Here is a 44,409-nt window from a genome sequence, read left to right as displayed (position 1 = left end):
ATCAAACTCTCCATAAAAGTGTTTGACTTGCTCATTACGTGTTGCTTTATCCATTTGATCCCTCGAAGCATTGCTGCTTCTTAAGGAGATTAAACAGGGCAGTTTCACTCGTTGTTCAGTTTTCAAAGAACAATATTTTCACAACGTTTGTTATCCTACCATATTCACCGCCAAGGTGCAAGTCCTTTTTTAAAAGGAAGTTTAAAGCCGTTTTGCTTCAGCGGTTATTTATTGGCCGGAAATAGAATATACCATGGGCTATAACTAACCGTCAAGATCTTTTTTTGAAAAACCTTATTATTTTTAAATAAAAGACTATCAATCATACATGCCTTTGAACCTTGACATGGCATTCTGAAGGTATCGGAGTCGTATACTCCATATAATTTACAGAGCCGTTAAAATTTAAATATCCTTCATAGCGAATTCGAATGAATGGTAGAGTAAGGAGCTCCAAGACCCCGTCCTTTGGAACCCAACGAGAGTCGCTTGTTTCATCAGAGGTAGTTAACTCGCCTCCTTCAGCCTTACACACAAAATCAAACATGATCTTCGTAGGCACATCCGTCACGCCATCATACCATTTATGTAATCCTGTATTAGAAACAATGTTAATCAAATGGCTTACAGTCGTATCAATTCCGCTTTCCTCTTTTATTTCGCGGATGACGCCATTCATCAGGTTTTCGCCCACTTCAATAATTCCACCAGGAAATACCCAGCCATCATCTTTAGCCTTTACCAAAAGAATATTTCCACTTCCATCCTCTACAATTCCTCCTGCCGATACAATATGTGTCGGGAACGTCATTTAAAGACCTCCTAATAGGGTTTTTATCAAACTTTTATAGCCATACAAAGCTCTTACCTTTTAAATTGCAGCTTGGTTAATGTCTTAATCATCACGGCCCGATTTTTGGCAAGCTTCATGTAGGAGGGCAAATAATGGCTTGCCGTCTTAAGAGGAGCCTGGCCGGCTCTGACCCGCAAGTCTGCCGAAATATAGGCGATTAAGTAATCCAGATGCGAACGGTTAAGCGCCCATATTGCCTTGCCTCGCACATAGTCGGAGAAATACAGCTCCATGCCAAACAATGGATCTCGTCCGTTCCGGATATCCCCGTAGTACCCTCTGTATGCCTCGCTGCGCTGCAGCCTGCACTGATTAACGCTGCCGCAATGCGGACACTCCACATGAGTGTGGCTATGAGAAATTTTCTTTTTATCCGTTACCTCGACGTTAAACCAGCGTTGGCACAGGTTGCAATTTTGTTTTGCACGGTATTGGTAGAGGGGCTCCTTTACTTCCTTCGCATAACAGCTAAAGCATCTCCATTCCACATCGTTTTCCCCTGCCGTTATGCAAGCATGGCCGCCGCAGCGCGGGCATTTAACGTCAATGGGTTCTCCTCGTCTCAATACAGAATAATAATTATACCTGTAAGGAGGTTCATCAATAAAACGCTTCATAAATATCCCCCTGATTTTCCAGCGTTCCGGCTAATTGATCCGACATACACATTGGTATAAAGTGTAAAGTATAAACAAGTTCCATCCTTAAAAAAATGCTAAAAGAGGCTGCTCTAAAAGGAGAATGAACGCCATGTCCAATGCCGAAGTAATCGACCATGAATTTAACCGCCTCCGGGAAAAGCTTCCCTTGTGGCTCCAGGAAAACCGGCGTTTTTGCCGGGATGGAAAAGTAGCCTCCTATATTCCGGAGCTATCCAAAGCTTCGGGGAATCATCTCGGCATCCACATTATTGATGCGTCCGGGCGCTCCCTGTCAGCCGGAGATTGCGGCGTAGCCTTCACCATGCAAAGCATTTCCAAAGTATTCACCTTGCTGCTGGCATTAATGGACAGGGGCGAAGAAGCCGTTTTTGACAAAGTAGGCATGGAGCCGACGGGCGATCAATTTAACTCCATGCTCAAGCTTGAGCTTGTACAGCCCAGCATTCCTTTTAACCCTATGATCAATGCGGGAGCTATCGTCATTTCATCCTTGATAAACGGAAGCGGCCCTGCGGAGAAATCGGAAAGAACGCTTCAATTTTTCCGTTTGCTGGCCGGCAACAACAAGCTGGACTTCGATAACGACGTTTATCGCACCGAATCGGCTTCAGCGGATTTGAACCGCTCCATGGCGTATTTTCTGAAGGACAAAGGGGTGCTGGCTTGTCCCGTCGATGAGGTTCTGGAGGTTTATTTCAAGCATTGCTCCATTAATGCCACCTGCAGCGACTTGGCGCGCATGGCGCTTGTGCTGGCATCGGGCGGTCGCGATCCCGTTACGGGCGCAGCCCTTATCCCCCGGCGCTATGTCCAAATCGCCAAAACCTTTATGATCACCTGCGGCATGTACAATGCGTCGGGGCAGTTTGCCATTCAAGTGGGGCTGCCTGCAAAAAGCGGTGTTGCGGGCGGCATTCTTACCCTTGTACCGGGCAAATATGGCATCGGTGTTTTTGGCCCCGCCCTCAACCCTAAAGGAAACAGCAGCGCAGGCGTCCGCCTGCTTGAAACCTTGTCCAAAGAAATGAACTGGAGCTTGTTTTAGAACCCTGTTATTTAAGGAGTCTTTATTCGGGGTCAATATGACGCCCCTTCACGAGGGTGCTGTAGAAGCCGCCCTTTCTCAGCAGCTCCTCGTGAGTGCCTTGTTCGCTCACGGAGCCGTCCTGCAAAACAACAATCCGGTCCGCTTGAGTAATCGTATTAAGACGATGGGCAATGACAAAGCTTGTTCTCCCCTGCATCAAGCGCTGTAAAGCCTCCTGGATTTTAATTTCGGTAACCGTATCGATACTGCTGGTCGCTTCGTCCAGCACAAGAACCGACGGTTCTGCCAGAATAGCCCTGGCAATCGCAAGCAGCTGCTTTTGCCCCTGGCTTATTCCAGCGCCGTCCAGCTTAAGCCTCGCATCATACCCGCCCTTCATCCTGACAATAAAAGAATGGGCGTTTGCAAGCTTTGCCGCCTCAATAACTTCCTCGTCCGTTGCGTCCAGCTTTCCGTACCGGATATTTTCGCGGATTGTGCCTTCGAACAGAAAGGGGTCCTGAAGCACAAACGCCATATGGGATCTAAGGCTTTCTCGTTTAATCGTGGCTATGTTGGCGCCATCCAGCAGAATTTGCCCGGAGTCCGGTTCATAGAAGCGGCATAGCAGCTGAATGAGAGTTGTTTTCCCTGCCCCCGTAGGTCCCACAAATGCAACAATTTCACCCGGCGACGCTTCAAAGCTGACATTACTTAATGTTGGCCTTCCCCTATCATAGCTAAAGGACACCTGCCGAAACTCTACCTTTCCGGTCACATGCCGGATTTCAGATGAACCTGCCTCATCCTTGTCCTCCGCCTCTTCATCCATAATCTGAAAAACGCGTTCAGCTCCCGCCACAGCGGAGAGCAGCGTATTCCACTGGTTGGCCAGATCATTTAGCGGGCGCGTAAATTGTCTGGAATATTCCGCAAAAATAACAATCGTTCCTACTGTTACAGCAGAATTTCCATTAAGGACCAGCAAGGAGCCGGCACCTGCAATCAGCGCAAAGCTGAAGTTGTTCAGGCCGTTCATCAGCTTCGGAATAAAGCCGGAAATAGCTTGCGCCCAAAACCCGGATTGATGGATTCGTTTATTAAATACGCCAAATTGCGTTTTTACCTCGTTTTCCCGGGAAAATGCTTTAATAATGCCTTGTCCCGACAACGTTTCCTCCACAAATCCGTTCAAATCTCCGATATTCCGCTGCTGCGCCTTGAACAAACGGCTTGTGCGGTTTGTGATCCACTTCATGCCAAAAAACATCAGAGGCACTACCGCAAACGTAATCAGGGTCAAAAGAGGGCTTAGCATAAACATCACTACAACAATGCCAACCAGCAGCAAAATACTGGAAAACACCTGGATGAGCGAGCTGTTCAGCGTTGCGCTCACATTTTCAATATCGTTGGTGGCGCGGCTCATAAGCTCTCCTTGCTGACGCTTTCCAAAAAAGGGAATTGGAAGACGATGCAGGCGAGCAAACAGCTCCGTCCTCATCTGCAGCACAACCCGTTGGGAAATAGCAATCATCCAGATGCTCTGAAACCAGACGGTGAGGGAATGAATGGCGTATACCGCACCCATGGCAAATAAAAAAACACCGAATCCGCTCTCTCCTCCATCAATAAACCGGTCGATAGCCACGCCTGCCAAATAAGGCCCCAGCAATGAAAGACCCGAGCTAACGACAATAAGCACAGCTACCAGACTCAAACGAACGCGATGCTGGAGCAAATAGCCCCAAATCCGCTTTATGGTGCCGCCCATATCGCTCGCTTTGGCCTGTCGTTTTTTGCCCGCCGCATTGCTGGAGTCTGCTTTGGCCCCGACAGGGACGGGGTAGCTAAACGGCTCCTTGAGCTTTTCAAGCATTCCCTACACCCGCCTTTCCGTATTGAGACTCGTAAATACGCTGGTACAACAGCGAATTTTGCATCAATTCATGATGACTGCCGCTTGCCAGAAGTCTACCGTCATCCATAAGCAAAATAGTATCGGCATTGGCAGTTGAGCTTATTTTCTGCGTAACGAGCAGGATTGTGCATGACAAATCCTTAAGCTCGGCCAGCAGGGCCGACTCTGTCCTAACATCCAGCGCGCTGGTGCAATCGTCAAGCAAAAGAATGGCAGGTTTGCGCACCAAAGCCCGGGCAATGGACAAGCGCTGCTTCTGGCCGCCGGAGAGGTTGACGCCCTTTTGGCCAATGACGGTATCGTATTGCAGAGGCAGCTTCATAATGGTTTCGTGAATTTGCGCACGCTTGGCGGCATCCTTGATTTCATCCAGGGAAGCGTCCCTTTTGCCCCACGAAATATTTTCGGCCACCGTTCCTGAGAACAGCATGATCTCCTGCGGCACATATCCGATCTGACGGCGAAGCGTCTCCAGCTCCATTTTCCTATTGTCGATCCCGTCAACCAGCACTGCTCCTTCATCGGCTTCATAAAGACGAGGAATCAGCCCAAGCAACGAGGTTTTACCTGAGCCCGTAGAACCCATAATTGCCAGAGTTTCCCCGGCGCGAGCCGAAAAGGAGATATCGCTGAGCACATTGACATCGGAATCCGGATAACGGAAGCCAACTTGCCGGAATTCCACCGCTCCCTTTAAAGGACGCGTTGTGCCATAGTCGTTTTCGTTATTTGCTCTAGCTTCTCTATTTTGACTGTTTGCGCTGATGTCCCCGCTTGCCTTAGCTGCATTGCTCGCGGCTTCGTCGCTTGAATGATCAGCGGCTTTGCTTGCATCCTGTTCCGTATCGTTTGCAGCAAGCTCCACCTCCGAAATGCGCTGCGCCGACGCGCGCCCTCTGGAAAAAGCTACAACGATCATGGACATTAGCGATAACGCGCCTGTCGTTCGCGTTGCATAATTGACGATAGCGACAATTTCGCCCATGGAAGCCGCGCCGGCATCGACGCCAATTTTGCCAAACCATAACACCAGGATGATGCAGGTATTCATCACCAGCAAAATAATCGGCATTGTCAGTTCCGTAAATCTTAGCGCCACAATCGTCCTATTCGTCAATTCGCCGCTTGCCTGATCAAATTTTGCGCCTTCATGCCGCATGCGAACAAATACGCGGATAAGGCGCATGCCGATCAAATTTTGCTGAATGACGCCATTCACCTTATCCAGACGGCTTTGCACCGCACTGAACAGAGATTCGCCCCGCTTCAATACCCAGGCTAAAAAAAGGCAAAGAAAAGGCAAGCCGATTATAAACCACAGAGCCACCGACGGGTTGACGAGAAGCGACATGATAACGCTGCCAAATACGAACAGCGGAGCCCGAAGCATAACGCGCAGCCCCATAAACACCGTATTTTGCAGCTGCTGGACATCGTTGGTGAGCCGCGTAATTAAGGATGAGACCTGAAATCTTCCGAATTGGGGGAAGGTAAAATCCTGAACCTTACTATAAAGCGACTGCCGTAAATCAAACCCAAAGCTTTGGCTAACGTGCGCCGCATAGAAGGAGCTCAAAATTCCAATAACAAACGCGATCAAGGAGCATGCCAGCATTAAGCCGCCCCAAAACATTACAACGTCGCTTCGATTAGGGACAATGCCTTCATCGATGATTTTGGCGATCAAATACGGCTGGAGCAGCTCTACAATAAGCTCAAAAAACATAAGCAGAATGGCCACAAAGGCCGCTGCACGGTATTTGGACAAATAAGAGAACATCACTCGCAAACCAACAGCCCCTCCCCTTAACCAGCTATGCTTTTAATAGGTGAACAACCTCTTTAATCGTAATAAACCTTAAACTTAATGTCCTGGCTATAGTTGCCGAAGCCGTTGCCGTAAAGCGTCAGCCCTCCTCTGTGAACCGCATCGGCCTTAACGCCGATCCGAAAGCTCCACAGATTGCGATCAAGCTCGATATTACCGATCGTACAATCCGAAATCTTTTGGCCGTCAATAAAGGTGCCGTCCTCCTGAACCGAAATCAGCTTGAGCAGCCCGTATTGATTAACAAACTCCGGCCACCAGTCCGGCGAATAACGTCCCCGCTGACTCCCATAATCTCCGGGACTGGTCCAGATGCCAAGCGGCTTGCCGTTAAGCTCAAAGCTGATGTCGGAGGGCCAATGCTCCCGAAAGCCGGGCGCCTCCGAGCCTAGCTCCAGCGTAATTTCCACCATGCGCGGCCGTTGTCCCGGCAATAAGTAATTAGGAAGCTTGTAGTCCAGATAACCGTGGCCAAACCATAAAATGCCGGCATGCATGCGCTGCGGTTCCATAAAATAGCGGGGATCGTCAAACTGGCCGATCATTCGGACCGCTGTTGCGATCCCGCACGTAGGATGCACCTCGCATTCCGAGTAGTGGCCGATGGGAACGAACGTCTCATGATATTTGAGGCTGTTATCCGTTTTTCGAGGCAGCTGAATGCTGATGGATTGCTCCGCTAGCGTACACATTTTGTGAGTGCCCCCATCCTTGCGGACCATTTTTGTTTCAACGAGTCCAGCCGTCTCCAGCTTGCGGACATGCATTGTAACGATGGCGCTGCTCAAGCCAAGCGCGGTTGCGATATCTTTAACATTCATGGGCTGCTCCGCCAAATGCTCTATAATAGAAAGCCTTACATCACTCGCCAGCGCCTCATATAATGGCAGCCATTTGCGGTCGGTGCCTGCTTCAATCATTCCGTTCATCCTTCCCGCACTGCGGCAAATTCCTTCTTCACAAGATTTTCATAACTTGGTAGTTCTATAGTATTGATGATTGGAAATATAGTCAACAGCCCGCCTTTCTCCGCCGCACAGTCTAATTCCCCTAAAAATCGGAATACTAAGGGAGCATGTCCCATGCTGTTCAAGGAAGTAAACAACCTCTATTTAGGGAGATGATCTCTTTGTACCCAACTATCCATTCCCCCGGAGAGGCTGCTTCGGCTGTGCTTCAAATTGCTAATGCCTTGGCCGATATCGACTCGCTTGCTGTATGCCGCCGCCAGGAGACGGGTTATTTTGTTATTGCCGCTGTCAATAATCGGGAGCATTGGCTTGCCGCACGCTCCTTTTTGCCTTTCTTTCGCGCTCCCCTTACTCCATGTCTGGCAGCAGCAGGCAGAATGGCTTCAGCAGGCTGTATCACGATTGACCGGGTGAATGAAAAAGACTGGATGGGCACGACCTCCCTTGCTGAATCCTTAAACAACCGTTCTCTTCTTTATTTGTCAGCGCTGCCTGATGAAAAAAGTCCTCATTATCCGGGGTTATGCCTTATCCATTCTTCTCCAATTTCTCTGAAGCCGGAAATCAAGACGGCTTTAAGCAACATTGCATTGCTAATGGCGTATAATGCCGACCTTGAAGCCGCCAGCTTGACGGATAGCCTGACAGGACTGTTTAATCGGCGCTATCTCTCCTATTTAAAGCAAAATGCCGCAGTCCCGCAGTACAGCGTGCTGTTTGTTGATCTGGATCGATTTAAGGATATGAATGACCGCTACGGGCATGAGGCCGGCGATTCGCTGCTGGTTCAGGTCGCAGAACGGCTTCGCTGCAATTTGCGAAAAAGCGATGTGCCAATCCGGTACGGCGGCGATGAATTTTTAATTTTGCTCCCTCATCTGGATCATGCGGATACGCTGCTTCTCATTACGAATAAAATTTTGGCGGCAATGGAGGAGCCTTTTGTTATTGGTCAAATTGAAGTGAAGGTAAGCATTAGCGCAGGCAGCCGGTTTCATCCCGGAGGAAGCCTTTCCCTGGAGGAGCTGATTGCCCTGGCGGATCAGGACATGTACGCCGCCAAGCGCAAAGGCAGAGATTAAGTTCAGAATTAAGATCAGAATCAGGACGCATCAAATTGGCTTCGCCGCTTCATATCCCTCTCCCCTCGTACATACATATGGTATGAGTCATTCATTTTCTCAATACCGAGGAGTGGACTTTTTGAACACGTCTAGTGTCAAATCGAGAACCGGATATGAATCGGAGGAATCCAAATGTCATCCACGGATTTGAAAAAGCTGGAATACGCCATTGCCGAAATTACAGAAATCGCGAAGGGTCTTGGTCTTGATTTTTATTCTATGCGTTATGAAATTTGTCCATCCGATATTATTTATACATTCGGAGCCTACGGCATGCCCACGCGCTTCAGCCATTGGAGCTTTGGCAAAACCTTTAATAAGATGAAGATGCAATATGATTTTGGACTAAGCAAAATTTATGAGCTTGTTATCAATTCCGATCCCTGCTACGCCTTTCTGCTCGACAGCAATTCCCTTGTCCAGAACAAGCTGATCGTTGCCCACGTCCTTGCCCATTGCGACTTTTTCAAAAACAACGCCCGTTTCTCCAAAACAAACCGGAATATGGTCGAAAGCATGACCGCAACCGCTGAACGCATTCGCGAATATGAAATGGTACACGGCACGCTTGAAGTAGAGGAGTTCATAGATGCCGTTCTGGCCATTCAGGAGCATGTGGACCCTTCCATCGTCAAGCCTTACCGAATGTCGAAGGACGATTATATTACGTCCATGAAAAAGCGTTCACCTGCAAAATCGGAAACCCTCGCAACGCCTTATGACGACTTGTGGTCGCTGGAGCCAAGCGAAGAGGAGCAGCCCGGGGAAACTCCTGTTTCGTTCCCGCCCCGCCCTGAAAAGGACATCATGTGGTTTATAGAGGAATATTCCACCGTATTGGAGCCTTGGCAGCGCGATATTTTGACCATGCTTCGTGATGAAATGCTTTATTTCTGGGCGCAGATCGAGACAAAAATAATGAACGAGGGCTGGGCCAGCTTTTTTCACCAGCGAATTATGCGGGAGCTCGATTTGACCTCAGAGGAAACGGTGGAATATGCCAAGCTGAATTCATCCGTTGTTCAACCCTCGCGCCATTCGCTTAATCCCTATTATCTTGGCCTCAAAATATTCGAGGATATTGAAAAACGATGGGATAATCCCACTCAGGAAGAAATCGAGCGATGGGGACGCAAGCCTGGCAGCGGCAGAGAAAAAATGTTCGAGGTGCGCGAGCATGACGCCGACATCTCCTTTATCCGCAATTACTTGACGAAGGAACTGGTGGAGGAGCTGGATTTATACATTTTCGAAAAAAAGGGGCCGGAATGGAAAATAACCGATAAAACATGGGAAAACATACGGGACCAGCTTGCCTACTCACGCGTAAACGGCGGTTTTCCTTATCTGGTCGTCAAGGACGGCGATTACCTTCGCAATGGGGATTTATATTTATTTCATCAATTTGAAGGCGTGGAGCTGGACTTGAGATATGTGGAACGGACGCTGCCTTACGTTTACCGGCTGTGGGGGAAAAACGTTTATCTGGAGACTATAGTTGAAGATAAACCGTTGGTATTTGTTTACGACGGGAAAAAGGTTAGCCGGAAGTTTTTGTGATTTTAAGCTGCACCCCCTGGACCATTCCAGTGTGGGTGCATTTTTTCGAGCTTTAACACAGTTCACAAACAGTTCATCTTCGCTTCTTATAATGAAAGCAATCGGTAATGATATCAATCGGCAGCCCGATATTTTATCATGAATCGCGTACAGAAATGAGGGAATGAACATTGAGACTGTTTGAACTGCTGCTTCTTTTATCAAACGTCGGATTGCTTGCGGCTTCAATTTGGGGGAGAGGAAAATACAAGCTGTTGCTTGTCGCAAGCGGAACGAGCGCTCTGCTGTTAATCGTCCACATGTTAATAGAAAGCTTGAGAATGCAGCTTCTTTTTCCATATGGCTACACGCTCGTTATGGTTGTTATCTCCACTTATTACTGTGTGAAGCAGACATCAAAAGAGCAGACGCCTTCTCGCTCGGTACATAAAAGACGGATGGTTTCGGGATACAGCTTAATTGCGATTTTACTCGCAGTGACGGGGACGCTTCTATATCTATTCCCTGTATTCAAGCTGCCTGAGCCAACGGGAGACTTCCTGATTGGTACCCAAACCTTTCATTTTGTTGATCATGATCGGGAAGAACGATTCGATGAAACGCCGGGCGGAAAGCGGGAACTGATGGTCCAGCTCTTTTACCCCGCGCAGCATACAAGCGGAAAACCTTATCCATTAATGCCGGATGCCGATCAATTATTGAAAGTGGAGCCTCTGTCGTCCATGCTTGGCCTTCCCAAAATGTTTATGAGCTATATGAAGCAAATACCAACCCATGCCTACGAAAATGCCGAAGCTGCCTATTCTAACGAGACCTTCCCGCTAGTGCTGCTAAATCATGGTTTCGGTACATCGAAAATATACCAGACATCCCAAGCCGAAAATCTGGCTAGCCACGGATACATCGTTGCTTCCATCGATCATACATACAGCACGTTCGGTACCGTATTTCCCGACGGCACCTTGACCACATTGCGGACCTACGAAGAACAGTTCATCGACAAGGACTATCGCGAAATGGTTGGCCAAGCTTGGACGGATGATATTCTTTTTACGCTTGATCAGCTTGAGCGAATGAATACGGGTGAATTCCCGAGCAAGCTGCATGGCAGAATGGATCTTGAGCAAGTCGGTGTTTTCGGACATTCGTTCGGCGGGGCGGCAGCATATGACGCTACCTACGATTCCCGCATCAAAGCAGGTATTAACCTTGATGGCTCGTTATTCCGGTATGATCAGGCTGCCTCGTCCACGCCATTTATGTTCATGATGACGGAGCAAAGCTTCAACACTTACGATAACGCCCGACGGGATTACATTTATACAGATGAAGAGTTAAAAGAGATGGGTAACATTGAGCGTGATGAATTTGAAAAGGCGTTCAAGGAAGTGAAGGCGGAGGTTCAGCATTTTGTGAATACGGCCAGACGTGGCGGACAAATTGTTTACGTCGAAAATACAGAGCATTATAACTTTGCTGATTTGCAGTTGATCACTCCGCTATTTCGGTTTATAGGCTTAACCGGGCAGATCTCTCCAGCACGCGCCACCTCCATCATAAACGCGTATACATTGGATTTTTTCAATAACCATTTAAAAAACAAAGGCGGTAGGCTGATTGAGGGTCCTTCCAGCGATTATCCGGAAGTAAAATTCGGAACGCCATTATTTGCTGATGCGCATCTTCCTTAAATAACAACCAGAAAAAAATAACAACCAGAAAAAAATAACAACCAGAAAATTGCACTTCCGCGTTAATATGAAAAAAACACCTCTTCCGTTTGGCCTGTGATTGCTCAACGCCTTCACTTCTCCAAACGAGGAGGTGTTTTTATTTAACATCAGCGACGGTAGACTAGTCTGATTTTGCAGTTTCATTAAGCGTGGCTAGGCGTGGCTGCTGGATAGGATTACATGCATACACAGCGCTATTAGGGTCAAACTAAGCCGGAAAGCTCATTACAACATGAAAGGGAGTTTGCTAAACGATGAAAAAAGCAGGATTGCTTGCCATTATTATGACTTGCTTCACCTTCGCCATTGCGCTGCCGGCAGCCAGCGCACATGATGGCGCAGACGCTTTGACCGCTAATGTTTCGCAAATGGATAACGCGGCCAACTACAACCGCGCCTCCACCGACGGCAATATGATGAACAGGGCTGAATATGACATGAATCGCGGCATGAACCGTGTAGAAAACGGCATGAATCGCGGCATGAACCGAGTGGAAAATGGCATGAATCGCACTATGAACTATGTTGAAAATGGCATGAACCGCACCTTTGGCACCGATGGATATGCAAATACCAATCGCGCCGCTACAATGAATAACGGCCGTTACCGCACCAATGCGGCAACGACAACAACTACGGCTACAAACCGGAACTTCAACTGGGGCTGGCTTGGCCTTTTGGGCTTGATCGGTTTGGCCGGCATGAGAAGCCGCGACCGCGACCGTGCCTAAATCTCAGTTTTGATGATTATGCTTAAAGGCATATGAAGTAAAACAACAAATCCTCCAAGCCGCCGCCACTGAAGGCAGGTTTGGAGGATTTGATGAATCATTTTAATCTTTGTATTGGATCGATTGTTCTCGGTCGGTCCTTATTAAAAATAATCTTGATCTTATCGTCTGATCTGAGTTTTTGCAATATCGTCAATCAACTCGTTCATTGTTCCGTTTAAGGCCGATATTCGTATATGATCGCCAGAATCCAGAGCTGCCTGATCGCCAGTTTGGATAATCCGGTATAGCTGAGCATCAGCGGTTACATGATAGTTATATTCGCCATATTGCGCATGCAGGGCAGAAATTACCTGCTTTTCAACGATACGGCGGTTTCCGTTTTGCTGAAGCGTAATGCCAACCGCAACATCGGAATCCGTCATCAGCACAACCGCAGATTCAACAAAAGGTACGTTCTCCGCAATGGCGGCCAGTTGGCTTGGCGTTACTCTGGTGCCGGCATCCATTCCATTATACATGCCGCTTCCTAAAGGCTGCTGATTGTCATTCAAGCCTGGCTGACCCTCATTCAAAGCCTTCGGTGTACCATTATTACGATAGGTTAGAGGGGCTCGATCGCCAAGCTCATTTAATGATTCGGGTGAAACATAATGGCTTCCACGGCCATTTTCCAAGGATTCATAATTGCCTCCATAGTTGTTGCCAGTATCCCCGCATCCAGCGGCTGTTATAGCAAGTAGCCCCAGCACGCTCAAATCAACTACCAATTTTATACTCCGCTTCATATTACTGCACCTCCGTATATGAATTAACATGTACAGAGATGCATAGTTTAATACATCTTTTCCCCCTATTCCTCCAGCTTTTGCACATCAACAACCACGCTTAGCCGCTGCTCTCCCGTGCCCCGGTAAACGCCTTTGACGGGCACAATATCCTTGTAGTCCCTGCCGTGACCAAGCTTTACATACCGCTCGCCGACGGGGTCCGCGTTGGTGGGGTCGAAGCTGCACCAGCCAAGCGATGGTACGTATGCCTCTACCCATGCATGGGATGCTTGCAGGAAGTCAGCATTGCCCCCCTGCAGATCGCCGACAAAATGATAGCCGCTCACATATCTTGCCGGAATGCCGGCCGCTCGCGCGGAAGCAATCATAAGATGGGCAAAATCCTGACAAACGCCTCGTTGGCTTTGAAACATCTCCGAAGTTGTCGTTTTGACAGTGGTTGCCTCCGGATCATATTGAAATTGCTCCCGGATCAATCCGCTGAGTCCGCCGAGCCAATCCAGCACGCAGGAGCTTCCTTCGGCGCCTGGAGGCATCACCTGAACGCTTTCGGCAAACTGTTTGACCTCGGGAGTAATGGAGGTGTACTCCGTTTCAAGCAGAAATTCCGCGTAGCGGTCTCCCGCTTCCTCGCTTTTTAGCCATTTCCAGGAGTCCTCCATGGAGCATCGGTTCAAATATTGCGTTCGCTCCTCCTCGCTCCGGGCTCCTTTGGTCACAACGGTCATGTCTGTTTTGATCGCCAGCTTTTTATGGGGGATATTGACGGAGAAGGAATGAACCCGATTGCCAAAATAGTCCTCATAGCTGAACAACGAAGCGTTAGGCTCAATGCTGATCGACTGCTGATAGCAGGATTGCCGTTCATTCGTGCTTGGCGTCAGCCGGATTTCATTGACACTGTCCGTCACATTGCCTTGATATTCGTATTGCGTCACATGAGTAATATGCAGCTTCATGCGCTGGCCTCCCCCATGCGAAAAAAGGTTTTGGCAAAAATAGCGCCTAGCTGCTGAAACGATTGAAGCAAGTGGATAACGATGGCTCCTTCGGAATCAATGGCTAGATCGTCTCGCTCCACACAAGCCAAATCCGCTCTCATTTTGCCTACCTGCCGCAAAATCCGGTCATGCTCCACCCGAAGCGCGCGATCCTGCAATTCTATGGAGCGCATATGATCGTCCAGCATGTAAAGAGCAAATTGAAGCGACCGCGGGAATACGCTGCTCAGCAGAACAAATTCAAGAATCGCATGGACGGAAAGTCCGTCGGCATAGTAGCGGCGAAAAGCCTGATAGCCGCTAACTGATTTAAGCACGGCCTGCAGATAGGGATACGCGTCGGCATTGCTCCAGCCTTCATGAGAGGCGGTCAGCATGGCGGAACGAATAATACGAAGCGTATTTTCGCCGCGCTCCAGATAACGCCCGCATTCAATAAAATGCCATTCATTTTCCCTCGGCATAACGGATTGGCTTAATCCTTGAAACTGGGCCGTCCATTCCTTGATTCTGCCATAAAATAAATGCGGAGACTCCCTCATCATTTCATCGGGCTGCTTCTCACGGAGCCACAGGTAAAAGGCATTGCTTGTGTCCCACAGCTCGCTAGGCAGCTTTTCGCGAAGCGTTCGCACATTGGCCCGGGCATGGCTGACGCAGGATACGAGCGAATTATCGTTGTCCCGGTCCAGCGTCGTGTAATGCAGCACATCCTGTTCCGTATACGCCCCATATCCCCGTTCATAGGCATCCCGGCTCCCTAACGCATCCACAATCCGATGCCACTTGGAATAATGCTCCTCCGGCTCGCCGCCAGCCAGTTGATCAATCAAAGCATCCTGATCCATTTGCATATGATAATGAACGTCGATCAGTCTGGCATGATTTTCAGCACGCTCCATATATCTTCCGATCCAGAATAAAGCCTCCGCATTCCGATTGAGCATAAAAAAACCTCCTCATTCATCGGTTAAGCACCCAGGTATCCTTCACGCCGCCGCCCTGCGACGAATTGACGACCAATGAACCCTTCTGCATCGCCACTCGTGTCAAGCCGCCGGGTATAACATGACTTTCATTGCCCATCAGGGCAAACGCTCTAAGATCGATATGTCTTGGAGACATGGCTCCATCCATCATGACGGGCGCCTGTGAGAGCTTCATGGTGGTTTGCGCAATATAACGGGAGGGCTCCCGCCTTATCGCTTCCGCAAAAGCCGCAATTTCCTTAGGGCTGGCGCTGGGACCAATCAGCATGCCGTATCCGCCGGACAATGAGGTTTCCTTGACCACCAGCTCGGAAAGATGCTCCAGCACGTAGTCTCTTTCTTCCTTACGCGTCAAAATATAGGTTGGCACATTATGAAGAATCGGCTCTTCCTTCAAATAATACCGGATCATATCCGGCACATAGGCATATACCGCTTTATCATCTGCCACGCCTGTTCCGGGAGCATTGGCAATCGCTACGTTTCCTGCACGGTACGCGTTCATCAAGCCCGGGACGCCGAGCAAGGAATCGGGGTGAAAGGACAACGGATCCAGAAAATGATCATCAATGCGCCTATAAATAACGTCTACCTGACGCAAGCCCCTCAAATCGCGCAGATAGATTTTGTGATCCTTATAAACAAGATCGCGTCCCTCTACCAGGTGAATGCCCATCTGCTGGGCCAGAAAGGTGTGTTCGTAATATGCCGAATTGTAAGCGCCGGGCGTCAGCAGCACAATAAGCGGATCGCTTTTTCCGTTAGGGGCGAGACTGCGAAGCGAGCTTAAAAAACAGTTCAGGCTGCGGTCAATGCTTTGCACGGAGCTGGCCAGATACAAATCATGGAACAATTCGCTCATCAGCGTTCTGCCCTTGAACAGATACGAAAATCCCGACGGGGAACGGAGATTGTCCTCCAGCACGAAGTAACGTCCCTTTTCATCCCGAATCAGATCGATGCCGGAGGCGGTAATATAGACTCCGCCAGGAACATCCAGCCCCGCCATCTCCGGGCGAAAATACGTATTGGAAACAATCATCCGCCGCGGGATAACGCCGTCGGTCACAATGCTTCCTTTATGATAGATATCATGGATAAAAGCGTTGAGCGCTTTTATTCTCTGCTTGACCCCCCGTTCGATCAACTCCCATTCATGCTTTGGAATGACGCGCGGAATAAAATCAAAGGGGATGGTCCGCTCCAGCGGCTCCCTTTGCGATTCACTGTAGAGCGTAAAGGTAATGCCCTCCTCCAGCATCCTTTGATTGATGGCTTGCTGCCTCAAGGCAAGCTCGGCTGGCTTCATTGCTCCGAACAAGCGGTGAATGGCTCCATAATGAGGGCGAACGGAGGAGTCTTTGTCGTACATTTCGTCATAAAATGTTTGCGCATCGTAAAATTGAGCTTGCGATTTTTTGGCCGTCGACAACACAACCGCCTCCTTCTTGATGGCCTGATGACCTGATGGGTTAACCTGGTGAACATCTGCTTTTAGCCTGTCTCACCCTCCATATCCGCTCAAATTATGTCATTCAAATGTTTCAAAACCTAACATTAAGCAATAAAACCTCATCTATTGTTAGGATTATCATACAAGATTCCAATTTTTGTGTCAACTTATTTAACATCAAAAAAGAGGAACTCGGCAATCGAGTTCCTCTGCTGGATGAAATGGCCGCTACCGGTTCAGCAAACTGCCTACATATCTTAGAAGCTCATTGGCACAGACCGGGCAATACAGATGTTCATCAATCAATCGCTTGGTTACTTCGTTAATTCGCTTAAGCTGGCTTTCATCCGGCGTTTTGGTGGACGTCGTAATTTTGACAATATCTTTAAGATCGGCAAACAGCTTTTTCTCCACTGCTTCCCTTAGCCGCTCATGGCTTGTAAAATCAAACTTTTTATTTTTACGGGAATAGGTGGATATCCGAATCAAAATTTCTTCACGGAATGCCTTTTTGGCATTTTCGGATATGCCTATTTGCTCCTCGATGGAGCGCATAAGCCGCTCATCCGGGTCCATCTCCTCTCCCGTAAGAGGGTCCTTGATTTTGAGCCAGTTGCAATAGGCTTCGATATTATCCAGATAATTTTCAAACAGGGTGCGCGCGGATTCCTCAAAGGAATATACAAACGCCTTCTGAATTTCTTTTTTGGCGAGCGTATCGTATTCCTTGCGGGCAATAGAGATAAAATTCAGATACCGCTCCCGCTCATCCTTTGTAATGGAGGGATGCTGATCCAGACCGTCCTTGAGCGCCCTAAGCACATCCAGAGCATTGATGCACTGCATATCGCCTTTAATTAGCGCGCTGGATATGCGGTTGATGACATACCGGGGATCGATGCCGGACATGCCTTCTTCTATATATTCGTTTTGCATTTCTTTCAAATCCGCTTCCTTAAAGCCCTCCACCTCTTCGCCGTCGTACATCCGCATTTTTTTAACCAAATCCATACCTTGTTTTTTGGTTTCCTTCAATCTGGTCAAAATAGAGAAAATAGCCGCGGCTCTGAGGGCATGCGGAGCAATATGGACATGCCTCATATCGCTCTGGGAAATCAGCTTGGCGTATATCTTCTCCTCCTCGGACACCTTGAGGTTATAAGGAATGGGCATTACGATCATGCGGGATTGGAGCGCCTCATTTTTTTTGTTGCTGATAAAAGCCTTATATTCCGATTCATTGGTATGGGCTACGATGAGCTCGTCGGCGCTGATTAATGCAAATCTGCCTGCTTTGAAGTTGCCCTCTTGCGTCAGCGAAAGCAAATTCCACAGAAATTTTTCGTCGCATTTGAGCATTTCCTGAAACTCCATCAATCCCCGGTTCGCCTTGTTTAATTCCCCGTCGAAGCGATAGGCGCGAGGATCGGATTCAGAGCCAAACTCCGTAATGGTGGAAAAGTCGATGCTCCCCGTCAGATCGGCGATATCCTGCGATTTGGGATCGGAGGGACTGAAGGTTCCTATGCCCACGCGGTTATCCTCGGAGATAAACACTCTTTCCACCTGCACGTTTTCGATATTGCCGCCGTATTCCGTCGTAAGCCGCATTTGGCAGGAAGGGCAAAGATTGCCTTCAATGCGCACATCCAACTCCCTCTGGATTTCCGCCCTCAGCTCATGCGGGATGAGATGCAGCGGCTCCTCATGCATCGGGCAGCCTTTGATCGCATAGATGGCGCCGCGATCTGTTCTTGAAAATTTCTCAAGCCCTTTTTTAAGCATCGTTACTATAGTTGATTTACCTCCGCTGACAGGACCCATCAGTAGCAGTATCCGCTTCCGCACATCCAGTCTCCGGGCCGAGGAATGGAAATATTCCTCCACCAGCTTTTCGATCGCACGATCCAGTCCGAAAATTTCCTGTTCAAAAAACTTATACGTCTTCCTGCCGTTATTCTCCTCGATTCCATACGACTTCATCATTTCGTATACGCGCGAATGAGCAGTCATAGCAGGAGAAGGATCGTTTTTTAACAATTGAATATATTCCTTAAAGCTCCCGCTCCATGCCAACCTTTCACTTTCCGCCTGATATTGCGTTATCCGTTTAAAAATATCCATGTCGTGCCTCCTCCCGCATCTTCCGCTTTCCCTGTCTCTGTTTGGAACCTGCACTTTTTAATGAAGTATTAAATACCTATGCTTATTCGGGCCGGAAATTGACCACTATTTTGATGCCCCTGCTATAATAAAAAGAGCGTAAATGAATAATCAGTGTTTGACAGAGAGACGGAGTGCAGCGGAGGGACAGAGGGCTTCTGGAGAAACGACAGTGTTCGCCTTTAAAGACCGATTCCAACCTTACCTGAATAATTGTTAGGAATCTGGCCAAGCACTGATCCTTGTTTTAAGGATAATGGAAGGGAGAGCAAAACAATTGGCTGTTGCAAAAGAGGAAGAGCTATATGCTCCCATCAAAAAATATTACGAGGGGATGGGTTATGAGGTAAAAAGCGAGGTGATGCATTGCGACCTTGTTGCAATCCATCCCCAGCATGGAGAAACCATCATTGTTGAAATGAAAAAAACGTTCAATCTCGCCTTGCTGCTGCAAGGGATTGAACGCATGCGCTTATATGCGACTGTGGTGCTGGCTGTGGAGCGCAACCGCAAAAAAAGCGGCGCACACAACCAGCGCTTCGGCGATTTGGCAGAGCTCTGCCGAATGCTTGGCCTTGGTCTTATGACGGTAACTTTTTTCAAAACAAAAGCTCCCGTCATCGACATGTTATGCCAGCCCGGCGATCCTCCTGTCAGAGGAAAACGTCCCAGCAAGCGCAACCGACTACTTACAGAATTCCGGGAGCGCAGCGGCGATTATAACGTCGGCGGCAGCACCGGGCGCAAGCTGGTCACTGCATATCGCGAGAAAGCCCTCCGGTGCGCATACGTGCTTCAGCAGCGAGGTCCCAGCGCCCCCAGAGAGATTGCCGCAGCAACCGGCCTCAGCAACAGCGGGCAAATGCTGCGGGCCAATTACTACGGCTGGTTTCAGCGGGTTGAACGCGGTAAATACATCCTGCTGCCGCAAGGGGAAGAAGCCCTCAAGGAATATCGCGATGTGCTGGGAGATTGGACTGCAGGGATCAGCTTCTAGCCGTGAACTCCCCGATCGCTTCCGCAAAGCGGGCAACCCCCGCAGCCGTGCGCTCGCCGGTGTTATGCGTAAAGTTCAGGCGAGCGGTATTCCGTTTTGGGGAGGCCGCATAAAACGGGCTTCCCGGCACAAACGCCACGCCCTTCTGAACCGCGCAGCGGAGCAGCGCTTCCGCGTCCAGTCCATCCGGCAGCTCAAGCCAGAGAAACATGCCGCCGCGCGCCTTTTGCCATTTGACGCCCGGCAAAGCCGCCTGCTCAAGTAAGCGGTGCATCTCCAGCATTCGGTTGCCATATTCTCTGGAGATCATGGCAATATGCCCATCCAGATCGAAAAACTGGAGCAGCTGGCTTAATATTTGCTGGTCCAGCGTGCTGGAATGCAAATCCGCTGCTTGCTTTGTTTTGGCCGCCATCTCCATTATGCGCTTGTCGCCCATAGCCCAGCCCGTACGCAGCGCCGGTGCAACGGTTTTGGAGAAGCTGCCCGTATAAACAACAATGCTGTCCTGGGCTTTCCCCTCCAGCGAAAATAGAGTAGGAATGGAATCCTCCGGATTAAACTTAATATCTCCATAAGGATCGTCTTCGATAATCAATACGCCGTATTTCCGGCAAATATCCAGAATTGCTTTGCGGCGCTCCACGCTCCATACGCGCCCCGTCGGATTGCCAAACGTCATTACCGCATAAAGCAGTTTAGGCTTATGGCGTTTAATCATTTCTTCTGCATATTCCGGAATCATGCCGTCCTCGTCGCTTTCCACAGCCGCCGTTTGAACGCCGTGAAGAGCAAATACCTGAAGGCTGGACAAATAAGTTGGCATTTCAACAAGCACCGTATCCCCCGGCTCCGTCAGCACACCGACCAGCTGATATATCGCTTGCTGTGAGCCGGTTGTCATTAACATTTCATCCGGCGTTACCGCCATGCCTTTCTTGCTCATCCGTTCGCACAGCTGCTCCCGCAATGGCGTATACCCTTCCGTCAGCCCATATTGCAGGACGCCGGGACCCGCACGGAAAACGCGATCCGCAGCCTCACGGACGGCATCTACCGGAAACAGCTCCTCTGCAGGCAGCCCGCCCGCAAACGATATCAGATCCTTGCCTTGCGTTAGCTTCAGAATATCTCTAACCGCGGACGATGTAAGCTGTGAAACTCTGGATGAAAATCGGTATTCCATATGTGTTCGCCCTCTCCGTCATTTATCTGTTTGCCATCTTCTATATAAGTTCAACTAAATAGTTGGCTGAGGGTACAGGCCGCCGTGAGGAAGGCTCTTCCGATCGCAATTGTTTCCAGATTTCCTGATTTTATAAGTAAAATGTTGAAATCCGGAAACACAAGCGAACGCTTCGCTTCTCCAGAACCATCCTCACTCTGCCCTGCTTGTGCCGATTTTTAAGTTGAACTTATATAGCCATTGAACATCAAGCCTTTTCAATATATATCCTACTATCATATCAAGGTGTTCGCTACATTTAAAGTTTTCTTTTTCGCCACAATTGGGTATAATGTACATAGCTCATTGGAGGTGTCTAAGGAATGAATTTCTGGATCGTGATGACCGTATTAGTATTGTTCCTTACCGCGATTTTGACCAGTTCCTATAATGACGACAAAACAAGCGGCTTGTAATACCGGCTTAAAACAAAAGAAGCTTCCTGGCCAGCAAATGCTGGAGCCGGGAAGCTTCTTTTGTTTTGTTTCTACAATCGTGTTCAAAAAGTCCGATTCGGAAAGCGGATTTTTTGAACGGCCTTCTAACGCTTCAGAAAGCCCATCTCGCTCATACACTCGGAGCATATGGAACGTTCCTTAAATTCCTGCACCTCGTTCATGGAGCCGCAGAATACACATTTGGGACGGTACCTTTCAAGGATAATGTGATCGCCCTGAACGAATATTTCAACGGGGTCGCCCTCGTTCATCAAATATCGTTTGCGCAAAGATTTGGGAAGCACAATACGTCCAAGCTGGTCTACTTTTCTTACAACACCTGCCGGTTTCATCACATTCACCTCTTTTATGTCTGGAATTGTCAGCAATTGAGAAACCTTGCTTATGAGATATTATACTTTCGACAAAAAATGCACAAATCCTTCCCGGCGAATTAATTTGTAATTTTCACACAATTACTTCAAACCGGCAAAAGAAATTTGCCTAAATGCCTCGTACAAAACAATTGCTGCGGAATTGGAAAGGTTGAGCGAACGGACCGCATCTGTCATGGGCATCCGGATACAGGTGGACAGGTTGGCATCAATTAGCTCCTGCGGCAATCCTTTCGTTTCTTTGCCAAAAACAAAAAAATCGCCATTCTGGTATGCAAATTCCGAATACACCTTGCTCGCCCGGGTGCTGGCAAAGAAAAAGCGGTTTTGTGAAAACTGCTCCCGCACCTCGTCGAAGGAATCATGATAATGAACGTTTACCGCATGCCAATAATCGAGTCCGGCACGCTTAAGCGTCCGGTCGTCGGTTTGAAAGCCAAGCGGCCTCACCAAATGCAGGTGAGTGCCAGTAGCCGCGCAGGTTCTTGCAATATTGCCCGTGTTGGCCGGAATTTCCGGCTCCACCAGCACAATGTGAAATGACACGATTTTACACGCCCTTTACGTTCAGTTAATCCAGCGCAAAATATATCTCTTCATAATAAGGAAGAAAGAAGGCGCGAAGGAGAGCAGCTGATGAAAAAAAAGGTACTGGTTGTAGATGACGAGCCGTCTATCGCCATGTTGATTGAGTTTAACTTAAAGCTTGCCGGTTACGACGTCAGATGTGTGGGCGACGGAGAAGCGGTATTTGACCAGCTCAAGCCGTTTCGGCCCGATCTGATTGTACTTGATTTGATGCTGCCCAAAATGAACGGCATCCAGGTCTGCCGCACGCTGCGGGATCAGAAAAACGAAGTGCCGATCATCATGCTTACTGCGCTGCAGGACATCAGCGACAAAATTGCAGGCCTCGATAACGGAGCGGACGACTATATGACCAAGCCGTTTAGCCCGCAGGAGCTAATCTCGCGGATCGGCGCATTGTTCCGCCGGCTTCAGACCATGCCCGGCGCTCAAGAGGACAATGTATACGACATAGGCGGCATGCAGGTGCTGGAGCAGCAGCGCGAAGTGCTGGTTGATGGCAATTCCGTGGATTTGACGCCGAAGGAATTCGAACTGCTTTTATTTCTCTGCAAACACAAAGGGAAGGTGCTCAGCCGTCAGCAGCTGCTGCATGGCGTATGGGATTATCACTTTCTCGGCGATACCCGGATCGTAGATGTGCATATCAGCCATCTGCGAGACAAAATCGAGCAAAACGCCCGTACTCCGGAATATATTATGACAGTCCGCAACGTTGGCTACAAGCTGAACGTGCCAGGCCGGACCGAAACCCTTGAGGCATTCCGCGCTTGATAAAGCGGCCCTTCAATGAATACCGCCCCTTCCTGCTCTGTAAAAGAGAGGAGGGGCGGTTTTTTTGATGGCTATTATCCGTTTTTCTGCTGGAATTCCTTCATAAATTGCGCAAGCGCCTGACAGCTTTCCAAGGTTACGGCATTGTAGGTGGAGGCACGCAAGCCGCCAACATCGCGATGGCCTTTCAAGCCAACAAAGCCTTCTGCTTCGGATTGCTTCACAAATAGCTTCTCCAGCTCTTCGTTTGCCATCCGGAACGTTACGTTCATAATGGAACGGCTGTCGGTATGAGCGCAGCCCTTGTAGAAGCCGCCGCTGCCGTCAATCGCATCGTAGATCAGACCCGTTTTGTCGCGGTTCAGCTGATCCAGCTGGGCAACCCCGCCTTTTCCCTTAATCCATTGCAGCACAAGCTTCATCATAAACACGGAGAAGGACGGTGGCGTGTTATAAAGCGACTTGGCTTTGGCATGGGTGTCGTAACGAAGCATGGCCGGAATGCTCTTAGGGCTGTCTGCAGCCAAGTCATCGCGAATGATTACAACCGTTACACCGGAAGGTCCCAGGTTTTTTTGAGCGCCGGCATAAATCAGGCCGAATTTGCCGATATCAACGGGACGGGACAAAATATCGCTGGACATATCCGAAATCAGCGGCACGCTGCCTGTATCCGGAAATTCATGGAACTGGGTTCCGCCGATTGTTTCATTGGATGTAACATGAAGATAAGCCGCATTTTCGGGAACAACAATTTCATCAAGGCGCGGCACGCGCATAAAGCTGTCGGACGCCGTCGAAGCGGCAACAGCCATTTCTCCGATCACCTTGGCCTCTTTGATCGCCTTGTCGGCCCATGCGCCGGTTTGTACATAAGCGCCAACCTTGCCTGGAGTCAGCAAATTCATCGGCAGCATCGCAAATTGCGTGCTGGCGCCGCCTTGAAGCAGCAGCACATGATAATTCTCCGGAATTTGGAACAGCTCGCGCATCAGATCTTGCGTTTCATTATTAACCTGCTCATAAAAAGTGCTGCGATGCGACATTTCCATAATAGACATGCCTGCTCCCTGGTAGTCAACAAATTGCTCCTGGGCTTGCTGCAGTACTTCCAGCGGAATGGCTGCGGGTCCTGCATTAAAATTATAAGCTCTGGTCATCGTCCTTCTCTCCCGTCCTTCTATAAAGTGCACCACTGCGTACATGATATCGCTATGATAGCAAGTTTAAGGAGCCGTATCAAGTGAATTTGTCACAAAAGGCACTGAAAGTCGAACAAATTTATAATATTATGAATAGATTATTCGGATATACACATTTCAATCGACAGGGCACTAAACCTCACATGGATAGTATATATGAAAAAACTACGAAAAAGGCGAGCCTATACAGGCCCGCCTTCATGTCCTCGTTCAACTGCCCATTAGCAGCCGAAGTAGAGGCTGTATTCATGCGGATGAACACGAATGTTAACCGCTTTTGCTTCTTGGCGTTTGAATGCCACGTAATTGTTGATGAAGTCCTGGGAGAATACTCCGCCTTCAGTAAGGAATTCAGAGTCTGCCTCAAGAGCGTCAAGCGCTTCGTCCAGAGTGCCTGGAACGCTGCGGATTTCTTTTTTCTCTTCTTCAGGAAGCTCGTAAATGTTTTTGTCGAAAGGACCATAGCCCAATGCAACCGGGTCAAGACCTTTCTTGATGCCGTCCAGACCAGCAAGCAGCATAGCTGCAAATGCCAGGTAAGGGTTAGCGGTGGAGTCAGGCGTACGGAACTCGATACGACAGCCTTTAGGCGTTACAGCAGCGATTGGAATACGAACCGCAGCGGAACGGTTGCCTTTCGAGAATACCAGGTTAACCGGTGCTTCATAGCCTGGAACCAGACGTTTGAAGGAGTTGGTGCTTGGGTTAGTCAAAGCGATCAGCGCAGGCGCATGGTACAGGATACCCGCGATATAGTTCATAGCGAGCGGGCTCAGGTTAGCGTAAGCATCCTTGTCATAGAACAAAGGAGTGTCGCCGTTAAAGATGGAAGAGTGAACGTGCATGCCGCTTCCGTTATCGCCAAACAGCGGTTTTGGCATAAAGGTTGCCACTTTGCCCCATTGGCGTGCAACGTTATGAATAATATATTTGTATTTCAGAAGATTGTCGGCTGTTTTTTTCAACGTGTCGAAGCGGAAGTTGATTTCGCCTTGACCTGCTGTCGCCACCTCATGGTGATGACGTTCTACGCGCAGGCCGGATTCTTGCATGAGGCGAACCATTTCGCTGCGGATGTCTTGTTGGGAATCCACTGGAGCAACTGGCACATAACCGCCTTTTACAGGGATTTTGAAGCCCAGGTTGCCGCCTTCTTCCTTGCGGGCCGTATTCCATGCCGCTTCCTCGGAATCAACCGAGAAGAAGGAAGTGTTCATCGAGCTTTCATAACGAACGTCGTCGAAAATGAAGAACTCGGACTCGGGAGCGAAAAATGCTGCTGTGCCTACGCCGCTTGCTTGCAGAAACTCTTCTGCTTTTTGCGCAATGCCGCGTGGATCACGATCATAACGCTGTCCGTCTGGAGTGTAGATGTCACACATGATGTTAATTGTTGGATGGCTATTGAAAGGGTCTACGAATACCGATTCTGTATCCGGCATCATTACCATATCGGACTCTTCAATGCCGCGGAAGCCGGGAATCGAAGAACCGTCAAAAGCTACGCCGTTTACGAAAGTATCAGCGTCCACCTCTGTAGCAGGCAACGTGATATGATGAGCGCCACCGGCGAGGCTCACAAAACGGAAATCTACGAACTGAATGTTGTTTTCCTTAATAAGTTCTAAAACCTTTTCAACTGACATCTAAATTTCCTCCATTTCCGAACATTAGCTTGATTTTCGCACTCGAACGTTCAATAATTGCTGAACCATGTCGTTATTATAAAACTCCGCAATGTAGCAGTCAATAGCTATGTCAGGTATTTTTTATTGGAATGTTAGGAAGCCTCACAAGTTTGGCTAATACCTAATAAAAATAGCCATTTTCTCTGATTCATACCTAAAAATGGATATAAAAATCCCATTTCTAAAATTCCCTCCGGATTTCCAATATCACGTGTAAACGTTTTCTGACATGGAAATGCAGCAATACAAAAAAAACAGCCGTCGGTTTCGTCTTTTGGGACAAAACCGACGGCTGCTTAAATAAACGGATATACGCTGTTATTCCTTTATTTTTTCCACTCTTTGAAGTAGTCTGCAGGCTCTTTAGGCGTATTGAATTCTTTGCCTACAAGCTCTCCAAGCTTCTCCAGGTCCTTCAGCAAAGCGGCAAACTGATCCGGGAACAGAGACTGCACGCCGTCTCCCGTCATGGAGTTGTCGGGATCCGTATGCATCTCAACAATCAAGCCGTTGGCGCCAGCCGCGACGGAGGCCTTCGACATCGGCTCCACCAGCTCGCGGCGTCCGGTGCCATGGCTAGGATCGGATATAACAGGAAGGTGGCTGAGCGATTGCAGAACCGGAATGGCAGAAAGATCCAATGTATTCCGGGTATAAGTCTCGAACGTTCGGATTCCGCGCTCGCACAACATAACATTGGGATTGCCGCCGGCCAAAATGTATTCCGCTGCATTCAGGAACTCGTCATAGGTGGCGCTAAAGCCGCGCTTCAGCAAAACCGGAGTTTGAATCGTTCCCAGCTTGCGCAGCAAGTCAAAGTTCTGCATATTGCGTGTGCCTACCTGAAGGATATCGGCATGCTCAGCGCAAATGTCTACGTATTCAGGCGTCATGACCTCGGTTATAGTTAACAGTCCATGCTTTTTGCCAGCCTCCGCCATCATAACCAGGCCTTCCACACCTACGCCCTGGAAGCTGTATGGACCCGTTCTTGGCTTAAACGCTCCGCCGCGCAAAATTTGGCCTCCGGCTGCTTTGACCAGTCTGGCGATTTCGTCGATTTGCTCCGGTGTTTCAACGGCGCAAGGCCCACCCATAATGGCGAGATGCTTGCCTCCGATTTTGACGCCTTTAATATCAATAATAGTATCGTCGGGATGGAAGTCGCGGCTTGCCAGCTTGTAGGACTTTGAAATTTTAATAACATTTTCAACATCCTTCATTTGACGCAAATGCTCCGCCAATGTAGGCTCTGCCTTTCCGATAATACCGATTACCGTTCTGTCGGTGCCTCTGGATACATGCGCCTGCACGCCCGTTTGTTCGATATGTTTGACGATTTCCTGTATTCTTTCGTCGCTAGTGTTGTTTTTAGTAATGGCAATCATTCAAAACACTCCTTTATTTTTCACATAACCCGCTTTTAGGCTTTTATGCGTCTATGCTTTTTAGCTTTTATGCTTTTATGCTTTTATTCGCTAAAGTCAATATAACGCATTTTTGATTCTCCGTCAACAGCGGAGAATCAAAAAATGCGTCAAAATGATGAATACTTGCTTAAGCTTTATTTGCTTCCGCTTCCTTTGGCTGCTCTTCCTTCGGCTTTTGCTCCGATGCTTTCGCCCTTACATTGGGAAGCAGCTTGTTAGGATTGATTGTTCTAACGATTTCCCAGGTGTCGGGATTTCGATAGTCATATTGCTCCAGATAGGCAATAACTTCCTTCGTAATCGGCGTAGGCGTAGATGCGCCTGAAGTTACCGCAACACGCTCCATGCCCTCCAGCCATTCCCGCTTGATTTCGGTAACGTCGGCCACGCGATAAGCTTTGACACCGGCAATTTCCTCCGACACTTGCGCAAGGCGATTGGAGTTGTTGCTGCGCGGATCGCCCACAACGATAACGAGCTGGGCTTCTCCGGCCTGTGTAGCCACAGCCTCCTGGCGCACCTGAGTAGCCAGGCAAATTTCGTTATGCACCTCGGCATGGGGGTACTTCTCCTGCAGCCGCTTCATAATGTGGCGGATATCCCACTGCGACATGGTTGTCTGATTCGTAATGACAATACGTTCGGCTTGTACATCCAGTTCGTCGATTTCTTCTTGCTTTTCGATAAGATGCACCAGATCTGGAGCAACGCCAACAGCGCCTTCCGGCTCAGGATGGCCTTTTTTACCGATATATATAATATGAAAGCCTTCGGCGGTTTTCGCGCGAATCAAATCATGAGTCCGCGTAACATCGGGACAAGTAGCGTCAACAACGGTCAAACCTTTCTCCCGGGCAAGCTCGCGTACCTGAGGCGAGACGCCGTGGGCGGTAAAAATAACAGTGCCTTCCGTAATCTGTTCCAATATATCCATTCGGTTGGCTCCGTCAAGCGTAATAACGCCTTCCCGCTCAAAAGCCTCCGTTACATGCGCGTTATGAACAATCATGCCCAAAATATAGATAGGCCTCGGCATTTCCAAATCTTTGACGGTTTGCAGCGCCAGCACCATGGCGTCAACTACTCCGTAGCAATAGCCGCGCGGGGATATTTTGACAATCTCCATTTCTTGCACCTGCTTTCCAACGGACCTAGTCCAGCTTGTTTTCGTCCGTTTCTTCCATTATAGTGTAATCCGCCTGAACGGAAAAGTCTAATGGCAGCCAGATGACAAATGCGGTACCGGCATTTTCCCGGGTGGTCACCTCAACAGAGCCTCTATGCTCATCAAGAATCCACTTGGCAATGGACAGGCCAAGCCCCGTGCCAACCGTAACGCCGCGTGATTCATCCGCCCTGTAGAAGCGGTCGAAAATATGAGGAATCTCCTCCGGATTCATGCCGATTCCGGTATCCTCTATTTTCCACCCGATATGCCCCTCTCTGGAGACGGTACTCATCTCGACATAACCGCTTGGCGTATACTTAAACGCATTTTCTATAAATATGAACAGAAGCTGCTGTAAATAGTCATGATTTCCGTATACGCGCGCTCCCTCCAGCGCTGACAAATCCGCAACTTTCCATTCCGCATTTCGCGGCAGCAGATTCGCCCGGCGCACCACTTCCTCCGTTAACGGCAAAAGGCTGATTTGTTCTTTTTCCATCACATATCCCGCATCCGCACGCGCCAGAGCCAACAAATCGCTTACCAGCGTACTCATTCGTTTGGCTTCCGCCGAAATGTCGCTCATCGCTTCATTCGACATCATCCAATGATCGGCGCTGAGCTGCAGGCCGTCTGCGGCTTTTCCTTCGTCTCTGGCTTTACTCCACATTTTTTCCAAAAGATCGATATTTCCGCGAATGGTTGTCAGCGGCGTGCGAAGCTCATGGGATGCATCTGAGACAAAGCGACGCTGCATCTTGTAGGCATCATCCAATTCATTATAAGCAGTCTCCAGCCGGGACAACATGCCGTTAAGCGTATTAACAAGCAAGCCTACCTCGTCCTTAGGAGAGCCTACAAACGGTATGCGAACGCTGAGATCAACGCCCTTTTCGATTTGCTTGGTGGAGGCAATAACCCGTTCAATCGGCCTAAGCGCTTGACGCGCAATCAACATGCCCACGGTAAAAGCGATAAGGACCAGAAGGACGGAGTAAAAAACAAACGTATTGCGAAGTCCAGCCAAAAATTGGTCCTCGTTATAGGTAAGCATGCCAATCTGAAGCAGGCCTACCATTTCGTTGTTAGGCAGAACAACAACCGGGATTTGATACGTAATCATTTTATATTTGGAAGAACCGATAGTAATGCTTCGTTCCACGAATTCCCGCTCAGGATTGGATGTAAGCTCCGGGTAAGGAATTAAAATAGATTGCTGGCGTAAATTGGAGGATTGTTTGATGATACCTTCATGGTAGTTAATAAGCTGAATATATATGTCCTTTTCAGCAATTTGCGTCCGGCGGTCCAAATCAAGGTCAAGGCTGTTAAAAATCGTTCCCGTTATCCGAATCTCGTCTGCCTGCTTTTTTATTTGCGAACGCAGTTCATTATACGTATTCCAATTGACGAACCAGTAGAGACTAACGCCGAATACAAGCAATGTGACGGCCAGCAGGCCAGAGTACCATAAAGTAAGGCGCAGCCTGATAGACATAATTAACCCGCCTCTCCTCTAAGGACGTAGCCGGTTCCCCGCACCGTCTGGATCAGCCGCTTTGCCCCGCCTTCCTCTACCTTTTGGCGAAGCATTGCAATATAAACCTCAAGCACGTTGGACTCGCCGCTAAAATCATATCCCCATATTTTTTCCATAATGGCGTCTCTCGTCAATACTCTGCGGGGATTTTGCATAAACAGCAGCAGCAAATCGTATTCCTTGGATGTCAGCTCGATTCTGCGTCCCGCTCTTATCGCCTCGCGGGCATCCATGTCCAGAACAAGGTCTTCAAAAAGAAGCTGGCTTCCCGCTTCCTCCAGCTTGTCGCTTTTTCTGCGAAGAAGAGCGCGAGCGCGGGCAAGCAGCTCCTCCAGCGCAAAGGGCTTGACCAAATAGTCGTCGGCCCCCAGATCCAGTCCTTTGACCCGATCAATGACATCGTCTTTGGCCGTTAGCATCAATATCGGAACGGCGCTGCCGCCTTCCCTTACTCTGCGGCATACCTCCCAGCCGTCGATTTGCGGCATCATCACATCCAGTATAAGCAAATCCGGATCAGCGGTAAGCAGCACCTTCAGCCCTTCAGCTCCATTGGAGGCCGTTGTCACCTCGTAGCCTTCAAAAGCCAGGCTTCTGCGCAGCATGGAAATAATCCGGTCATCATCATCAACCACAACAATATGAGCTCTCATCGCCGGCCCCCCCTAAAAATCGGAAGAAAAAGGGGCTGTCCGAAAAGTAAGTTACGGAGAATAAATATTCAGGAAAACCGGTACCTGCAGGAAAAGGGTGTCTTGGAAGCTCAAACATTTTTGTCCGCTTTATTTTGATCCAGTTTTTTAGTGGATAAAAGCAGACAAAAAAACTCGCCCTCAAGACACCCTTTCCCCTCCGGTCCTCGCTGCTGAATAGTTATTCGTTTCACGTGACTTTTCGGACAGCCCCTTCTCCATTTTTTCAACCCCAACACTATAAATTGAACAAAAGAAAGACAGCAACGGCCAGAGTGTGGGGGGTTCTGTAGAAGCGTAGCGTTCGCCTTTGTTCCCGGATTTCACCATTAGACATTACCATTCAGAGAAATCTGGGAACAACAGCGATTCGGAAGAACTCCTCACATGGAGGCCAGCATAGCTGCATCTCATTTGTTCAACTTAAATAATTACCAATTATTCTACCCCAAAAACGTTTTTATCGCCAATTTCAATCTCAAGGTTAATGGCCTCGCCCTTGCGGATAACATTAAACTGCACTTTGTCGCCTACTTTTTTGGATTGTATTTCGGCGATCAAGGCTTTGGTCGTTGTGTACGTTTTACCGTCCACGCCAGTAATAACGTCATATTGCTTCAGATCCCCCAGGTAAGCCGGGGAGTTGTAATAAACGCCGGTTACGAGAGAGCCCTCCACTTTGTCCAAGCCTAGCTTGGTTGCATATTCCTCTGTCATATCCATTAGGTTGGCCCCGATAAACGGCGCCGGCTCTTTAGGAATTTCAGTGTTGTTCTTCAGGTTATCCAAAACCTCGTTAATAGTAGTTGTTGGAATAGCAAAGCCGATGCCCTGCGCCTGCGAGCTGACCGCAGTATTGATGCCAACCACCTCGCCCTTGACATTCAGCAGAGGCCCGCCTGAGTTGCCGGGATTGATGGAAGCATCCGTCTGCAGCAAATGCTTGTAGTTGCGTTCGCCGTTGCTGTCGGAGATGCTGATTGGACGCTCCTTGGCGCTAAGCACGCCAACTGTAATGGTGTGGTCGAAGCCGTACGGATTGCCGATTGCAACAACCCAATCCCCGATATTAATATCCTCGGAGCTTCCTAGCGGCAGGGTAGGAAACGCCTTATCGCTTTCAACCTTGATGACGGCCAAATCCAGATCGTAGCTGTTGCCGAGAAGCTTGGCGGTCAGGGGTTTGTCGTATCCCTGTACCGTTACCTTGATTTCATCGGCATTTCCTACAACGTGCTGGTTTGTCAAAATATAGCCGGTGGAATCAAAGAAAAATCCGGTGCCAACGCCTGTTTGCTGCAGCTGCCCTTCATTGCCCGCGTCTGGAGTTCTTGTGGAAGGAGTGTCATCGCCGAAAAACTGGCGGAAAAACGGATCATCCAGCAGTCCTCTGCCGCCTGTGCTGGCTTGCGTTTTGGCATACGTTTCGATTTTGACAACTGCGGGACTCGCTGTTTCAAACAGCTGCGCGATATTGTCCGGACGCGCGGCGACGGCGCTTGAAGAACCTCCCGTTTGCTGGGATACGGTTGAGCCCTGCGTTGTCTGGCCCGATCCGCTTACCGTTTCCACGGTTCTGCCGGAGGTAAACCAGTTTTGCACATCCGCCGTATACATCAATGCGCCAACTACCAGCACGCCTGCCATAAAGGAAAGAAACACAGATTTAAAGGAGCTGCCGCGTTTTTTCTCCTTCGTTTCCCCCCAGCCCTTGCCTGAAGGCGTAAACGTGCGGGCCGGTTGAATTTGCTGAGGCCGCTGCGGATAGCCGGAAGATGGCTGGCTGTAGCCGCCAGAGAATTGATGTTGATTGTAATCATTTGATTGCTGTACCTTTAGCGGCTGAGGCTGCTGTTCCCCGCCCGAAATCGGGCCATAGGAGTAATAATGCGCCTCTTTGGGCGGCTCATTCCGAAAGCTCTCCCTATGAGCCTCGTCAGTCTTTCTGCTATCCTCATAGCCATAGTTCCCGGAGTAGCCTTTGCCTTCCCCGTAGGAATGATCGTCCGAGCTTGATGTATTATTGTCGGAGCGGTTGGAACCGTCGGACGAAAAGAAATCATCGTAACCCTTTTTGTTGTTTTGGTCGTCCATCTTGCGCTCTCCTCCATTCATGATCTATCAATATGAAGTATGTTTTTTGTTAGTTCTATCATGCACACTACACCTTAAAACAAACTTAAAATTTCATTAATCTTTGATAATTTATCAAAATCAATATGCCGCCAGTGAAAACAAAACACCCCCTGTCTGTTTCCTTCCATTTCAAGTATAATGGAAAAATAATGGTAATAAGAGCCAGGATAAGATTAGCACAGAAAGGATGAAGTTTTCACATGGCTATTGCGGCAGGGTTATTATGCGGCATTCTCTTTTCAGAATGGTTTATTGCGTTTGTGGCATGCTGGGTATCAGGAGTTATCTATTGCATGCTAATTCCTTTTTTTCAACCTCATTTGAAAGCAACCAACAGAAATATTCAATCGCCGCCGCTTATTACCTTTTATTTTGAAAAGTTTAAAAACTTTCTTTTTATTGCTGTATTTTTTGCCTATGTTGGCAGATTAATCGCTGGACTTTTCTAAGTGTAAATGGCCGCCATTGCAGAATGGCGGCCATGTTCATAATCATATAGTCCTGTTAACGTGTCAAAACAGCCTCCACCATCCGGACGAGCTCTTCGCCCCGCTCCGCCCAGCGGTCTTCAACCTCTGCATCGGGATCAACAGGGGACTGAAATTGATCAAACATAGCCCCAACCACCCGCACCGATGCTTCGGGATCATTGCCCTCATTATATAAATGCTTTAGCACAAATGGCTGCCCTAACGTAATGATGGCATTATTTTCGGAATATTCACTGTCGATATTGCCATCTGTCACCTGGAACGGAATACGCAGCCAAACTTTATGTGCGGAATCCATCGGCTTGTCAAAACAACCCTGCTCGTAGTCCCAATTGCCTCCTAGCGTATACCCTAACCCCTGCAATTCTCCTTGCAGCTCCGTAAACTTCCCCGTGCTGCCTTCTATTGTGGATGAAATCAGTCTAACGGGAACCACCTCCAGCGCTTGCTTGCTGTAACGTAGTATGCCCCGCCGAATGACGGGGCTATACAAAGCCTGGTTTTGAAATGAAAGGTTACGGTTAGGCCCGGTTTGCCCATCCCTTGCGATGAGCCAGGACGGCAAGCTGGGTCCGATCCTCAAGCTCGCATTTCATCAACAGATTGCTTACATGCGTTTTTACCGTTTTGATGCTGATATGCAGCTCTTCAGCAATCTCCTTATTGGATAAGCCGTCAGCAATAAGCAAAAGCACTTCCTTCTCACGATCGGTTAAGTCCTCGTCGCCGGATTGCGCGGTTCGTTGTCTCAGTCCCCGGGTCAAAGCCTGCGATACATCGGCTGTCATAACAGGCATTCCTTTGAATGCGCCGTTGATGGCATAAATCAATTCCTCGGCGGAAACGGTTTTAAGCACGTAGCTGACGGCTCCTGCTTCAATCGCACCGTAAACCTTGTCATCCTCCAGAAAGCTGGTCAGCATAACAATTCGAATACCGGGGTAGCGGGCCGTGACGGCCTTTGTCGCTTCAATTCCATCCATAACCGGCATCATTAAATCCATCAAAATAATATCGGGACGCTGCTGCTCTGTGCAAGAAGCCAGATAGTCAAGCGCTTCGGCTCCATTGCCCGCTTCCGCCATTACCTCCAGCTTAGGCTCCAGCATGAGATAAGTGCGCAGTCCGATTCGGACCATGTCGTGATCGTCAACAATCATGATTTTAATGCTTTCGCTCATTGATTTTGCTCTCCCCGGTATATTTTTGGAATCGTCACTTTAATGCGGGTCCCACTCCCGACCTTGCTTATAATGTCTGTTGTACCGCCCAGCTTTTCCGCCCGCTCCTTCATCGTCGACAAGCCATAGGAGCCTCTTTTGACGGTATCCGTCTTAAAGCCGGCTCCGTCATCCGACAGCATCATAACAACCTGCCGCTCCGTATCGGCCAGCGTCAATGTGCAGCCTTGGGCTTTGGCATGCTTGACGACGTTCGCCATCGCTTCCTGCACAATCAAAAACAGCTGGTGCTCCTTGGCCTCGCTCAGCTTTTCGCTCAGCCGCCATTCCAGGACGCCCTGCAAGCCGTTTTGACGGCAATAGTCGGGAAACCATTTGTCGAGCGCCTCCTGAAGCGATCGTCCCTCCAGCTCCATCGGCCTCAGCTGTGCAATAAAGTTCCGCATCTGCTTTTGCGCCAGATTGGACATTCCAATAAGCTGCTCAAGAACAGAAGCCGCCCGCGAGGCATCCACCTCCTGAAGCTTGGGAAGGGATGACGCACACATATGTATGGCAAAAAGCTGCTGGCTTACCGTATCATGCAAGTCGCGCGCAAGACGCTTACGCTCCTCCAATACCGCCGCTTCATTAGATGCCGATTCCGCAAGCACTCGTTCCTCGCCCATTTTCTGAAGCAGCTTCATCTTTTCTTCCATGCTTTGGGCCAGCTCGTTAAACTCTCTGTACACCTGAACGAAGGAATGATGTCCCGAATCCGTTATGCGAACCTGATAATTTCCGTTTATGCCTTGCTTTAGAGCCAAATAAAGCGTGTCCAGCCGCCGTCCGTAGCGTTGTGCCGCCCAGTAGCCAAACGCCGCGCTAATGAGCACAACGATGGCAAGAGCAGATAGGTTGCGCTCCATCTGGGACAAATTGGAATCGAGCGTATTCCATATCATATACAGCAAGGAAAGCGAAACAGCGGAAGCTAGGGCAAACATGCCAACCAGCTCCCACTTCCCGCTTCGGAAAAACCGAACCATCATGCGCTACATCACCCTACCTTGGTTACTCGCGTGTCGCCAATAAACGAGCTGACGACAAGCTTGATTTTTTTGTCCGCCTCCGAATATCTTGGTGTTTGAATGCTGGTGCTGGACATTATTCCGCCTTCCTTGCGGCCAAATACTTTGACATCTCCAATAAAGGTGCTGGACACGACCAGAATGCCAAGCTCGCAATCATCCGGCACATAAACCTTTACATCGCCAATGAACGAGGAGATGTTAATTCGGGTTTCGCCATACGGAATTTGCGCTTTTGTCAGATCAAGCACGGTATCTCCAATAAAATGAGAGATATTAAGCGGTTTAAGCTCCCAATATTCATGTCCCATATGAATGTCGCCGATAAAGCCGGAACGGTTAACCACATTGGGATTGCCCGAATTCCACCATTCCACATGCTCATGCTCATGTTTTTCCTGTTTTTCGTAATGCTTGTATTTCCCGTGTTTATTATCCTTATTATATTCGCCCCATTTGGTCCAATCGCTCCACTTATTGTCGCTTTCCGGATTATGCTGCGGCTCCTGATAGCCGCCAGCTCCTTCATGTGGCTGCTCATACCCAGGCTTGCTCTTTCCATGCGGCTGCTCCACGGAATTCATATCGAACTTGCCGGTAGGATCGGGATGAAGCGGCGGTGCCGGCGGCACTGGACGGTCATCATTATAAGGTCGATAGGATTTCCATTCATCCTCTTGCGGTGTTTCCCGCTTTTTGGGAGATGTTTTTAAAATCAGCTTGAGGCCGATATAGATAATGATAACGGGGATCGCAAAACGAACAATCTCCCCTGGCGAAAGCTCGATAAAATCAAGATTTTTAGCTAAAAATATGACCCCCACCATAAGAAGCAGCAAGCCGCCGCCGCCCCCGTTGCCAGCAAAGGTTCTGCCCTCCATCAATTTCACTAAACCAAAATATATAAGAATAACGGGCCAATACGTTCGCAACAAATCTCCCGCATCAAATTGAATGTAACCCAATTGCCGCAGAAGAAACATTACGCCAATTCCAATAATCAATGTACCGGTCAACGTCCGGCTCATAATACCGCGCCTCATCGTCTACAACCCCTCATGCTTATGACATTGTTCACTACCTACATTTAGTATAGCCATTGTCCTGCCCGCAAAGAAGGGACGGCCGATTGAAATTCATCTCGGTCTCTGGACGGAGAAGGTTACTTTAATTGGAATTAATCAAAATAGCCCCAAAAGAAAGGAGGAACCGATTTGGTTCCTCCTTGTTATTTTGCCTCTACTATTAAATTAGCTGATTTTATTTTTGATTTTGGTTGTTGCGGTTATTTTGGCGTTGCGACATAGTTTGTCCGTTAGTGGAATTGTTCTGAACCAATTCCTGCGAAAACTCGGCGTTAAGCTGTTTGTTTTGCGGGGCTTTATTGTTTTTGTTCTTAGCCATTATAATCACCTCCCAGCCTATGTCATAGTATGCCGTCGATTTTTCAACTTATGCGGCGGCTTACGATTCCAGATAGGACTGGGGAATGGGCTGCCCTGCTTGCACAGCGCCGTTGATTCCGTTAAGCCAGGCTTGCGACAGCTTGCCGTTTCCTTTGCGCAGCACCTGAACGCTCACCTTGCGTTTACCCCATTGCTCATACACTTCCCTGATCGTTTCAAAATAAAGATCGATCCGTTTACCCTTGATCGCCGAGCCGGTATCCGCCACAACCCCGTAGCCATAACCGGGAATATACAGCAGCGTACCGATCGGAAACAGCCGGGGATCGGCAGCGATTGTCGACACACGGTCGCGTCTCACCTTAACGCCTGAATAGGTAATGCCATAACCGGGGTGGCCCGGGGACTTCCCCGTGGATTCAACTCCGGCCGTATAACCAGTTGCGACAACCTCCACCGATTCCGGCTCGGCCGGAGTCGGGCTTTTGACGGCAACAGGAGCCGCCAGAGCTGCATCCGGCTTAGTTGACGTTGACGCGTTGGTCGCGGGCATATCAGTACCTGATTCAATTGCCATAGGCTGCTGCGAGCCTGCGGCGGCAATCGGAAAACATGGCGACGTCAGCAATACAGCCGTCGCGCAAGCGCCTGCCAGCCTGGACAGACATACAAAAAAGCTTGTAACCATCTGGGCTAACTCCTCCTTGAAGGAAATCATGCCCCGATGGCACAAGCTTTATGCGAAAATAAATTAAACCTTGGAGTCGATCTGGCCTTTAAGCAGTGATGCCAGCTCAGCTATCGGCATGGAGCCGATATCGCCTTCTCCGCGTTTGCGGACCGATACGGAGCCCGCTTGCTGTTCGTTTTCCCCCACAACGAGCATATAAGGGATTTTCTCCAGCTGGGCTTCGCGGATTTTATAGCCAAGCTTTTCGTTGCGCAGATCGCTTTCCACGCGAATGCCGCTGAATTGCAGCTTCTCTTCCACCTCACGCGCATAAGCCTCGTAAGCGGTCGAAACCGGGATAACCTTGGCTTGAACTGGCGACAGCCAAAGCGGCAGCGCGCCAGCAAAGTTTTCCAGCAGATAGGCGGTCATGCGCTCCATAGTGCTGATAATCCCGCGGTGAATAACGACAGGACGGTGCTTCTTGCCATCTTCGCCGACGTATTCCAGCTCGAAACGCTCAGGCAGGAGGAAGTCCAACTGGGATGTACCCAGTGTTTCTTCTTTGCCCAGAGCAGTTTTGATTTGTACATCAAGCTTTGGACCGTAGAAGGCTGCCTCGCCTTCCGCTTCAAAAAACGGAAGATCCAGTTCTTCAACAACTTCACGCAGCATCCTTTGCGACATTTCCCACATTTCATCATTTTGGAAATACTTCTCTTTGTCGTTAGGGTCACGGTAAGAAAGACGGAAGCGGTATTCCTTGATGCCAAAGTCCTCGTAAACTTGACGGATCAAATTAACGACGCGGGCAAACTCTTCCTTGATTTGATCGGGACGACAGAAGATATGCGCATCGTTCAAGGTCATCGCTCTTACGCGATGAAGCCCTGTGAGCGCCCCGGACATTTCGTAACGGTGCATTGTGCCCAGCTCGGCAATCCGGACTGGAAGATCGCGATAGCTGCGCATGTCGCTTTTATACACCATCATATGATGGGGACAGTTCATCGGGCGAAGCACCAATTCTTCATTATCCATCGCCATCAAAGGGAACATGTCCTCGCTGTAGTGCTCCCAATGTCCCGAAATCTTATATAAATCCACATTTGCGAGCACCGGAGTATAAACATGCTGATAGCCAAGACGTTCCTCCAGATCCACAATATAACGCTCCATAGTTCTGCGAACCTTCGCTCCGTGCGGCAGCCACAGCGGCAGGCCTTGACCAACCTCGCGGGAGAATGTAAACATCTTGAGTTCTCGTCCAAGCTTGCGGTGATCCCGCTTTTTGGCTTCCTCCAGCAAATGCAGATGCTCGTCAAGCTGGGCTTTTTTGAAAAACGCTGTGCCGTAAATGCGCTGCAGCATTTTGTTTTTGGAATCGCCGCGCCAGTAGGCGCCTGCAACGCTTAGCAGCTTAAAGGCTTTGATTTTGCCGGTAGACGGCAAATGAGGGCCGCGGCACAGGTCAAAAAATTCGCCTTGATCGTACAGTGTAATGACGGAATCCTCCGGCAAATCGCGGATCAGCTCCAGCTTCAGATGATCGTTGATTTCAGTGAAAATCGCTACCGCTTCGTCGCGGCTCACCTCGCGGCGGCGGATTTCCAGATTTTCGCCGACGATTTTGTTCATTTCTTTTTCGATGGCGGCCAGATCATCCGGCGTTAATGAATGCTCCATGTCGATGTCATAATAAAAGCCGTCTTCGATAACGGGGCCGATGCCCAGCTTCACATCGCTGTAAATTCTCTTCAATGCCTGCGCCAATAAATGTGCGGTGCTGTGACGATACACCTCAAGCCCGTCCGGGCTGCTGTCTGTCACGATTTCGATTGCGGCATTGCTTTGGATCGGCGCGTAAACGTCAACCACCTTGCCGTCGATTTTGCCAGCAAGCGCGTTTTTGCGCAGACCGGGGCTGATGGAGCCCGCTACTTCCTCAATAGTTGTTCCCGCCGGATATTCCCTTACCGCTCCATCCGGCAGCGTAATGCTGATGTTCATGTTGCCACATCCTCCTTGACCATGTATTCAAGCCGTCATGACGGGATGACAGCGCACAAAAAAAGCGCGCATCCCGCAAAGGGACGAGCGCTTGTTGTCTCGTGGTTCCACCCTACTTCAACTGATACGTTAGGCTTTGCCGCATGCGGCAATGACTAAACCATACAGTCCTTGTAAACTCTTATAACGGAGAGGTCCGGTGCGGCTTACAGCGAAGGAGATTACCGGCTTATCCCTGGCTGCATATTGGCCTGAATGATCGGCACATGCTGGAAGGAACGCCCTCTCCGGTTCAACCGCACAGCTACAAAAGGGGTACATTCGACACCGTCCTGCAAGGAAATTTCAGCCGGGTTTCCTCTCTCTGCTGCAAGCGTCTTGACGAATACATGTCTTTTGTCATTGCTGTTGCTTGGATATGTCGATAATTATAGAACGGCTGCTTCCATTCGTCAAGTGTACTACCGAAGCACATCCAGACTTTCGGCGCAAGACGGACACTTGACGCATAGCTTGACTCTGCCTTCGAATATCGTCTGAAGCGTGCGAATGACCTGAAGCTCGGGCTGTCGCGTATGAATCGTAATTTGGCCGGGCGCAACGGAAATCAGCGTGCTGACCACCATATCCTCCATATTCATTTCCGTTTCCAGCATTTCGGCGACGATCCGGTCGGGGGATGGTTTTGCCTCGATCGGCTTAAAGCGGCTGTCGTACATAACGAATTCTTGCCCGCCCTTGTGGAGCACATGCACATGCGCAACCTTTTCATCCTGCATCTGCACAAAATATTTAAGTAACGAAATAAACTCCTGATATTGTTTATCCATGGCGTATTCATCCATGGCGTATTCCACTATTTCAGCCAGCTCCTTGCGATAAGCAGACAGACGGAATGTTGCAAAGCCTTCCAAATTCAGCGTGATTCCTTCATGCAAATACTCCCGGATTTCCTGCTCTATTTTGTCTCTTCTCCGCGCCTGGTCCGCTTCCTTGAATTTGCCCCCCAGACCGTCCCATTCCTTGCCCTGCATCAGCTCGTTGCAATAATCCAATATCCGCCGGTCCTCCCCATGCCGGGTGTCGGGAAATTTGCGCGTAATGAAGGAACGAAGCATTTCGTTCTCCATCTCGGCTACCACAAATTCAGCAATAGCAGAAGCAGCGGACTGGAAAATGACCGGCCCATGAGTGCGCAGATGAAACCGGGCCATCACAGCTTTGCAATTAACTCTAACCTCTTCGCTGCTCTCAAAATAAACCGGCATCTCGCGCTGCTCTTTGCTCCGCGAACCAGCCGTTTTATGTAAATCGGCTATTAAGTGCTCCGTCAGCAGTGCGCCGAGCTTATCCGCGCTGCCTGCACAGGTTTCCGGCAAGATAATACTGAATAGTTCCACTGCGCTCGCCCCTTTCCTTCCGTTACAGTATATGGCCCTCCAGCACCGTATATACGGCCTCTGCGAAGGGAAGCATTGGCATGTCCAAGGGCGAGGGAACAAGAACAAGAACAAGAACAAAAAAACCCAAGAGACCAATCTGTTAGGATGGTACTCCCGGGCCTGGCGCATGAAGCATCAAATGCTAATTGATAACATGCGGCGACACTGCTTAATTTTGCATAATAAAGTCCTGCTTAACCTTTTCTGCTTCGTTAAACATTTTTATAATGTTGTATTTCGTATCGCGTTGAGCCGGGATTTTTCCCGCTTCCCGAATCAATTGAAGAATCAGCTCGATGTTGACCTTATGCGTTGTTCCCGCCGCGGATACTACGTTTTCCTCAATCATTGTGCTGCCAAAATCGTTGCAGCCATAGGAAAGCGACAGCTTGCCCATATCAGGTCCCATCGTCACCCAGGAGGACTGAAGGTTTTTAATATTGTCCATCATGATGCGGCTGACGGCTACAATCCTTAAATATTCCTCAGGCTTTTGCTTCTCCAGCTTCAGCCTGGTGTTGTCGGGCTGGAACGGCCAGGAAATAAACGCCAAAAAGCCCGGCGTCGGATATCCTTGGGACAACACGCGGTCCTGCTCCTCGCGGATTCTAAGCATATGCAGCGCGCGCTCTTCAATGGTTTCCCCAAGACCGTATACCATCGTTGCCGTTGTATTCATGCCATGGCGATGAGCGGAGTTCATAACGTCCATCCAATCGGTCCATGATCCCTTCGCACGGCTAATTCTTCGCCGCGTCCGGTCATCCAGAATTTCAGCTCCGCCTCCCGGCAGAGAGTCCAATCCCGCCTCATGCAGCTGCGATATAACCTCGTCCAGCGTCAGTCCGTTGGACACAACCTTCATCTTCTGAATTTCTGCAGGAGAGAAGGAGTGCATGGTAATGTCAGGGAATTTCGCTTTGATCTTTTTCAACAGGTCGGTGTAATACGTAAACGGCAAGTTGGGATTAGTTCCGCCTTGCATCAAAATTTCCGTACCCCCCACATCTATCGTTTCCTGTATTTTATTTAAAATGACCTCGTCATCCAGCACATAGCCTTCATTGGAGCCCGGTGCGCGATAAAAGGCACAGAAGCGGCAATACACGTCGCATACGTTGGTGTAGTTCACATTGCGGCCAACGACAAAGGTCGTGATCGGCTCGGGATGCCATTTCAACATGATCTGATTAGCGGTATGCCCCATCTTTTCGATTTCGTCGGATGCAAGCAGCTCCATACCTTCCTCAAGGCCGAGACGCTCTCCGCGCAAAGCCTTGTCCAGAATTGCATCAATTGCGCTCATTCGCAGGATCTCCCTCCATTCATGAATTGATCTCAATGTCAAGTAATCATAATCTATCCTAACATACTACGAACGGACGCGCCATCTGTCGCTTTTGACTCATTTTGTCCATTTAAGGAATTCTGTTTGTCCAGCGGTTCACTATTTGAAAAAATGAGGATGCAAAACGGCCGATTTTCATCGGCCGCAGTTACAGCTTTTATGATTGTTCGATTTCCAGTCGCGCCTCTTCAATAGCTTGACCCAGATCGGCAATCAAATCATCCACATGCTCAATGCCAACGGAGAAGCGCAGAAGACGGTCGTCTACGCCTATGGCCTTGCGAATTTCCTCCGGAATATCCGCGTGGGTCTGAATCGCGGGATAGGTCATCAGTGACTCTACGCCGCCAAGGCTTTCCGCAAATGCAATCAGCTTGATATGGCGCAGAATAGGCTCCACATAACGGGCATCCTTCAGCCTGAACGAAAAAATACCCGTATTGCCCGAGGATTGGCGGTTTTGAATATCATGGCCGGGGTGATGCTTCAGAGCCGGATAATAAACATCCTCTATTGCGGGATGCTCCATCAGCCAGTTAGCCAGCGCTGTCGCATTGTACTCATGACGCTCCATACGAAGAGCCAGCGTTTTCATGCCCCTCATGAGCAGCCACGAATCCTGCGGCCCCAATACCGAGCCAATGGAATTATGCAGGAAAGCCAGCTTGGCAGACAATTCTTCGCCTTTGGATATGATAAGGCCCGCCAATACATCATTATGGCCGCCCAAATATTTGGTTGCGCTATGAATGACGATATCCGCTCCAAGCTCAATCGGACGCTGCAGGAACGGAGTCAGCAGGGTGTTGTCCACAATAACGAGCAAACCTCGGGATTTGGCCCATGCGCTGACACGCTCCAAATCAGTAATCATCATAAGCGGGTTTGTTGGCGTCTCCACCAGGATAGCTTTTGTATGTGGCGTCAGCTTCTCCGACATGCCATCGATATCGTTTGTATCCACATAGGAGGCCGTTATACCAAAACGCGTCATAATCTGCTCCAGCAGACGATAGGTTCCCCCGTACAGGTCAAGCGAAACAATGAGATGGTCGCCTTGGCTGAAATAGGCAAAAACCGTTTGCAGAGCGGCCATTCCGGAGCTGCAGGCAAAAGCAGCGTCGCCGCATTCCAGCTCTGCTGCCGCTTCCTCCAGCACGGCACGGGTCGGATTTTTGGTCCGCGTATAATCAAACCCCGTGCTTTGTCCCAATTTGGGATGGCGGAATGCAGTTGCATTATAGATTGGAAAACTGACGGCTCCCGTAACCGGCTCCTTCTGCGAGCCGATTTGTGCCAAATGACTTTCAATCTTCATAAAAATGAGCAACTCCCTCAATAGTGATATGAAATGCCGTCACAAAGCCTGATTGTTTCAAATCCCCGCTCCAAGCTCGTACGGCGTCTGCTGGTAGACGTAATAATTGAGCCAGTTGGAAAACAGCAGGTTGGCGTGCGCTCTCCATATGGAGAGCGGCATACAGGAAGGATCGTTGCCCGGATAGTAGTTAAGCGGCAGCGCTATATCCATACCCTTGGCCACGTCCCGGTCGTATTCCGCCTTGAGCGAATCTGTATCGTATTCCGAATGGCCGGTAACAAATATGCGCTTTCCATCCTTCGACGCTACGATATATACGCCAGAATCCTCCGATAGGGACAAAATTTCAAGCTCTTCCACCTTCTCTATATCTTCGACGCGCACTTCCGTA

The 44,409-nt window shown here is 49.2% G+C and carries 39 protein-coding genes (1 of these 39 running past the window's edge); 8 read left to right on the top strand and 31 right to left on the bottom strand.

All coding sequences use genetic code 11. The features are described 5' to 3' along the window. Nucleotides 1-322: 322 nt before the first annotated feature. Together A7K91_RS17970 and A7K91_RS17965 are read right to left on the bottom strand one after the other, a co-directional pair. Complete coding sequence (locus tag A7K91_RS17970; RefSeq protein ID WP_068685181.1) at nucleotides 323-811, bottom strand: NUDIX hydrolase; 489 nt, start codon at nucleotides 809-811, stop codon at nucleotides 323-325. Between the two features lie 53 nt (nucleotides 812-864). Next, nucleotides 865-1,470, bottom strand: coding sequence for a hypothetical protein (locus A7K91_RS17965; RefSeq protein ID WP_068685179.1), 606 nt, complete (start codon nucleotides 1,468-1,470; stop codon nucleotides 865-867). 133 nt (nucleotides 1,471-1,603) lie between these two features. On the opposite strand from A7K91_RS17965, the gene glsA reads away from it, so the two are divergent. Continuing rightward, nucleotides 1,604-2,560: a glutaminase A gene (gene glsA, locus A7K91_RS17960; RefSeq protein ID WP_156739626.1), complete on the top strand. Its 957-nt coding sequence runs from the start codon at nucleotides 1,604-1,606 to the stop codon at nucleotides 2,558-2,560. A gap of 22 nt (nucleotides 2,561-2,582) precedes the next feature. Here glsA and A7K91_RS17955 read toward each other — a convergent pair whose 3' ends face one another. Genes A7K91_RS17955 through A7K91_RS17945 form a run of 3 tightly spaced genes read right to left on the bottom strand, consistent with a single transcriptional unit; the run spans nucleotide 2,583 to nucleotide 7,211 of the window. After that, nucleotides 2,583-4,421, bottom strand: coding sequence for an ABC transporter ATP-binding protein (locus tag A7K91_RS17955; protein WP_068685175.1), 1,839 nt, complete (start codon nucleotides 4,419-4,421; stop codon nucleotides 2,583-2,585). Further along, nucleotides 4,414-6,252 carry an ABC transporter ATP-binding protein gene (locus A7K91_RS17950; protein ID WP_156739624.1) on the bottom strand — a complete coding sequence of 613 codons (1,839 nt, stop codon included), beginning with the start codon at nucleotides 6,250-6,252 and terminating at the stop codon, nucleotides 4,414-4,416. The genes A7K91_RS17955 and A7K91_RS17950 overlap by 8 nt, the downstream gene beginning before the upstream one ends. 53 nt (nucleotides 6,253-6,305) lie before the next feature. After that, a complete protein-coding gene (locus A7K91_RS17945; RefSeq protein ID WP_068685171.1) occupies nucleotides 6,306-7,211 on the bottom strand; it encodes an ArsR/SmtB family transcription factor in 906 nt (301 codons plus the stop codon). A 209-nt stretch (nucleotides 7,212-7,420) separates the two neighbouring features. Here A7K91_RS17945 and A7K91_RS17940 point away from each other — a divergent pair, with 209 nt between their 5' ends. From A7K91_RS17940 to A7K91_RS27130, 4 genes are all read left to right on the top strand, one after another. Continuing rightward, nucleotides 7,421-8,344, top strand: a complete 924-nt coding sequence (locus A7K91_RS17940) for a GGDEF domain-containing protein (protein ID WP_068685169.1) — start codon at nucleotides 7,421-7,423, stop codon at nucleotides 8,342-8,344. Nucleotides 8,345-8,518: 174 nt separating this feature from the next. Further along, entirely contained in the window at nucleotides 8,519-9,946 is a 1,428-nt protein-coding gene (locus A7K91_RS17935) for a SpoVR family protein (protein ID WP_068685167.1), read from the top strand. A gap of 170 nt (nucleotides 9,947-10,116) precedes the next feature. Then, nucleotides 10,117-11,637 (top strand): alpha/beta hydrolase family protein, encoded by a 1,521-nt coding sequence (locus A7K91_RS17930; RefSeq protein ID WP_068685165.1) that lies wholly within the window; start codon nucleotides 10,117-10,119, stop codon nucleotides 11,635-11,637. A 296-nt stretch (nucleotides 11,638-11,933) separates the two neighbouring features. Then, nucleotides 11,934-12,410, top strand: a complete 477-nt coding sequence (locus A7K91_RS27130; RefSeq protein WP_068685163.1) for a WGxxGxxG family protein — start codon at nucleotides 11,934-11,936, stop codon at nucleotides 12,408-12,410. Nucleotides 12,411-12,571: 161 nt separating this feature from the next. Here the strand turns inward: A7K91_RS27130 and A7K91_RS17920 are convergent, their stop codons facing one another. From A7K91_RS17920 to A7K91_RS17900, 5 genes are all read right to left on the bottom strand, one after another. Continuing rightward, on the bottom strand, nucleotides 12,572-13,198 hold the full coding sequence (locus A7K91_RS17920) for a YhcN/YlaJ family sporulation lipoprotein (protein WP_068685161.1): 627 nt from the start codon (nucleotides 13,196-13,198) through the stop codon (nucleotides 12,572-12,574). Nucleotides 13,199-13,263: 65 nt separating this feature from the next. Continuing rightward, on the bottom strand, nucleotides 13,264-14,160 hold the full coding sequence (locus A7K91_RS17915) for a transglutaminase family protein (RefSeq protein WP_068685159.1): 897 nt from the start codon (nucleotides 14,158-14,160) through the stop codon (nucleotides 13,264-13,266). Continuing rightward, a complete protein-coding gene (locus A7K91_RS17910) occupies nucleotides 14,157-15,149 on the bottom strand; it encodes an alpha-E domain-containing protein (RefSeq protein WP_068685157.1) in 993 nt (330 codons plus the stop codon). The genes A7K91_RS17915 and A7K91_RS17910 overlap by 4 nt, the downstream gene beginning before the upstream one ends. A 16-nt stretch (nucleotides 15,150-15,165) precedes the next feature. Next, complete coding sequence (locus tag A7K91_RS17905) at nucleotides 15,166-16,623, bottom strand: circularly permuted type 2 ATP-grasp protein (RefSeq protein ID WP_211274539.1); 1,458 nt, start codon at nucleotides 16,621-16,623, stop codon at nucleotides 15,166-15,168. A 249-nt stretch (nucleotides 16,624-16,872) separates the two neighbouring features. Continuing rightward, on the bottom strand, nucleotides 16,873-18,768 hold the full coding sequence (locus A7K91_RS17900; RefSeq protein ID WP_068685155.1) for a PrkA family serine protein kinase: 1,896 nt from the start codon (nucleotides 18,766-18,768) through the stop codon (nucleotides 16,873-16,875). 316 nt (nucleotides 18,769-19,084) lie between these two features. Here A7K91_RS17900 and A7K91_RS17895 point away from each other — a divergent pair, with 316 nt between their 5' ends. Further along, nucleotides 19,085-19,804 (top strand): DUF2161 family putative PD-(D/E)XK-type phosphodiesterase, encoded by a 720-nt coding sequence (locus A7K91_RS17895; protein ID WP_068685152.1) that lies wholly within the window; start codon nucleotides 19,085-19,087, stop codon nucleotides 19,802-19,804. Here the strand turns inward: A7K91_RS17895 and A7K91_RS17890 are convergent. The 3 genes from A7K91_RS17890 to trmL all read right to left on the bottom strand — a co-directional run bounded on the left by A7K91_RS17890 (nucleotide 19,794) and on the right by trmL (nucleotide 22,407). After that, nucleotides 19,794-20,990: an aminotransferase-like domain-containing protein gene (locus tag A7K91_RS17890; RefSeq protein ID WP_068685150.1), complete on the bottom strand. Its 1,197-nt coding sequence runs from the start codon at nucleotides 20,988-20,990 to the stop codon at nucleotides 19,794-19,796. The two genes, A7K91_RS17895 and A7K91_RS17890, sit on opposite strands and share 11 nt — an antisense overlap. A 580-nt stretch (nucleotides 20,991-21,570) precedes the next feature. Next, nucleotides 21,571-21,819: an AbrB/MazE/SpoVT family DNA-binding domain-containing protein gene (locus A7K91_RS17885; RefSeq protein WP_068685148.1), complete on the bottom strand. Its 249-nt coding sequence runs from the start codon at nucleotides 21,817-21,819 to the stop codon at nucleotides 21,571-21,573. Between the two features lie 123 nt (nucleotides 21,820-21,942). Continuing rightward, nucleotides 21,943-22,407, bottom strand: coding sequence for a tRNA (uridine(34)/cytosine(34)/5-carboxymethylaminomethyluridine(34)-2'-O)-methyltransferase TrmL (gene trmL / locus A7K91_RS17880; RefSeq protein WP_068685147.1), 465 nt, complete (start codon nucleotides 22,405-22,407; stop codon nucleotides 21,943-21,945). Nucleotides 22,408-22,497: 90 nt separating this feature from the next. On the opposite strand from trmL, the gene A7K91_RS17875 reads away from it, so the two are divergent. Further along, nucleotides 22,498-23,223 carry a response regulator transcription factor gene (locus A7K91_RS17875; RefSeq protein WP_068685145.1) on the top strand — a complete coding sequence of 242 codons (726 nt, stop codon included), beginning with the start codon at nucleotides 22,498-22,500 and terminating at the stop codon, nucleotides 23,221-23,223. A 74-nt stretch (nucleotides 23,224-23,297) separates the two neighbouring features. Here A7K91_RS17875 and serC read toward each other — a convergent pair whose 3' ends face one another. From serC to A7K91_RS17840, 7 genes are all read right to left on the bottom strand, one after another. After that, entirely contained in the window at nucleotides 23,298-24,383 is a 1,086-nt protein-coding gene (serC, locus tag A7K91_RS17870; protein ID WP_068685142.1) for a 3-phosphoserine/phosphohydroxythreonine transaminase, read from the bottom strand. 263 nt (nucleotides 24,384-24,646) lie between these two features. Further along, entirely contained in the window at nucleotides 24,647-26,071 is a 1,425-nt protein-coding gene (glnA, locus tag A7K91_RS17865; RefSeq protein WP_068685140.1) for a type I glutamate--ammonia ligase, read from the bottom strand. A 368-nt stretch (nucleotides 26,072-26,439) separates the two neighbouring features. After that, a complete protein-coding gene (gene aroF / locus A7K91_RS17860; protein WP_068685138.1) occupies nucleotides 26,440-27,501 on the bottom strand; it encodes a 3-deoxy-7-phosphoheptulonate synthase in 1,062 nt (353 codons plus the stop codon). 169 nt (nucleotides 27,502-27,670) lie between these two features. Next, on the bottom strand, nucleotides 27,671-28,669 hold the full coding sequence (locus A7K91_RS17855; protein WP_068685135.1) for a 4-hydroxy-3-methylbut-2-enyl diphosphate reductase: 999 nt from the start codon (nucleotides 28,667-28,669) through the stop codon (nucleotides 27,671-27,673). 25 nt (nucleotides 28,670-28,694) lie between these two features. Beyond that, a complete protein-coding gene (locus A7K91_RS17850; protein ID WP_068685133.1) occupies nucleotides 28,695-30,209 on the bottom strand; it encodes a sensor histidine kinase in 1,515 nt (504 codons plus the stop codon). A gap of 2 nt (nucleotides 30,210-30,211) precedes the next feature. Then, complete coding sequence (locus A7K91_RS17845) at nucleotides 30,212-30,904, bottom strand: response regulator transcription factor (RefSeq protein WP_068685131.1); 693 nt, start codon at nucleotides 30,902-30,904, stop codon at nucleotides 30,212-30,214. 477 nt (nucleotides 30,905-31,381) lie between these two features. After that, nucleotides 31,382-33,037, bottom strand: a complete 1,656-nt coding sequence (locus A7K91_RS17840) for a S1C family serine protease (RefSeq protein WP_068685129.1) — start codon at nucleotides 33,035-33,037, stop codon at nucleotides 31,382-31,384. A 242-nt stretch (nucleotides 33,038-33,279) separates the two neighbouring features. Here A7K91_RS17840 and A7K91_RS17835 point away from each other — a divergent pair, with 242 nt between their 5' ends. Continuing rightward, nucleotides 33,280-33,528: a hypothetical protein gene (locus tag A7K91_RS17835; protein WP_068685127.1), complete on the top strand. Its 249-nt coding sequence runs from the start codon at nucleotides 33,280-33,282 to the stop codon at nucleotides 33,526-33,528. 55 nt (nucleotides 33,529-33,583) lie between these two features. Here the strand turns inward: A7K91_RS17835 and A7K91_RS17830 are convergent, their stop codons facing one another. The 11 genes from A7K91_RS17830 to metA form a co-directional block, all read right to left on the bottom strand. Continuing rightward, the gene (locus tag A7K91_RS17830; RefSeq protein ID WP_245697600.1) at nucleotides 33,584-34,135 is read right to left on the bottom strand and encodes a YugN-like family protein; all 552 of its coding nucleotides are present in this window, start codon (nucleotides 34,133-34,135) and stop codon (nucleotides 33,584-33,586) included. After that, nucleotides 34,092-34,751: a response regulator gene (locus tag A7K91_RS17825; protein ID WP_068685125.1), complete on the bottom strand. Its 660-nt coding sequence runs from the start codon at nucleotides 34,749-34,751 to the stop codon at nucleotides 34,092-34,094. Before A7K91_RS17825 ends, A7K91_RS17830 begins: the two co-directional genes overlap by 44 nt. Beyond that, a complete protein-coding gene (locus tag A7K91_RS17820) occupies nucleotides 34,748-35,782 on the bottom strand; it encodes a sensor histidine kinase (RefSeq protein ID WP_068685123.1) in 1,035 nt (344 codons plus the stop codon). The genes A7K91_RS17825 and A7K91_RS17820 overlap by 4 nt, the downstream gene beginning before the upstream one ends. Before the next feature lie 8 nt (nucleotides 35,783-35,790). Then, nucleotides 35,791-36,864 carry a cell wall-active antibiotics response protein LiaF gene (gene liaF / locus A7K91_RS17815; RefSeq protein ID WP_068685121.1) on the bottom strand — a complete coding sequence of 358 codons (1,074 nt, stop codon included), beginning with the start codon at nucleotides 36,862-36,864 and terminating at the stop codon, nucleotides 35,791-35,793. A 217-nt stretch (nucleotides 36,865-37,081) separates the two neighbouring features. Then, nucleotides 37,082-37,225: a hypothetical protein gene (locus tag A7K91_RS26515; protein ID WP_156739622.1), complete on the bottom strand. Its 144-nt coding sequence runs from the start codon at nucleotides 37,223-37,225 to the stop codon at nucleotides 37,082-37,084. 60 nt (nucleotides 37,226-37,285) lie between these two features. Further along, nucleotides 37,286-37,915 (bottom strand): 3D domain-containing protein, encoded by a 630-nt coding sequence (locus tag A7K91_RS27295; RefSeq protein WP_281198644.1) that lies wholly within the window; start codon nucleotides 37,913-37,915, stop codon nucleotides 37,286-37,288. Nucleotides 37,916-37,978: 63 nt separating this feature from the next. Next, complete coding sequence (thrS, locus tag A7K91_RS17805) at nucleotides 37,979-39,907, bottom strand: threonine--tRNA ligase (RefSeq protein WP_068685119.1); 1,929 nt, start codon at nucleotides 39,905-39,907, stop codon at nucleotides 37,979-37,981. 461 nt (nucleotides 39,908-40,368) lie between these two features. After that, nucleotides 40,369-41,307, bottom strand: a complete 939-nt coding sequence (locus A7K91_RS17800) for a putative sporulation protein YtxC (protein WP_068685117.1) — start codon at nucleotides 41,305-41,307, stop codon at nucleotides 40,369-40,371. Nucleotides 41,308-41,518: 211 nt separating this feature from the next. After that, nucleotides 41,519-42,655, bottom strand: a complete 1,137-nt coding sequence (gene mqnC / locus A7K91_RS17795; RefSeq protein ID WP_068685115.1) for a cyclic dehypoxanthinyl futalosine synthase — start codon at nucleotides 42,653-42,655, stop codon at nucleotides 41,519-41,521. Nucleotides 42,656-42,854: 199 nt separating this feature from the next. Beyond that, on the bottom strand, nucleotides 42,855-44,015 hold the full coding sequence (locus A7K91_RS17790) for an aminotransferase class I/II-fold pyridoxal phosphate-dependent enzyme (protein ID WP_068685113.1): 1,161 nt from the start codon (nucleotides 44,013-44,015) through the stop codon (nucleotides 42,855-42,857). Between the two features lie 57 nt (nucleotides 44,016-44,072). Next, nucleotides 44,073-44,409: the 3' end of a homoserine O-acetyltransferase MetA gene (metA, locus tag A7K91_RS17785; protein ID WP_068685111.1), read on the bottom strand. Its footprint extends 581 nt past the window's final position; 337 of the gene's 918 nt are visible here — the last part of the coding sequence; its start codon lies off the right edge, out of view; its stop codon occupies nucleotides 44,073-44,075.

Source organism: Paenibacillus oryzae (genome assembly GCF_001675045.1).
Lineage (GTDB): Bacteria > Bacillota > Bacilli > Paenibacillales > Paenibacillaceae > Pristimantibacillus > Pristimantibacillus oryzae.
The sequence above is the reverse complement of the archived record's forward strand: the minus strand, read 5'-3'. Positions and strand labels throughout refer to the sequence as shown.

Bases quoted from the DNA above. Each gene is read 5' to 3' on its own strand.
- A7K91_RS17970 (WP_068685181.1), bottom strand. From the start codon at position 811: ATGACGTTCCCGACACATATTGTATCGGCAGGAGGAATTGTAGAGGAT.
- A7K91_RS17965 (WP_068685179.1), bottom strand. From the start codon at position 1,470: ATGAAGCGTTTTATTGATGAACCTCCTTACAGGTATAATTATTATTCT.
- glsA (WP_156739626.1), top strand. From the start codon at position 1,604: ATGTCCAATGCCGAAGTAATCGACCATGAATTTAACCGCCTCCGGGAA.
- A7K91_RS17955 (WP_068685175.1), bottom strand. From the start codon at position 4,421: ATGCTTGAAAAGCTCAAGGAGCCGTTTAGCTACCCCGTCCCTGTCGGG.
- A7K91_RS17945 (WP_068685171.1), bottom strand. From the start codon at position 7,211: ATGATTGAAGCAGGCACCGACCGCAAATGGCTGCCATTATATGAGGCG.
- A7K91_RS17935 (WP_068685167.1), top strand. From the start codon at position 8,519: ATGTCATCCACGGATTTGAAAAAGCTGGAATACGCCATTGCCGAAATT.
- A7K91_RS27130 (WP_068685163.1), top strand. From the start codon at position 11,934: ATGAAAAAAGCAGGATTGCTTGCCATTATTATGACTTGCTTCACCTTC.
- A7K91_RS17920 (WP_068685161.1), bottom strand. From the start codon at position 13,198: ATGAAGCGGAGTATAAAATTGGTAGTTGATTTGAGCGTGCTGGGGCTA.
- A7K91_RS17915 (WP_068685159.1), bottom strand. From the start codon at position 14,160: ATGAAGCTGCATATTACTCATGTGACGCAATACGAATATCAAGGCAAT.
- A7K91_RS17910 (WP_068685157.1), bottom strand. From the start codon at position 15,149: ATGCTCAATCGGAATGCGGAGGCTTTATTCTGGATCGGAAGATATATG.
- A7K91_RS17900 (WP_068685155.1), bottom strand. From the start codon at position 18,768: ATGGATATTTTTAAACGGATAACGCAATATCAGGCGGAAAGTGAAAGG.
- A7K91_RS17890 (WP_068685150.1), bottom strand. From the start codon at position 20,990: ATGGAATACCGATTTTCATCCAGAGTTTCACAGCTTACATCGTCCGCG.
- A7K91_RS17885 (WP_068685148.1), bottom strand. From the start codon at position 21,819: ATGAAACCGGCAGGTGTTGTAAGAAAAGTAGACCAGCTTGGACGTATT.
- A7K91_RS17875 (WP_068685145.1), top strand. From the start codon at position 22,498: ATGAAAAAAAAGGTACTGGTTGTAGATGACGAGCCGTCTATCGCCATG.
- serC (WP_068685142.1), bottom strand. From the start codon at position 24,383: ATGACCAGAGCTTATAATTTTAATGCAGGACCCGCAGCCATTCCGCTG.
- glnA (WP_068685140.1), bottom strand. From the start codon at position 26,071: ATGTCAGTTGAAAAGGTTTTAGAACTTATTAAGGAAAACAACATTCAG.
- aroF (WP_068685138.1), bottom strand. From the start codon at position 27,501: ATGATTGCCATTACTAAAAACAACACTAGCGACGAAAGAATACAGGAA.
- A7K91_RS17855 (WP_068685135.1), bottom strand. From the start codon at position 28,669: ATGGAGATTGTCAAAATATCCCCGCGCGGCTATTGCTACGGAGTAGTT.
- A7K91_RS17850 (WP_068685133.1), bottom strand. From the start codon at position 30,209: ATGTCTATCAGGCTGCGCCTTACTTTATGGTACTCTGGCCTGCTGGCC.
- A7K91_RS17845 (WP_068685131.1), bottom strand. From the start codon at position 30,904: ATGAGAGCTCATATTGTTGTGGTTGATGATGATGACCGGATTATTTCC.
- A7K91_RS17840 (WP_068685129.1), bottom strand. From the start codon at position 33,037: ATGGACGACCAAAACAACAAAAAGGGTTACGATGATTTCTTTTCGTCC.
- A7K91_RS17835 (WP_068685127.1), top strand. From the start codon at position 33,280: ATGGCTATTGCGGCAGGGTTATTATGCGGCATTCTCTTTTCAGAATGG.
- A7K91_RS17825 (WP_068685125.1), bottom strand. From the start codon at position 34,751: ATGAGCGAAAGCATTAAAATCATGATTGTTGACGATCACGACATGGTC.
- A7K91_RS17820 (WP_068685123.1), bottom strand. From the start codon at position 35,782: ATGATGGTTCGGTTTTTCCGAAGCGGGAAGTGGGAGCTGGTTGGCATG.
- liaF (WP_068685121.1), bottom strand. From the start codon at position 36,864: ATGAGGCGCGGTATTATGAGCCGGACGTTGACCGGTACATTGATTATT.
- A7K91_RS26515 (WP_156739622.1), bottom strand. From the start codon at position 37,225: ATGGCTAAGAACAAAAACAATAAAGCCCCGCAAAACAAACAGCTTAAC.
- A7K91_RS27295 (WP_281198644.1), bottom strand. From the start codon at position 37,915: ATGGTTACAAGCTTTTTTGTATGTCTGTCCAGGCTGGCAGGCGCTTGC.
- thrS (WP_068685119.1), bottom strand. From the start codon at position 39,907: ATGAACATCAGCATTACGCTGCCGGATGGAGCGGTAAGGGAATATCCG.
- mqnC (WP_068685115.1), bottom strand. From the start codon at position 42,655: ATGAGCGCAATTGATGCAATTCTGGACAAGGCTTTGCGCGGAGAGCGT.
- A7K91_RS17790 (WP_068685113.1), bottom strand. From the start codon at position 44,015: ATGAAGATTGAAAGTCATTTGGCACAAATCGGCTCGCAGAAGGAGCCG.